55 protein-coding genes, 2 tRNA genes and 2 rRNA genes (2 of these 59 running past the window's edge) are annotated in these 57,671 nt (G+C 45.7%); 35 read left to right on the plus strand and 24 right to left on the minus strand.

What is annotated here, in order from left to right:
- The 4 genes from HYN51_RS04525 to HYN51_RS04540 all read left to right on the plus strand — a co-directional run.
- Positions 1–2,632: ribosomal RNA gene (locus HYN51_RS04525) — 23S ribosomal RNA — on the plus strand; it begins 274 nt to the left of the window's first position.
- Between the two features lie 122 nt (positions 2,633–2,754).
- Positions 2,755–2,870, plus strand: a 5S ribosomal RNA gene (gene rrf, locus HYN51_RS04530).
- 188 nt (positions 2,871–3,058) lie between these two features.
- A tRNA-Asp gene (locus HYN51_RS04535) sits at positions 3,059–3,135 on the plus strand.
- Positions 3,136–3,368: 233 nt separating this feature from the next.
- Positions 3,369–4,157, plus strand: coding sequence for an endonuclease/exonuclease/phosphatase family protein (locus HYN51_RS04540; RefSeq protein ID WP_108901746.1), 789 nt, complete (start codon positions 3,369–3,371; stop codon positions 4,155–4,157).
- Between the two features lie 22 nt (positions 4,158–4,179).
- On the opposite strand, the gene mltD is transcribed toward HYN51_RS04540, so the two are convergent.
- Both mltD and gloB read right to left on the minus strand, forming a co-directional pair.
- On the minus strand, positions 4,180–5,724 hold the full coding sequence (mltD, locus tag HYN51_RS04545; protein WP_108901747.1) for a murein transglycosylase D: 1,545 nt from the start codon (positions 5,722–5,724) through the stop codon (positions 4,180–4,182).
- A 74-nt stretch (positions 5,725–5,798) separates the two neighbouring features.
- Positions 5,799–6,554, minus strand: a complete 756-nt coding sequence (gene gloB, locus HYN51_RS04550; RefSeq protein WP_108901748.1) for a hydroxyacylglutathione hydrolase — start codon at positions 6,552–6,554, stop codon at positions 5,799–5,801.
- Positions 6,555–6,602: 48 nt separating this feature from the next.
- Here gloB and HYN51_RS04555 point away from each other — a divergent pair, with 48 nt between their 5' ends.
- Complete coding sequence (locus tag HYN51_RS04555; RefSeq protein ID WP_108901749.1) at positions 6,603–7,325, plus strand: class I SAM-dependent methyltransferase; 723 nt, start codon at positions 6,603–6,605, stop codon at positions 7,323–7,325.
- A 9-nt stretch (positions 7,326–7,334) separates the two neighbouring features.
- On the opposite strand, the gene rnhA is transcribed toward HYN51_RS04555, so the two are convergent.
- A complete protein-coding gene (rnhA, locus tag HYN51_RS04560; protein WP_108901750.1) occupies positions 7,335–7,805 on the minus strand; it encodes a ribonuclease HI in 471 nt (156 codons plus the stop codon).
- A 48-nt stretch (positions 7,806–7,853) separates the two neighbouring features.
- Here rnhA and dnaQ point away from each other — a divergent pair, with 48 nt between their 5' ends.
- The 4 genes from dnaQ to HYN51_RS04580 all read left to right on the plus strand — a co-directional run bounded on the left by dnaQ (position 7,854) and on the right by HYN51_RS04580 (position 10,601).
- Entirely contained in the window at positions 7,854–8,618 is a 765-nt protein-coding gene (gene dnaQ / locus HYN51_RS04565) for a DNA polymerase III subunit epsilon (RefSeq protein WP_108901751.1), read from the plus strand.
- Between the two features lie 115 nt (positions 8,619–8,733).
- Positions 8,734–8,810 (plus strand) — tRNA-Asp (locus tag HYN51_RS04570).
- Between the two features lie 404 nt (positions 8,811–9,214).
- Complete coding sequence (gene lpcA / locus HYN51_RS04575) at positions 9,215–9,793, plus strand: D-sedoheptulose 7-phosphate isomerase (RefSeq protein WP_108901752.1); 579 nt, start codon at positions 9,215–9,217, stop codon at positions 9,791–9,793.
- A gap of 40 nt (positions 9,794–9,833) precedes the next feature.
- Positions 9,834–10,601 carry a class II glutamine amidotransferase gene (locus HYN51_RS04580; RefSeq protein ID WP_108901753.1) on the plus strand — a complete coding sequence of 256 codons (768 nt, stop codon included), beginning with the start codon at positions 9,834–9,836 and terminating at the stop codon, positions 10,599–10,601.
- Between the two features lie 6 nt (positions 10,602–10,607).
- Here the strand turns inward: HYN51_RS04580 and HYN51_RS04585 are convergent, their stop codons facing one another.
- Together HYN51_RS04585 and HYN51_RS04590 are read right to left on the minus strand one after the other, a co-directional pair.
- The gene (locus tag HYN51_RS04585) at positions 10,608–11,351 is read right to left on the minus strand and encodes a L,D-transpeptidase family protein (protein WP_157952986.1); all 744 of its coding nucleotides are present in this window, start codon (positions 11,349–11,351) and stop codon (positions 10,608–10,610) included.
- A 290-nt stretch (positions 11,352–11,641) separates the two neighbouring features.
- Complete coding sequence (locus HYN51_RS04590; protein ID WP_108901755.1) at positions 11,642–12,412, minus strand: L,D-transpeptidase family protein; 771 nt, start codon at positions 12,410–12,412, stop codon at positions 11,642–11,644.
- A gap of 197 nt (positions 12,413–12,609) precedes the next feature.
- Here HYN51_RS04590 and HYN51_RS04595 point away from each other — a divergent pair, with 197 nt between their 5' ends.
- Together HYN51_RS04595 and dinB are read left to right on the plus strand one after the other, a co-directional pair.
- The gene (locus HYN51_RS04595) at positions 12,610–13,611 is read left to right on the plus strand and encodes an FAD:protein FMN transferase (RefSeq protein ID WP_108902162.1); all 1,002 of its coding nucleotides are present in this window, start codon (positions 12,610–12,612) and stop codon (positions 13,609–13,611) included.
- A gap of 77 nt (positions 13,612–13,688) precedes the next feature.
- Entirely contained in the window at positions 13,689–14,744 is a 1,056-nt protein-coding gene (gene dinB, locus HYN51_RS04600) for a DNA polymerase IV (protein ID WP_108901756.1), read from the plus strand.
- A 97-nt stretch (positions 14,745–14,841) separates the two neighbouring features.
- Here dinB and HYN51_RS04605 read toward each other — a convergent pair whose 3' ends face one another.
- On the minus strand, positions 14,842–16,302 hold the full coding sequence (locus HYN51_RS04605) for an aminoacyl-histidine dipeptidase (RefSeq protein ID WP_108901757.1): 1,461 nt from the start codon (positions 16,300–16,302) through the stop codon (positions 14,842–14,844).
- Positions 16,303–16,666: 364 nt separating this feature from the next.
- Here HYN51_RS04605 and HYN51_RS04610 point away from each other — a divergent pair, with 364 nt between their 5' ends.
- Both HYN51_RS04610 and gpt read left to right on the plus strand, forming a co-directional pair.
- Positions 16,667–17,110 carry a glutathione peroxidase gene (locus HYN51_RS04610; protein ID WP_230514048.1) on the plus strand — a complete coding sequence of 148 codons (444 nt, stop codon included), beginning with the start codon at positions 16,667–16,669 and terminating at the stop codon, positions 17,108–17,110.
- Between the two features lie 151 nt (positions 17,111–17,261).
- Entirely contained in the window at positions 17,262–17,720 is a 459-nt protein-coding gene (gpt, locus tag HYN51_RS04615) for a xanthine phosphoribosyltransferase (protein ID WP_108901759.1), read from the plus strand.
- A gap of 62 nt (positions 17,721–17,782) precedes the next feature.
- Here gpt and HYN51_RS04620 read toward each other — a convergent pair whose 3' ends face one another.
- The 7 genes from HYN51_RS04620 to HYN51_RS04650 all read right to left on the minus strand — a co-directional run bounded on the left by HYN51_RS04620 (position 17,783) and on the right by HYN51_RS04650 (position 24,034).
- Positions 17,783–17,992 (minus strand): RraA family protein, encoded by a 210-nt coding sequence (locus HYN51_RS04620; protein WP_108901760.1) that lies wholly within the window; start codon positions 17,990–17,992, stop codon positions 17,783–17,785.
- A 13-nt stretch (positions 17,993–18,005) separates the two neighbouring features.
- Complete coding sequence (locus tag HYN51_RS04625) at positions 18,006–18,998, minus strand: Csu type fimbrial protein (RefSeq protein WP_192878450.1); 993 nt, start codon at positions 18,996–18,998, stop codon at positions 18,006–18,008.
- Positions 18,995–21,517, minus strand: a complete 2,523-nt coding sequence (locus HYN51_RS04630) for a fimbria/pilus outer membrane usher protein (RefSeq protein ID WP_230514019.1) — start codon at positions 21,515–21,517, stop codon at positions 18,995–18,997. The genes HYN51_RS04625 and HYN51_RS04630 overlap by 4 nt, the downstream gene beginning before the upstream one ends.
- An 11-nt stretch (positions 21,518–21,528) precedes the next feature.
- Entirely contained in the window at positions 21,529–22,323 is a 795-nt protein-coding gene (locus tag HYN51_RS04635; protein ID WP_108901762.1) for a fimbrial biogenesis chaperone, read from the minus strand.
- 27 nt (positions 22,324–22,350) lie between these two features.
- Positions 22,351–22,848, minus strand: a complete 498-nt coding sequence (locus tag HYN51_RS04640; protein ID WP_230514020.1) for a Csu type fimbrial protein — start codon at positions 22,846–22,848, stop codon at positions 22,351–22,353.
- A 73-nt stretch (positions 22,849–22,921) separates the two neighbouring features.
- Positions 22,922–23,449, minus strand: a complete 528-nt coding sequence (locus HYN51_RS04645) for a Csu type fimbrial protein (protein ID WP_108901764.1) — start codon at positions 23,447–23,449, stop codon at positions 22,922–22,924.
- Between the two features lie 57 nt (positions 23,450–23,506).
- On the minus strand, positions 23,507–24,034 hold the full coding sequence (locus HYN51_RS04650; RefSeq protein WP_108901765.1) for a Csu type fimbrial protein: 528 nt from the start codon (positions 24,032–24,034) through the stop codon (positions 23,507–23,509).
- Positions 24,035–24,643: 609 nt separating this feature from the next.
- Between HYN51_RS04650 and frsA the strand changes: the two genes are divergently transcribed.
- The 4 genes from frsA to proA all read left to right on the plus strand — a co-directional run bounded on the left by frsA (position 24,644) and on the right by proA (position 28,833).
- Positions 24,644–25,891 carry an esterase FrsA gene (gene frsA / locus HYN51_RS04655; RefSeq protein WP_108901766.1) on the plus strand — a complete coding sequence of 416 codons (1,248 nt, stop codon included), beginning with the start codon at positions 24,644–24,646 and terminating at the stop codon, positions 25,889–25,891.
- 54 nt (positions 25,892–25,945) lie between these two features.
- Positions 25,946–26,350, plus strand: coding sequence for a sigma factor-binding protein Crl (gene crl, locus HYN51_RS04660; protein WP_108901767.1), 405 nt, complete (start codon positions 25,946–25,948; stop codon positions 26,348–26,350).
- Positions 26,351–26,464: 114 nt separating this feature from the next.
- Complete coding sequence (gene proB / locus HYN51_RS04665; protein WP_108901768.1) at positions 26,465–27,568, plus strand: glutamate 5-kinase; 1,104 nt, start codon at positions 26,465–26,467, stop codon at positions 27,566–27,568.
- Positions 27,569–27,579: 11 nt separating this feature from the next.
- Positions 27,580–28,833: a glutamate-5-semialdehyde dehydrogenase gene (gene proA / locus HYN51_RS04670; protein WP_108901769.1), complete on the plus strand. Its 1,254-nt coding sequence runs from the start codon at positions 27,580–27,582 to the stop codon at positions 28,831–28,833.
- A 58-nt stretch (positions 28,834–28,891) separates the two neighbouring features.
- Here proA and HYN51_RS04675 read toward each other — a convergent pair whose 3' ends face one another.
- A complete protein-coding gene (locus tag HYN51_RS04675; RefSeq protein ID WP_108901770.1) occupies positions 28,892–29,182 on the minus strand; it encodes a hypothetical protein in 291 nt (96 codons plus the stop codon).
- A gap of 399 nt (positions 29,183–29,581) precedes the next feature.
- Here HYN51_RS04675 and HYN51_RS04685 point away from each other — a divergent pair, with 399 nt between their 5' ends.
- Positions 29,582–30,490 carry a bifunctional helix-turn-helix transcriptional regulator/GNAT family N-acetyltransferase gene (locus HYN51_RS04685; RefSeq protein ID WP_192878452.1) on the plus strand — a complete coding sequence of 303 codons (909 nt, stop codon included), beginning with the start codon at positions 29,582–29,584 and terminating at the stop codon, positions 30,488–30,490.
- Between the two features lie 107 nt (positions 30,491–30,597).
- Here HYN51_RS04685 and HYN51_RS04690 read toward each other — a convergent pair whose 3' ends face one another.
- The 3 genes from HYN51_RS04690 to HYN51_RS04700 all read right to left on the minus strand — a co-directional run bounded on the left by HYN51_RS04690 (position 30,598) and on the right by HYN51_RS04700 (position 33,022).
- Positions 30,598–30,921, minus strand: coding sequence for a YnfA family protein (locus HYN51_RS04690; RefSeq protein ID WP_108901772.1), 324 nt, complete (start codon positions 30,919–30,921; stop codon positions 30,598–30,600).
- A gap of 83 nt (positions 30,922–31,004) precedes the next feature.
- Positions 31,005–31,526 (minus strand): methylated-DNA--[protein]-cysteine S-methyltransferase, encoded by a 522-nt coding sequence (locus tag HYN51_RS04695; protein ID WP_230514021.1) that lies wholly within the window; start codon positions 31,524–31,526, stop codon positions 31,005–31,007.
- Entirely contained in the window at positions 31,523–33,022 is a 1,500-nt protein-coding gene (locus HYN51_RS04700; RefSeq protein ID WP_108901773.1) for a DNA-3-methyladenine glycosylase 2 family protein, read from the minus strand. Before HYN51_RS04700 ends, HYN51_RS04695 begins: the two co-directional genes overlap by 4 nt.
- Positions 33,023–33,546: 524 nt before the next feature.
- On the opposite strand from HYN51_RS04700, the gene brnQ reads away from it, so the two are divergent.
- Both brnQ and proY read left to right on the plus strand, forming a co-directional pair.
- The gene (gene brnQ / locus HYN51_RS04705) at positions 33,547–34,869 is read left to right on the plus strand and encodes a branched-chain amino acid transport system II carrier protein (RefSeq protein WP_108901774.1); all 1,323 of its coding nucleotides are present in this window, start codon (positions 33,547–33,549) and stop codon (positions 34,867–34,869) included.
- An 85-nt stretch (positions 34,870–34,954) separates the two neighbouring features.
- Positions 34,955–36,322, plus strand: coding sequence for a proline-specific permease ProY (proY, locus tag HYN51_RS04710; protein WP_108901775.1), 1,368 nt, complete (start codon positions 34,955–34,957; stop codon positions 36,320–36,322).
- Between the two features lie 357 nt (positions 36,323–36,679).
- On the opposite strand, the gene HYN51_RS04715 is transcribed toward proY, so the two are convergent.
- Together HYN51_RS04715 and HYN51_RS04720 are read right to left on the minus strand one after the other, a co-directional pair.
- Positions 36,680–37,282, minus strand: a complete 603-nt coding sequence (locus HYN51_RS04715) for a peroxiredoxin C (RefSeq protein ID WP_108901776.1) — start codon at positions 37,280–37,282, stop codon at positions 36,680–36,682.
- A 232-nt stretch (positions 37,283–37,514) separates the two neighbouring features.
- On the minus strand, positions 37,515–38,096 hold the full coding sequence (locus HYN51_RS04720; protein WP_108901777.1) for an acyl carrier protein phosphodiesterase: 582 nt from the start codon (positions 38,094–38,096) through the stop codon (positions 37,515–37,517).
- Positions 38,097–38,273: 177 nt separating this feature from the next.
- Between HYN51_RS04720 and queA the strand changes: the two genes are divergently transcribed.
- Genes queA through secF form a run of 5 tightly spaced genes read left to right on the plus strand, consistent with a single transcriptional unit; the run spans position 38,274 to position 43,771 of the window.
- Positions 38,274–39,350, plus strand: coding sequence for a tRNA preQ1(34) S-adenosylmethionine ribosyltransferase-isomerase QueA (gene queA, locus HYN51_RS04725; protein WP_108901778.1), 1,077 nt, complete (start codon positions 38,274–38,276; stop codon positions 39,348–39,350).
- A 48-nt stretch (positions 39,351–39,398) separates the two neighbouring features.
- The gene (gene tgt / locus HYN51_RS04730; RefSeq protein ID WP_108901779.1) at positions 39,399–40,523 is read left to right on the plus strand and encodes a tRNA guanosine(34) transglycosylase Tgt; all 1,125 of its coding nucleotides are present in this window, start codon (positions 39,399–39,401) and stop codon (positions 40,521–40,523) included.
- A gap of 40 nt (positions 40,524–40,563) precedes the next feature.
- Entirely contained in the window at positions 40,564–40,896 is a 333-nt protein-coding gene (yajC, locus tag HYN51_RS04735; RefSeq protein ID WP_108901780.1) for a preprotein translocase subunit YajC, read from the plus strand.
- A gap of 45 nt (positions 40,897–40,941) precedes the next feature.
- Positions 40,942–42,792, plus strand: a complete 1,851-nt coding sequence (gene secD, locus HYN51_RS04740; protein ID WP_108901781.1) for a protein translocase subunit SecD — start codon at positions 40,942–40,944, stop codon at positions 42,790–42,792.
- A gap of 10 nt (positions 42,793–42,802) precedes the next feature.
- Positions 42,803–43,771 (plus strand): protein translocase subunit SecF, encoded by a 969-nt coding sequence (gene secF / locus HYN51_RS04745; protein WP_108901782.1) that lies wholly within the window; start codon positions 42,803–42,805, stop codon positions 43,769–43,771.
- Between the two features lie 71 nt (positions 43,772–43,842).
- On the opposite strand, the gene bioD is transcribed toward secF, so the two are convergent.
- Together bioD and bioB are read right to left on the minus strand one after the other, a co-directional pair.
- Positions 43,843–44,529 carry a dethiobiotin synthase gene (gene bioD, locus HYN51_RS04750; RefSeq protein WP_108902165.1) on the minus strand — a complete coding sequence of 229 codons (687 nt, stop codon included), beginning with the start codon at positions 44,527–44,529 and terminating at the stop codon, positions 43,843–43,845.
- Positions 44,530–44,545: 16 nt separating this feature from the next.
- On the minus strand, positions 44,546–45,583 hold the full coding sequence (gene bioB, locus HYN51_RS04755; RefSeq protein WP_108901783.1) for a biotin synthase BioB: 1,038 nt from the start codon (positions 45,581–45,583) through the stop codon (positions 44,546–44,548).
- Positions 45,584–45,669: 86 nt separating this feature from the next.
- Between bioB and bioA the strand changes: the two genes are divergently transcribed.
- The 8 genes from bioA to HYN51_RS16280 all read left to right on the plus strand — a co-directional run bounded on the left by bioA (position 45,670) and on the right by HYN51_RS16280 (position 52,459).
- Positions 45,670–46,956 carry an adenosylmethionine--8-amino-7-oxononanoate transaminase gene (bioA, locus tag HYN51_RS04760; RefSeq protein ID WP_108901784.1) on the plus strand — a complete coding sequence of 429 codons (1,287 nt, stop codon included), beginning with the start codon at positions 45,670–45,672 and terminating at the stop codon, positions 46,954–46,956.
- A 34-nt stretch (positions 46,957–46,990) separates the two neighbouring features.
- Positions 46,991–47,860 carry a DMT family transporter gene (locus HYN51_RS04765; protein ID WP_108901785.1) on the plus strand — a complete coding sequence of 290 codons (870 nt, stop codon included), beginning with the start codon at positions 46,991–46,993 and terminating at the stop codon, positions 47,858–47,860.
- A gap of 174 nt (positions 47,861–48,034) precedes the next feature.
- Positions 48,035–48,484, plus strand: coding sequence for a transcriptional regulator NrdR (gene nrdR, locus HYN51_RS04770; protein WP_108901786.1), 450 nt, complete (start codon positions 48,035–48,037; stop codon positions 48,482–48,484).
- A 7-nt stretch (positions 48,485–48,491) separates the two neighbouring features.
- Positions 48,492–49,601: a bifunctional diaminohydroxyphosphoribosylaminopyrimidine deaminase/5-amino-6-(5-phosphoribosylamino)uracil reductase RibD gene (ribD, locus tag HYN51_RS04775; protein WP_108901787.1), complete on the plus strand. Its 1,110-nt coding sequence runs from the start codon at positions 48,492–48,494 to the stop codon at positions 49,599–49,601.
- 110 nt (positions 49,602–49,711) lie between these two features.
- Positions 49,712–50,182: a 6,7-dimethyl-8-ribityllumazine synthase gene (ribH, locus tag HYN51_RS04780; RefSeq protein ID WP_108901788.1), complete on the plus strand. Its 471-nt coding sequence runs from the start codon at positions 49,712–49,714 to the stop codon at positions 50,180–50,182.
- 59 nt (positions 50,183–50,241) lie between these two features.
- Positions 50,242–50,667, plus strand: a complete 426-nt coding sequence (nusB, locus tag HYN51_RS04785) for a transcription antitermination factor NusB (protein ID WP_108901789.1) — start codon at positions 50,242–50,244, stop codon at positions 50,665–50,667.
- 84 nt (positions 50,668–50,751) lie between these two features.
- Positions 50,752–51,723: a thiamine-phosphate kinase gene (gene thiL / locus HYN51_RS04790; protein ID WP_108901790.1), complete on the plus strand. Its 972-nt coding sequence runs from the start codon at positions 50,752–50,754 to the stop codon at positions 51,721–51,723.
- 598 nt (positions 51,724–52,321) lie between these two features.
- Complete coding sequence (locus tag HYN51_RS16280) at positions 52,322–52,459, plus strand: hypothetical protein (RefSeq protein WP_157952987.1); 138 nt, start codon at positions 52,322–52,324, stop codon at positions 52,457–52,459.
- 133 nt (positions 52,460–52,592) lie between these two features.
- Here HYN51_RS16280 and dxs read toward each other — a convergent pair whose 3' ends face one another.
- Genes dxs through xseB form a run of 3 tightly spaced genes read right to left on the minus strand, consistent with a single transcriptional unit; the run spans position 52,593 to position 55,641 of the window.
- Positions 52,593–54,458: a 1-deoxy-D-xylulose-5-phosphate synthase gene (dxs, locus tag HYN51_RS04795; RefSeq protein WP_108901791.1), complete on the minus strand. Its 1,866-nt coding sequence runs from the start codon at positions 54,456–54,458 to the stop codon at positions 52,593–52,595.
- Positions 54,459–54,496: 38 nt separating this feature from the next.
- Complete coding sequence (gene ispA / locus HYN51_RS04800) at positions 54,497–55,399, minus strand: (2E,6E)-farnesyl diphosphate synthase (protein WP_108901792.1); 903 nt, start codon at positions 55,397–55,399, stop codon at positions 54,497–54,499.
- Positions 55,399–55,641, minus strand: coding sequence for an exodeoxyribonuclease VII small subunit (gene xseB / locus HYN51_RS04805; protein ID WP_108902166.1), 243 nt, complete (start codon positions 55,639–55,641; stop codon positions 55,399–55,401). The genes ispA and xseB overlap by 1 nt, the downstream gene beginning before the upstream one ends.
- Positions 55,642–56,063: 422 nt before the next feature.
- On the opposite strand from xseB, the gene HYN51_RS04810 reads away from it, so the two are divergent.
- Positions 56,064–57,506, plus strand: coding sequence for a protein adenylyltransferase SelO (locus tag HYN51_RS04810; RefSeq protein ID WP_108902167.1), 1,443 nt, complete (start codon positions 56,064–56,066; stop codon positions 57,504–57,506).
- 138 nt (positions 57,507–57,644) lie between these two features.
- On the plus strand, positions 57,645–57,671 hold the beginning of the coding sequence (thiI, locus tag HYN51_RS04815; protein WP_108901793.1) for a tRNA uracil 4-sulfurtransferase ThiI. It continues 1,428 nt past the right edge of the window; only the first 27 of its 1,455 coding nucleotides appear in the window; it begins with the start codon at positions 57,645–57,647; the stop codon falls past the right edge of the window.

Below are 57,671 nucleotides of genomic sequence, written 5' to 3' on the forward strand. Positions count from 1 at the left end.
CTGAATCAGTTTGTGTGTTAGTGGAAGCGTCTGGAAAGTCGCACGGAACAGGGTGATAGTCCCGTACACCAAAATGCACAAGTTGTGAGTTCGATGAGTAAGGCGGGACACGTGACATCCTGTCTGAATATGGGGGGACCATCCTCCAAGGCTAAATACTCCTGACTGACCGATAGTGAACCAGTACCGTGAGGGAAAGGCGAAAAGAACCCCGGCGAGGGGAGTGAAATAGAACCTGAAACCGTGTACGTACAAGCAGTGGGAGCCTACTTTGTTGGGTGACTGCGTACCTTTTGTATAATGGGTCAGCGACTTATATTTTGTAGCAAGGTTAACCGAATAGGGGAGCCGTAGGGAAACCGAGTCTTAACTGGGCGTCAAGTTGCAAGGTATAGACCCGAAACCCGGTGATCTAGCCATGGGCAGGTTGAAGGTTGGGTAACACTAACTGGAGGACCGAACCGACTAATGTTGAAAAATTAGCGGATGACTTGTGGCTGGGGGTGAAAGGCCAATCAAACCGGGAGATAGCTGGTTCTCCCCGAAAGCTATTTAGGTAGCGCCTCGTGAACTCATCTTCGGGGGTAGAGCACTGTTTCGACTAGGGGTCCATCCCGGATTACCAACTCGATGCAAACTCCGAATACCGAAGAATGTTATCACGGGAGACACACGGCGGGTGCTAACGTCCGTCGTGAAGAGGGAAACAACCCAGACCGCCAGCTAAGGTCCCAAAGTCATGGTTAAGTGGGAAACGATGTGGGAAGGCATAGACAGCCAGGATGTTGGCTTAGAAGCAGCCATCATTTAAAGAAAGCGTAATAGCTCACTGGTCGAGTCGGCCTGCGCGGAAGATGTAACGGGGCTAAACCATGCACCGAAGCTGCGGCAGCGATACGAAAGTATTGTTGGGTAGGGGAGCGTTCTGTAAGCCTGTGAAGCTGGACTGTGAGGTCTGGTGGAGGTATCAGAAGTGCGAATGCTGACATAAGTAACGATAAAGCGGGTGAAAAGCCCGCTCGCCGGAAGACCAAGGGTTCCTGTCCAACGTTAATCGGGGCAGGGTGAGTCGACCCCTAAGGCGAGGCCGAAAGGCGTAGTCGATGGGAAACAGGTTAATATTCCTGTACTTGGTGTTACTGCGAAGGGGGGACGAAGAAGGCTAGGCTATCCGGGCGACGGTTGTCCCGGTTTAAGCGTGTAGGTGGGTCGATTAGGTAAATCCGGTTGACTATTAACACTGAGGCGTGATGACGAGCCACTACGGTGGTGAAGTAGTTGATGCCCTGCTTCCAGGAAAAGCCTCTAAGCTCCAGGTAACATTAAATCGTACCCCAAACCGACACAGGTGGTCAGGTAGAGAATACTCAGGCGCTTGAGAGAACTCGGGTGAAGGAACTAGGCAAAATGGTGCCGTAACTTCGGGAGAAGGCACGCTGACGTTAGGTGAAGAGACTTGCTCTCGGAGCTGAAGTCAGTCGAAGATACCAGCTGGCTGCAACTGTTTATTAAAAACACAGCACTGTGCAAACACGAAAGTGGACGTATACGGTGTGACGCCTGCCCGGTGCTGGAAGGTTAATTGATGGGGTTAGCGTAAGCGAAGCTCTTGATCGAAGCCCCAGTAAACGGCGGCCGTAACTATAACGGTCCTAAGGTAGCGAAATTCCTTGTCGGGTAAGTTCCGACCTGCACGAATGGCGTAATGATGGCCAGGCTGTCTCCACCCGAGACTCAGTGAAATTGAACTCGCAGTGAAGATGCTGTGTACCCGCGGCAAGACGGAAAGACCCCGTGAACCTTTACTATAGCTTGACACTGAACATTGAGCCTTGATGTGTAGGATAGGTGGGAGGCTTAGAAGCGTGGACGCCAGTCTGCGTGGAGCCAACCTTGAAATACCACCCTTTAATGTTTGATGTTCTAACTTTGACCCGTTATCCGGGTTGAGGACAGTGTCTGGTGGGTAGTTTGACTGGGGCGGTCTCCTCCCAAAGAGTAACGGAGGAGCACGAAGGTTAGCTAATCACGGTCGGACATCGTGAGGTTAGTGCAATGGCATAAGCTAGCTTGACTGCGAGAGTGACGGCTCGAGCAGGTACGAAAGTAGGTCATAGTGATCCGGTGGTTCTGAATGGAAGGGCCATCGCTCAACGGATAAAAGGTACTCCGGGGATAACAGGCTGATACCGCCCAAGAGTTCATATCGACGGCGGTGTTTGGCACCTCGATGTCGGCTCATCACATCCTGGGGCTGAAGTAGGTCCCAAGGGTACGGCTGTTCGCCGTTTAAAGTGGTACGCGAGCTGGGTTTAGAACGTCGTGAGACAGTTCGGTCCCTATCTGCCGTGGGCGTTGGAAGATTGAGAGGGGTTGCTCCTAGTACGAGAGGACCGGAGTGAACGCACCACTGGTGTTCGGGTTGTCATGCCAATGGCATTGCCCGGTAGCTACGTGCGGAAAAGATAACCGCTGAAAGCATCTAAGCGGGAAACTTGCCTCGAGATGAGTCTTCCCTTGGACCTTGAGTCCACTGAAGGAACGTTAAAGACTATGACGTTGATAGGTCGGGTGTGTAAGCGTAGCGATACGTTGAGCTAACCGATACTAATGAACCGTGAGACTTAACCTTACAACACCGAAGGTGTTTTGATGAGAGAGACGAATTTAAATTTCAGCGAATGTTCAGGATTGGAATGGATGGTTGTGCGGGATAGCGATATCGGAGTACAACGGTTCATGAAACGGAATATGCCTGGCGGCGATAGCGCGGTGGTCCCACCTGACCCCATGCCGAACTCAGAAGTGAAACGCCGTAGCGCCGATGGTAGTGTGGGGCTTCCCCATGCGAGAGTAGGGAACTGCCAGGCTTTAAATTAGATGTAAGCAGTGATAGTAGGGCCGTTCTCTACTCGAGAGAGAGTAGGACAAACTCGCGAAGCGGGTTTGAACAACGCAAAGCGTTGGCCCGAAGGGTGAATGATGCAGTCATTCATAAACTGCCAGGCTTTAAATTAGTAACTATCAGAATAAGTTCTGGTAGGGAAAAAGAATCGGTGGAGCGGTAGTTCAGTTGGTTAGAATACCTGCCTGTCACGCAGGGGGTCGCGGGTTCGAGTCCCGTCCGTTCCGCCACTTATTTATGAAAGGCCTGCTTATGCAGGCCTTTTTGTTATGGGCATTTCACCACAATAAATTTATTTAGCATGCTATGATTAGCATCATGACTAATCTTTACGTTTTTATTCTCTGTTTACCATTGAGTTTCTTCCACTTAATCCCTATAACAATCTAAAGCATCCGTTTATTGAGACGTAAATTCGGATTTGTCATTGCAGGGACTGCATTTTTAACCATAGGCTTTAACTGTGCGAAAAAAAAATTTTGCAATAAGGTATTCAGCCGGTTCGCCTGCAGAGCGTATTTTTCCCGGAATTATAGGCGAGCTAAGTCAAACCATCGCGCCATTGCAGGCGTTACCGACTAATGGTGCGCTAAGCGTTATGGTTTGGAATATCTTTAAGCAACAGCGGGCAAATTGGCTGAATGTGCTTAAAAAGTATGGTCTGGAAAGTCAGTTGGTTTTGTTGCAGGAAGCACAGACAACCCCAGAGCTAATTCATTTTGCTACATCTAATTATTTAGCGGCGGATCAAGTTCCAGCCATTGTTATGCCCCAATACTCTTCAGGTGTTATGACGCTGGCTTCAGCTAACCCAATCTATTGCTGCCCACTGCGGGAAAGAGAACCCTTATTGCGGCTGTCCAAATCGGCTTTGGTAACGGTATATCCGCTGGATGATGGAAGGCAGTTGATGGTGGCTAATATTCATGCTGTTAATTTCAGTCTTGGTGTTGATATCTATCAACAGCAGTTGAAACCTATTGGAGAGCAGATCTTACAGCATAAAGGTCCGGTAATATTAGCCGGTGATTTTAATGCCTGGAGCAGACAGCGGCTGCGTTCGCTGTATCGGTTTTCTACATTAACTGGATTACAGGAAGTTCGCTTCTCTCATGACTGGCGGAAGAAGGCATTTGGTCGACCGTTGGATTTTATCTTTTATCGAGGACTACAGGTGGAAGAGGCTTCTGTATTGGTGACGCAGGCCTCGGATCATAATCCACTTTTGGTAAGATTCCACGCCAACCCATAATCGATTGGCGTGGAGAGGTTTATTAGCGCTTATATAATGTCAGCGTATTGCCAGGTTGGAGCCGATTAGTTGTTACTTTGTTATTCCACTTCAGCACATCATTAATATTTACATTATGGCGCTTTGCTATGCTGGCTAACGAGTCACCTTTGCGAATGCGATAGGTAATGCTGCTGTTATTATTTTTAGCGCCGTTACTCTTGGTGTTGCTAGTTTTACTACCCGTCGCATTGCTGACTAGTTGCAATGATTGACCGGTCTTCAGCTTGCTGTTTCTGCCAAGGTTATTCCAGCTTTGAATATCGCTGGATTTGATATTTTGGCGTTTAGCAATAGAAGCCAGAGTGTCTCCTGCTCGTACAGTATATTTAACTTTTGGCACAGACCGACTATTGCTACTTGCGATTTGGGTTTGCTGGGTAGCAATCTGATTAATATATTCGCTGGAAATAGGTAACGTGATGACTTGACCAGCACTAACCTGAGCAGTCAGATTATTTGCCTGACGGATAGAATCAGGGGTAATACCATAGCGTCTGGCCAATACCTCAATGGTTTCACCGTTAACGACTTTATGTTCACCCCAATTAACCAGATTAATATCACCATTGCTTAATGATTCTTCCAGCTGTTTAGCATTAGAAGCAGGTAGCATAATGACATGGGGGCCATCGGGTGAGGTAACATTGTGCTTATAACCCGCATTATATGTTTGCAGTTTGGTTAGTGGCACGCCTGACATTTTAGCCACCTGAGCCAATTCAATTTGCTGACCAACTTCAACGCGGGTTAGGGCGCGGTCTATATTACTGCTTGGCAGCGACAGAGCATAGCGCTTGTTATGCTTAACCATATCGCTCAATGCAAGCAACTTAGGAACATAGAGCTGGGTTTCACGCGGTAAATTCAGTGACCAATAGTCAGTAGGTAATCCTTGAGCTTCATTTTCCTTAATGGCACGCATAACTCTGCCTTCACCACAGTTATATGCGGCGATCGCCTGTAACCAGTCGCCTTCAAACGTGATATTAAGACGTTCCAGCATATCCAGTGCAGCCGTTGTTGATTCAGTAACGTCACGGCGTCCGTCATACCATTTATCTTGCTTCAGGCCATAGTAACGGCCCGTAGTAGGAATAAATTGCCATATGCCTGCAGCACTGGCCGATGAGGTGGCGTGGGGATTAAAAGCGCTCTCCACGATAGGTAGCAGCACCAGTTCCATCGGCAAATGACGTTCTTTAATTTGACTGATGATCAGGTACATATACGGTTCAGCCCGTAATGTTACATTTTGGAGATAGCTTATGTTATTGAGATAATACTCTTTTTGTTCACGGATACGCTCGTTATCCGGAATGCTCATTTCCAGCCCTTCACTGACGACTTGCCACAGCTCTCTTTCTGTTTGACCATCAGGGCCCATTAGCCAGTTGAGATCGCCTGCTGCAGCGAGGCTATTGGCTGAAGGAGGATTCTTATTGCTTGCAGATTGGGAGACATCCTTATTTGATGTCTGGCAACCGACAAGTAATACAGAAACAAATAAGATTGCTTTTGCCTTCATGTATATCAATTATCATCGTTGATTAAAAGTCGACCGATAATACTTTGGCTGGCCAAATAACTCAATCAAAAGCGTTAATAATTGTCTTTCATCTTTCTTAATTGCTTAAAAACTTGCCAAGGTTGTATAGTTGGATCATCTATACCTAACTTTCTTTTTAAATCAACCTGATGACATTTAAGGAATAGGTTGATTGTTCTCTCAAGTTTAAGCTCTGTTGGCACAGAAGGCTGGCCTTTTGACCTTATATCTATCGTATATTTCAAATGTGTTTCTATTTCGATATTTTCTGGCAAAACGTAGTTTGCAAAACGTAAATTTGAAATTGTATATTCGTGAGCACAGCATACTTTTGTTGCATCGGGTAGGGCTGCTAGTTTCTGTATCGATTGATACATCTGTTCTGGTGTACCTTCAAAAATTCGCCCACATCCGGCAGAAAAGAGTGTGTCCCCGCAAAATAGATAAGGGGCACAATAGAATGCTACATGTCCTGCAGTATGGCCGGGGACATCAATTACATTAAAGTGGATGCCGTTGATATCGATATTATCGCCTTCTTTGACGATAAACTGCGCCCCTTTACTCTGAGTTTCCTGTGGGCCATAAACTTTCAGTTTTGGGTAATGTCTAACTAACTCAGAGACACCGCCTGTATGATCGTTGTGATGGTGGGTCAGAAAAATTGCAGTGGGCGTTATTTGTTGTTGTTCCAACTGTTGGATAACCGGTAAGGCTTCACCTGGGTCGACGATAATACCTGCTTGTTCTTTGGTGGTTAGAAGCCAAATGTAATTGTCTTGAAAAGCGGGAATACTGATAAGATGCATGATGGTCCCCTGATGATTAAATTCATATTATAAAAGAGATAATACTTCATGAGAGCTGCCCGGATAGAGAATATTGTAACATCGCCAGCATCTTGGAATGAGTTATCTTATGGTAATAGCTACCGTCGTGCTCTGGAACAGCAGTTGGAGCCTTGGTGGCCAAAATTATTTGGTCTTCACTTGCTGAAACTGGGAAATCTTAGCGTTGAAATTGATACCTGCAAATGTCAAATCACTCACCATGTTAACGCTTCTGAGTCAGGTAGTAATCTTCAGGTATATGCAGATAGCTTGAACCTTCCCTTTTTAGATAAATCATTCGATGCTTGTCTGTTGGCTGGCACTTTAGCCTATTCGGAAGATCCACACCGTATTTTACGTGAAGTTGATAGAGTTCTGATTGATGACGGTTGGTTGATTGTGAGCGGATTTAATCCTTTTAGTCTGGTTGGCGCAGGTAAGATGATTCCGGTGATAAGGAAAAAGCATCCTTATACCAGCAGAATGTTCACCAGAATGCGTATGGTTGATTGGTTCAGCCTGCTTAACTATGAAGTGTTGCATCATGCAAGTTTTCAGAATATGCCCTGGAATGGTCTGTGCGGAGGTTTTTTAAGCTTACATATTCCAGTATTTGGTTGTCAGACCCTGATTGTTGCCCGTAAGCGAACCATTCCGTTAACGTTAAATCCACTGTTGGTTTTTAAAAAGCAGTTTAGTGTGAGATCTGGAGCCGTCGGGGCGACTAAAAATATGCATAATGGTGATTAGCCATTACGCTTATTTATTTTCAGGGGCGTAGCCTTCATCGGTTAAGGTCGGTTGTTCAGCAGCGGTACGAGCAAGTTGATCACAGCGCTCGTTTTCTTCGTGTCCTGCATGGCCTTTAACCCAGTGCCATTCAACGTTGTGGCGAATAATTGCTTGATCGAGACGTTGCCATAAGTCGACGTTTTTGACTGGTTTTTTGTCCGCAGTTTTCCAGCCGCGTTTTTTCCAGTTATGGATCCAACTCATGATCCCTTGTCGTACATATTGACTATCTGTACTGAGAGAAACCTGACAAGAGGCCGTCAAGGATTCCAGAGCAGTAATTGCTGCTAACAATTCCATACGGTTATTGGTGGTAAGGAAATATCCAGCACTGAGGGTTTTTTCATGTTGTTTATAGCGTAAAATAGCACCATAGCCTCCCGGTCCTGGATTTCCCAAGCAAGAGCCATCGGTGAAAATCTCTACCTGCTTAAGCATATCTGGTAGACTCGTCATTAAAGTTTAAAACGGTAAGTCTGACACAAAATGGAATCAATAAGCACTGAAATTACACGACAGATTGTTCTTGATACCGAAACCACCGGTATGAACATGGTTGGTGTTCACTATGAAGGTCACCGAATTATTGAAATAGGCGCGGTTGAAGTGATTAATCGCCGTTTGACCGGTAGACACTTTCATGTGTACATCAAGCCTGACCGTCTGGTAGATCCTGAAGCTTATGGTGTTCACGGTATCAGCGATGAGTTTCTGGCAGATAAGCCAACGTTTGCTGAAGTTGCCGATGATTTCTTTAATTTTATCAATGGCGCAGAGTTGGTTATTCATAACGCATCGTTCGACGTTGGCTTTATGGATCATGAATTTCGCATGCTGCGTAGCGATTACCCCAAAGTAGAGTCATTTTGCACGATTACTGACTCATTAATGATGGCCCGTAAGATGTTCCCGGGCAAACGAAATAGTTTGGACGCGCTCTGTAGTCGGCTGGATATAGATAATAGCCGTAGAACATTACACGGCGCTTTACTGGATGCGGAGATATTAGCCGAAGTTTATCTCACCATGACTGGTGGGCAAACTTCTCTATCATTCTCTATGGAAGGGGAAACTCAATCTCAGAACCGGGGCGCAGAAATTCAGCGCGTAATACGTGCTGAAAGTGCATTAAAAGTTATTTATGCGAATGAGGCTGAAGTTGAAGCGCATGAGGCCCGTTTGGATCTGATTAGTAAGAAGGGTGGTAGCTGTCTTTGGCGTCCTGCGGTAGATGGAGAGACGGTAAATTAATCATTTATAAGCGCCTCGTTGAATTTATGTGCAGTTGAATCTGTTTTTGTAAAAATTCGTTGACTCGCGACACGGGGAACTTTAATATCGTCACGCTTTCCTATGAAAGCAATGTGGAGCGGTAGTTCAGTTGGTTAGAATACCTGCCTGTCACGCAGGGGGTCGCGGGTTCGAGTCCCGTCCGTTCCGCCACTAATTTCAATCCCTTGAGTTAAATACTCAGGGGATTTTTTTTATTTGTGGTTTTTGTTTTTTATTCTGTTTATACCGTGGTTTCTATTCTCTCTCATCTTCCTGTAGATTAATCCGATAGCCTACTATCGTTTCGCTGGTCTCATCATCTTCATAGTCTGTGTACCACATAGCGGATATTGGCGATGATTATGGGCGCTTTTCCATCCGTTCTGTTATTACTGATAATCAGGACGGAAAATCGACAACAACGAGTACGTATGTATAACTTAACGCATTCCTAAATAGGCAGAAAACAGACTATTTGCATGGAAGATAGTGCTTATTGCACTTTTCGCTGCTATTGCTATCCGTTACACTGACCGAAACTGATTCACTACACTTTATCTACAACGAGGTTTTTCATGTATCAGGATTTAATCCGCAGCGAGCTGGATGAAGCGGCTCAGGTATTACAAAAGTTCCTCAGCGACGACGCTAACATTGAATCTGTACAGCGCGCAGCCCTGCTACTCGCTGATTCGTTTAAAGCGGGTGGTAAGGTACTTTCTTGTGGTAACGGCGGTTCCCATTGTGATGCGATGCATTTTGCCGAGGAGTTAACCGGACGCTATCGTGAAAACCGCCCTGGCTATCCCGCTATTGCCATTTCCGATCCCAGCCATATTTCCTGTGTTAGTAATGACTTTGGTTATGATTACGTTTTTTCTCGCTATTTGGAAGCGGTTGGGCGAGAAGGGGATGTGTTGTTTGGTCTATCTACCTCTGGCAATTCAGCCAATATATTGAGGGCCATTGATGCGGCTCGAGAAAAAGGCATGAAAGTTATTGTATTAACCGGAAAAGATGGCGGAAAAATGGATGGCTTGGCAGATGTTGAGATTCGAGTTCCTCATTTTGGCTATGCGGACCGTATCCAAGAAGTACATATTAAAGTTATCCATATTCTAATGCTGTTAGTTGAAAAAGAGATGGCAAAATAGCTCGCTCTGATGAGTGTTTGAGTTTTGATGGGAGGTCGGTATGTGTGAATTACTTGGGATGAGTGCCAACGTGCCGACCGATATCTGTTTCAGCTTTACCGGGTTGATACAGCGCGGTGGTCGTACTGGCCCACATAAAGATGGCTGGGGTATTACCTTCTATGAAGGAAAAGGATGCCGAACTTTTCGCGATCCGCAACCTAGCTATAATTCACCGATTGCTAAATTGGTGCAAGAGTACCCGATTAAGTCATGCGCGGTTATTTCCCATATTCGCCAGGCCAATCGGGGAGCGGTAGCGTTGGAAAATACTCACCCATTTACACGTGAACTTTGGGGGCGTAATTGGACCTTTGCCCACAACGGTCAATTGAACGGTTACCGGAGTCTGAAAACGCCAGACTTTCAGCCGATTGGTGAAACTGACAGTGAGTATGCATTTTGCTGGATTTTACAGCAACTTAAGCAGCGTTATCCACGTCGGCCATCTAACTGGCCTGCGGTATTTCGTTTTATTGCCTCTTGTGCTGACCAATTAAGGAAGAAGGGGGTATTCAACATGCTGCTTTCTGATGGTCATTATGTCATGGCATATTGTTCAACTAACCTGTACTGGCTAACTCGGCGGGCGCCTTTTGGTAAAGCAACATTATTAGATGAAGATGTGGAGATCGACTTTCAGCGTGAAACCACACCAAACGATATTGTTACTCTAATTGCGACCCAACCATTAACGGGAAATGAACAGTGGCAAAAAATCCCTGAAGGAGAATTTGCCCTGTTTCATTTTGGTGAACGTATTATTTAACTGCTCTTAACGAGAGAAAGGATTCGCAGGATTAGTTTTTGGCGGACTGTTGGCCAGTAATCCCTGTGGAGCAAGATTATAACGCCCATTATTGACAATCATATTTGGCGGCTGATGGGTCTTTTCAAAGAAGTCATACCCCGCTTTCAGCTGTTGCCAGAACTCATAATGTACGGAGTGGGTGTAGCTCTTTAATTTGTCATTAGTCATACGGAATGGGAATATGTTGACTTCTACCTGAGGTTGCCCATTAATCAGCGCATACTCAATGAATTGATAAATCTCGGAAATCTGTTGGTCATTCATGGCATAACAGCCAGTAGATACACAATCACCGTGCACCATCAGATGCTTTCCAGTAAATCCGTGCTCCTGATCATATTGATTAGGATAACCCAGATTGAGTGAACGATAGAATTTGCTGTTTGGGTTCAGGCCTTGCATTGTCACCTGATAAAAACCTTCAGGGCTTTTAAAGTCGCCTTGATAATGTTTAGGCCCAAGTCCTCCAGAATAGTTACAGATAGGGTAGGACTGTACTAACTGATAAGCACCCTGATTTTTAACAAACAGCTCCAGAACTTTGTCTTCTTTAATTATGCGAACATAAACTGGTAAACCCAGTAGCCGCTGTTTTTCTGGTTGCATAGTAGATTGTTGTTCAGTCAGCGGCTGAACAGACTGCGCATTTGAATAGAACGACACTGGCGACAGCAGTAATACGCTGAGCATGAATAGAGATTTGCTCATTTTTCTTCCCGTTGTTAAAAACATATATCCGTGGCTAATTAAATTAAACTTGTTGTATTTATAGTCTATTTTATGACGAAGTAGTGTAAGTCAGATAATAAAAAAGAATAATTATTTTTATGGTAAACGATCGTTTTGTGTGGTGCTGAAGGAAGCTGGTTTTTGGAAGAAAGATTAACTTAGTAAATGTTATTTTAACAATATGATATTACTATAATTATATCCAATAACTGAACGGTCAGAAGTACAAGACTATTTTTCTGACCGTTTAGATTTGTGTCATCTCTTTTTTAGCGATAGCTAAATTTACCAATATATTCCTCAGTATTTCTGGGGACATTATTAGCATACATGTGCTGTGTTTGTGGTAATGCGGGTCCAGTCAGCGCATAACGACCATCCACGACAGAAATATTTGGGGGTTGATGGGTATCCTCAAAATAGTCATAGCCCACTTTTAACTGCTGCCAGAAATCCTGATTCTCGGATCCTTGATGACGACGCATATTTTCGTTAGTCATGCGGAACGGGAAAATATTGATATTCACATGCTGTTGACCATTTTTCATTGCAGCTTCGACAAATTGGTAAATTTCAGCAATCTGTTCATCGGTCATCGCATAACAGCCTACTGATACACAGGCACCATGTATCATTAGATAGTTGCCAGTGAAACCATGGGCTCTGTCATACTGGTTAGGGTAACCAATATTAAATGCGCGATAATATTTACTATTAGGATTCAAACTATTGGCGGTTATTTGATAGAATCCTTCCGGACTTTTATAATCACCCTGACGCTTTTTAGGACCTAATCCACCTGAATAACTACATATTAAATAAGTTCTAATGTGTTGATAGCTATTTTTGGTTTTAACAAATAGCTCTAGTTTATGTTCTTCCTTAATAATACGTATATATACTGGAAGGCCCAATAGTCGTTGTTTTTCTGATGGCGCGATAGCTTGCTTAGTTGTCGGTACTGCCTGTGATTCTGCGGTTGAATAAAAGGATACTGATGACAATAACAATACGCTGAGCAGAAATAAGTATTTGCTCATTTGTTTCCCTGTTGTTAATTATATAAACTTACCTGTTAATAAAATATAAATTGATGTTATTTTGATCAATTTATTTTCGGTTAGTGTAATTGGAATCAGTCTGAATAAATAATATTTTTATATAACAATGTGTGAATTTTTGTTTTTATAATATTTATATTAAGGTGGGTGTTTTGAATATTATCTCTAATTCATTGATGCGGTTATTACTTTTTATAACGGTGTTTTATATTTCAGGATGTGAACCTCAACAGTTTGCCATTAATGGTAAAACGATGGGGACTTATTATTCGATAAAATATATAGAGCACTCAGGAGCCCCTAAAGGTGCTGAATTACAAAAGCAAATTGACGTCTTATTAGAAAATGTAAATAACCAGATGTCCACCTATCGACCAGAATCTGAATTAAGTCGATTTAATCAATACCGCAATATTAATCAGGTTTTTCCTGTTTCTGCGGCAACGGTAAAGGTGATCAATGAAGCTAGGCGAATAAATCAACTTACTCAAGGTGCTTTGGATATTAGCGTTGGGCCTTTGGTTAATCTTTGGGGATTTGGGCCAGAAAAGCATAAAGATCAGATCCCCTCAAATGCAGAACTACAGCAGCGCAAAGCCTGGGTAGGCATGAATAAGTTAAAAGTCGAAGGTAATGGTCTGATAAAGGAGATACCTGAGCTTTATCTCGATCTTTCTGCGATTGCTAAAGGATATGGCGTGGATGTGGTGGCAGAGTATCTGGAATCAGTAGGAATTAGCAGCTATCTGGTAGATATTGGCGGTGAGGTGCGAACCAAGGGACAAAACGATCGTCAACAACCTTGGCGTATTGCCATTGAGAAGCCCATTGCAGGCATAGAACAGACGGTGCAGGAAGTGATTACTCCTGGCGATATGTCTGTTGCTACCTCAGGAAATTATCGCAATTATTTTGAAATCGATGGTGTTCGTTATTCCCATACCATTGATCCACGGACCGGCTGGCCTGTTTCCAATGAAATAGTATCAGTGACGGTGTTAAGCCCGTCCTGCATGACGGCTGACGGATTTTCAACGGCTATTGGCGTTTTAGGGCTGGAGAAGGGTATGGCACTGGCAGAACAACTGCAATTACCGGTGATGATAGTTACCCAGTCAGGATCGGGTTTTATTGAGCATTATTCTGAGACATTTAAGCAAAAAATAATAACTCCTTGATTCCCTAAGGCACATTTTTCTTGAGTGATAGGTTTTTATTCTGTATATTTATACAGTATTTTTGGTGAGGGTATGACGTGCGTAAAATCATACATATCGATATGGATTGTTTTTATGCCGCTGTAGAAATGCGGGACGATCCTTCGTTGGTGAATATGCCTATGGCTGTTGGTGGCCGTAGGGAGCAGCGCGGCGTTATCAGCACAGCTAACTATATTGCCCGCCGCTATGGTGTTCATAGTGCTATGCCGGTAGCTCAGGCACTGAAATTATGTCCTCACCTTAAGGTCTTGCCTGGGCGAATGGAGGTATATAAAGATATCTCCAGACAAATTCAGCGTATATTTCAACGTTACACCTCTGTTATTGAGCCACTTTCATTGGATGAAGCCTATCTAGACGTTACCGATTGTCCAATGTTTAATGGTTCTGCCACGTTAATTGCACAAGATATCCGAGCCACTATCTATCAAGAGCTGAAGCTGACGGCATCTGCTGGGGTAGCATCCATCAAGTTTCTGGCGAAAATAGCATCGGATATTAATAAGCCTAACGGTCAGTTTGTTATTGCACCCGATCGAATAGGGGAGTTTTTATCGGATCTTCCCTTGACCAAAATATCTGGCGTTGGTGCGGTAACCGGGAAAAAGCTGGCGGATTTAGGTTTGTATACTTGCAAAGATGTTCAGGCGTTTGATTTAGCCACCTTACTTAATCGATTTGGCAAGTTTGGCAGAATTCTGCATGAACGTTGTAATGGCATCGACCATCGGGAAGTGTGTAGCGATCGGCAGCGTAAATCTATCGGTGTGGAAACAACCTTATCAGAAGATATTCACGATTGGCAAAGCTGCTTGGGTGTCATCGAACGACTGTATCTGGAACTAGAACGCCGCTTGAGCAATGTCAGGCCTGATTTGCGTATTGCCCGGCAGGGAGTAAAGCTGAAGTTTAACGATTTTCAGCTAACGACTCAGGAGCATGTCTGGCAGCGGCTTGATCGAAGTGACCTGTTAACCGTTGCTGAACGGGTCTGGCAGGAACGACGCCAGAATCGGGGTGTCAGGCTGGTTGGCTTACATGTTACGCTGGTGGATCCTCAGATAGAAAAACAGTTGGCGCTATTTTCGTAACTTTCAGATAGGTGATGCAAACCACAGAGAAGATTGATTTCAATTCAGGCAAAAAAATAACGGCGGAAAATCCGCCGTTATTTTTACATCATAGGCATTAATTGCGTTCTGGAACGGATTTCAGTACCTGAGTCAGCAACTGCCAGTAGCGACCAACGCTGGTAATATGGACTTGTTCATCAGGCGAGTGCGCGCCAGTGATGGTTGGTCCAATAGAAACCATATCCATTTCAGGATATGGGCGCTTAAACAGCCCACACTCGAGACCTGCGTGGATCACCATAATATGAGGCGTAGCGTCGAACAGCTTTTTATAGCTCTCGCGTACCAAATTCATCACCGGTGAGTCAGGATCTGGCTGCCAGCCAGGGTAGCCGCCTTTCGCATCAACTTCAGCACCGGCTAATTCGCCCAGCGAGGTCAGCACTTCAACCACATATTCTTTACCACTGTCGATTAACGAACGGATCAGATAGACAATCTGAGCATGATCCTGCTCGGTACTCACTACGCCAACGTTCAGGGAGGTTTCTACTACCCCCTTGACGGAGTCACTCATACGAACCACACCGTTAGGGCTAGCATTCATTAAGCCTATCAGACGTGACTGGCTATCCGGCGTCAGGGCTTGTAAGCCACATTCAGTTGATTCAACCTGTAATGCCATATTCTTTTCAACGGCAGCCAGTTCATAATTCAGCAATGCCAGATAATCGGCCCCGGCTTTCCTTAACGCTTCGGCATTAGCCTGTGGCAGGCTTAATACCACGGTTGCTTCACGTGGAATCGCGTTACGCAGGGTTCCGCCATTGAAAGAGAGCAGGCGAATTTGCAGCGCTTGGGCGTGAGTCGTTAGAAAACGCGCCATCAGTTTGTTCGCATTGCCTAAACCCAAGTGGATATCACCGCCAGAGTGACCACCTTTTAACCCCTTTAATGAAAGTTTAAAGATTTGGTTACCTGAGGGTACTGCTTCACGCGTCAGGGGCAATGTTGTAATACAGTCTACGCCGCCAGCGCAGCCCATATAAATTTCACCTTCGGTTTCAGAGTCGGTGTTAATCAGAATTTCACTTTGTAGCCAGTTTGGTTGTAGGCCGAAAGCGCCATCCATGCCGGTTTCTTCGGTCATGGTTAACAGAACTTCAATCGGACCGTGCGTTAATGTGTCATCGGATAACACTGCCAGAGCGGATGCCATACCAATACCATTATCGGCACCCAGTGTCGTACCACGTGCTTTTAACCATTGGCCGTCTACGTAGGTTTGAATAGGGTCTTTTTCGAAATCGTGCTCGGTATCATTATTCTTTTGTGGAACCATATCCAGATGAGCCTGTAAAACTACAGACTTGCGATTTTCCATGCCTGGCGTGGCTGGTTTACGGATCAGTATATTGCCGACAGCGTCGCGTTCAGCGTGCAGTTTTTTTTCCTTCGCCCAGTTAACAATGTATTGCGCTAAGGCTTCTTCATGTTTAGATGGATGGGGAATTGAGCAAATTTTTGCGAAATGTTGCCATAGATGCTGTGGCGAAAGTTGAGCTAAATCAGACACGATAAGTCTCCTGTAACAATCTTTTGGTCAGCGGCGAGAAATGCCGATGCTGTTATCAATAAGATTCGGGTAGCAATAACATGGTTTTTAAAATTTCTTCTACAACAGAATAACATTGAAAGCGTAGAATTTGGCGTGTATATCGTGTTGTTTGTCTATATTTTACTCTTTTCCTACTGTATACGGGGAATAGGGTAGAATATTAACCGTTGCCAGGCGGGAACAATGGCTGTTTTAGTCTGGGCCGTTGAAAAGAACGTTTATTCACTATAATAGATGTTAAACAACAGACTGACTGGAGAACCTCGTGCCGACTCAATTATTTTCTATTTCACTGGTTAACATCCACGGTGACGTCAATATCATGGGTGATTTTGCTGCGAAAGCCATCCTAGTGGTTAATACGGCAAGCGAATGTGGCTTTACTCCGCAATATGAGGAGTTGGAACAGCTGTGGCAACGTTATAAATCTCAGGGATTGATGATATTGGGATTTCCCTGCAATCAGTTTGGTCAGCAGGAAAAGGGGAGCGATCAGGATATTGAAGCTTTTTGTCAGCTTAATTATGGCGTTAGTTTTCCTCTGTTTGCCAAAATTGAAGTAAATGGCTCTGGAACACACCCTTTATTTCGTTATCTAAAGTCACAGGCTCCGGGTCTGCTGGGACATCAGGCGATTAAATGGAATTTTACCAAATTTCTGATTAGCGATGAGGGTCGCAAAGTAGAACGCTTTGCCCCCATGACAAAACCGCTGGCGTTGGAGGATAAAATAGTCCAAATACTGGCGACTTCCCCAACAGATTAACCTGATTGAACCAATGTGCGTTTGGATCAATTAGTTTATTTTTCTCTAATATAACCGCTGGTTTTTATCGGCGCGTCTCTTTATAATCGGCTGCAACTTTTTTCCCCTGATTAATTAGAAGCCATTATTTACTGGCTGGGATTCGATTTATATGAGCGAAAAATACGTCGTCACTTGGGATATGTTGCAAATTGAAGCCCGTAAGCTTGCCCGTCGCTTACTGCCGAAAGAACAATGGAAAGGTATCATTGCAGTGAGTCGTGGCGGTTTAGTACCTGCTGCGTTACTGGCTCGCGAATTAAGCATTCGTTATGTTGATACCGTTTGCATCTCCAGCTATGACCATGATAATCAGCGTGAAATGAAAATTTTGAAGCGTGCTGAAGGTGATGGTGAAGGCTTTATTGTGATCGACGATTTAGTGGATACCGGTAGTACCGCTAAAGCTATTCGCGATATGTATCCAAAAGCTCACTTTGTGACTATTTTCGCTAAACCCGCAGGTAAGCCGCTGGTGGATGACTATGTGGTTGATATTCCACAGGACACCTGGATTGAGCAGCCGTGGGATATGGGCGTCGCATTTGTGAAGCCGATTGGCGATTGCTGATTGTCATTCTCTGATACAAAGCCCGGTAAATACCGGGCTTTGTTGTTTTTAGGCTATGGCAATCAGGCTGGATTGAGAATGACAATACCGTCGTCGTCAGCATAGAGACAATCCCCTTCTTGGATTATCTGACCGGCAAATTCGGCTGGTTCTCCCGTTGTTCCTTCTGACCTTTGGATTGAACGTAGTGGGTGCCAACCATTGTTAATCAGGTTGGCTGCCAGATCCCCGAACAGCGTACAGCAGACACTTCCTCCGCCGTCAACGACCAAAGCCTATTGTGTCTTAATATTCCACGACGAACTGGACGGTATCACTATAACTACCCGCAGGTTGCGCGGGTTGATTTGGGTTAACAATAGCTGAATAGGTCAGGCTTTGACTCATTCCATTGCCGGAGCCAGACAGTTTGGATAGGCTATTCCAAACCGTTGTATTATCTGGATAATAAATATTGTATTGCAAAAAATTGCTTCCCGACCCTTTCATCTGTCGCCACGGGTCGCTGTAGTTATCCCCGTTACTGAAATAAGTTTTATAGGGTGTTTGAGCGGAGCAGGTCAATGTCACCGTATTGTTAGTTTTTGCTGGAAACTGATCGACAAAAGCGCTGCTGCCAAAGTTAATATCCGTTGTGGTGTTGATTTGACAATCTTTAGTCACAATCAGTTTTATTTGAATCGTGCTGGTGCCTTCGTCAGGAAGAGATAGGCTGATGCAGGCACCTAACAGGTTAGCCAGACACATTTTTGAATACCAGTAGATAGTCACCGTATCCGTATAAGTGCCAGCGGGAATATTTTGCTGTGGGGTAGTTTTGGTATAAATGGTGGTAGAACCCCCTAATCCAACGACCAGTAGATTAAGTATATTAAGACCTCCAGCCCCATAGTTTACGCTTTGGTCCTTAATAAAAGGATAACTGGTTGTGTTATCGGCATACAGCGTATAAGGAATTTTAGCGCCAGGAATTTGGGTGTTAACCAGATTCATATTATTGGTGGTGGTTTTCAATGTTCCGGTTAATACGCTACCGGATAATAAGTCGATGCTCAGCCCTGAACAGGAAACGCCTCCTGGGCCCGAGGTACTTAGCCCGTTGGCGCTATTCACGTTGAATGAGCTGGTAGTGCCAAGATCTTCTGCGGTAGGGCTGGCGGTAATCCTACAGGTAGCGGCCTGCACGGGAGACACCATCAGTAAAACAAACAGGCATATGCACAAAATAATATGATGAGTTAACGCTGACGAGCCTCGTTGGCTGCGGATGTTCTTCATGGTTTTCCTTCTTCTGAACACACCAGTGTATTTAGCGTAATGACCCCTTTGGGCTCTGGTATTGGTAACGTAAAGTGAACGTAACATTGAGCACGGTTGTCTGCTCGTTGAACCACTAAATTGTTTTCCGCGGCAATATTTTCTAGATAGGAATCACCATCCCAACCGACATAACTCACATTATCCTGACCGTTTAAATAGATAATACTCCCCCTTGGAAGTGGAGTACCGCTGGTATCCACCAGCGTCAGGGTGGCTGGTAGGATTTTGCTGACTGGAAATTCAATAATGGTTCCGCTGCTTTGTTTAACCGAACGGTATTGTTCAACCATTGGGACTTTTACATCCGCAGGAAGGCCAATTGGGTCAATTTCATATTTACCGTGGGTGTATGAAGTCACCGTTGGGATGAGTAAGTATCCGTTGCTATCAGTTTTTCCCAGCGGTTGGTTTTCATAACGTACCGGAATATCTGGATAGCCCGTGGTTGAAATTAATGCAAAGGAGTCACTAATGGTTCTGGATGCGTAGACGTTTTGTTTTATGGCAACCAATGAACCGCTGACTTCTCCCCAATAGGTTTGTTGGTCACTGCCATAAATGCCACCTTGAAGGCGCATTTTTCGTGCAGAAAGGTCTAGACTGGCCTGTTTGTAATCCGTCTGACCGGAAGGATTTTTAGCATAGGAGATATTCCAACCTAGTCCACCATCGGTGGGGGCTGCCCGATTATAGTTAGCCTGATGTGTCCAGTTATTGTTTTCATCACGGCTGGAACTGAGTGAGGCTCCGCCCCAATCCCCTAATGGGATACTTAGAATCACCTGTGCGCTATAACCGGAGGTGCCAATTTCACGGTTAACCGAAGCATACAGACTGCTGTTATTAAACAGGGGAGTACTGTAAGAAAAGTTGATTAACCGAAAGCGATGATTATCCGACTGGTGGATATCAAAATAACCAACGCCGATGGAACCATATCGGTCAAAGGCGGTATTAGCTGTAATTTGGTCAACCTGTTTGTCTAACCGGTAGGTACTTTTATAGCTGGAAAGATCGCCATAATCATCACTACGGATGATTCTCTGAGTATTGATACCAAAATAACGTTGAGTGTAGGAGTAACCAATCGAGCTTTGATGACCACGGAGAGAATGATTTTCAGACAGTGTAATATCTGGCGATAACGAGGGGGGATTTACCACCTCAAATGCGTCTTTTTGTGCATGACTCTGACTGTATGAACTACTTAACACGCCAAAGGCGCCAAGCTTAATATTGGTTCCAACGCCTTCCACATTCAGCCCGCTGGCGCCTTCAGTTCGGCCCTCCAGCGTCATCCAGTCAGTTAAGCCATAGCGTAGGGTGCCGCTGGCCGCATTATTATCATAATCAAAATTTGCTATACCGTAGTTATTACGGATCTTTCCTGCCGACAGGCTAAAATCGCTTAGGCCTTGCTGTAATAACTCACTGGAGACGTAAAACGATACCGACGTATTGACCTGACGACCTAAAGGATCGGTAATCACCACATTGGCATTACCTGCGCCATTAATATAGGGCACAGTTTCAATGGTAAATGGCCCTGGATTAACATTTGAGCTGGAGTATTTATAGCTGTCTATGTAGACATCGACAGCGCTGGGAACTGCGGCCTGTCCGGCGAATTGCGGTAAGGGATAAGTAATTAAATCCGGACGGGTCGAGAAATTACGACCAATCTGTAATCCTCCCAGTCGAATAGAGGTACTCCAAGGAAGAGCATCAGTAATAATGTCACCAACACTGTATTTAAGCATGCGCTTTTCATCGTTGTAGTACCATTTGGTATCGTAACGAAGGTAGCGATTATCAGTACTATTGTTAGTGTCAGAACTCAGGTTCTGGTTGTATATGCCATTATTAGAGAGAACACCGATGGCACCTAATAAACGCTGTTCTGTATAAGCGGAGGCCGCATTGTTTTCCCGATCTCCTGAGTTATGGCTGGCATAGATATCATAGTTAAACAGTAATCCAAGGGTACTTTCTGCCTGCTCAAAGGATTGAGTTTGATAATCTTTTATTTTTTGTTCCGGCAGCCAATCAGACGGTACCGTGATTAACAATTGCTGAGTATTGCTTTCATAGCTGGCTTGCACATCTTTAAGCGTATCGACTTCAACTTCTGGAGAATCGGTAATTTTTTGTGGTAAATCGAGGCGATTAAATGCTTCAGAAGTGATGTAGTAATGGCCCGAGCGATAAGTGACGGGGGTGACATCTTGTGTCTGACGACCATTAATGACAATTTCCAACATGAGTGACATTTCGGGCAGGTCATCACTATCAGAAACCGGATGCGGTGGAGCATCAGCGCTTTCTGATGGCGATGAACCTGCCTCTACTGGATTCGGTTGTACTGCCATTAACAGCAGTGAAACCAGTAGAATATTCAAAGGCAATAAGACCTTATTTAATAGCGTGTCGCGCAGAAACATGCTGGAATCAGGTTCTTTTGCTGTGTTGATCATCATCTCAACAGGCACTAGCGTTTGAGTAGTTGAACGGGGTCTGGGTCGTTATTGATCAGCGCCTGTAACTTGTCATAGCTTGAAGCTCGGTTATTTTTAGAGATAGGAAAACGCATGACGGAACCCGGTAGCACATATCCCACCAGACCATCTACCAGCGGTGTAGTTTTGTTCCCTGATAGACTATTCAGCTTTGATAGGCGCGCATGAACTTTACCGTCATTTCTGACGCTGAGATAAGATTGCCCATCTAGATTGCTTATTTGGTAGCTAAGTTCGGGTGCGGTTGCTGTTTTAATGTCTCTGTTTTTATTGTAATCAGGGTTGGTCCATATCCCCTGACCGCTGACAAACAGAGGAATAGAGTAACGCATTTGGAATTTCACACCGATACTGACACTCTGACCATCTTCTGATTCGTTGTCTTTCTTAGCTCTTGGTGTTTCATCGACCAAAATACGGTAGGCTTTTTCTTGGTTAGCCGGCATTTTGATATTTTTTACCAGACGAACCAACTGGCGCTTTCCCGGTTCGATGAGAACGAAAGGTGGGCTAACGGAAATATCCGATTGTCGCTGATATTGATTTTCGCCGGAACGTTGTTGCCATTCCAACACACGAATTTGCATATAGGCCGGTTTACTATCCTGATTCTCCAGCCAGATAGCCGTAGCATTCTGTTCATCTTCAATCACCGGATCGATAGGCCAAATCAGAATGGAACCGGCATAGGCTAGTGGTTGAAAATAGAAACAGAAAAACAGCAGGGCAGAGGTAATGAGTAAAATCGGTTGTTTTATAAGAGTCATAGGTCTTTCATCCGTAAATATAATAGTTTAATAACTAACGGTAATTAATACGGTATCGCTGTATTGCCCCACGGCGGGCAGTGAAGTAGACGAAAATAGGCGAGCATATATATCGATCTTTTGTACGCTACCATCACTCATGACAGTCAGGTTTTGTCCGCCATTGCTGCCATTTCCCCAGATGGTGGAGTGATTACTGTCCTGATAGAGCTGATATTTCAGGGTATTGGTGCCGGTGGCGAGTTTCATTAACCGGCCAGTACCAATGGTTCCCCCACTGTTTAATCCACCGTCGATACCTAAAGTGACATTAGTTTTTGGAGTGCATCTCACCATGATTGACCCGGCGTTTTGCGTCGATGTCACATCAATATTGTTGAAAAGTGAAGAGATATTGTTACCAAAATTGATGCTGCCAAAGCTGGTGGCATCACTGCCGGCGGAACCAAGAATACAGCCAGCAGTAATGGTGGCATTGACGGCGATATCTTTGGTTCGAGAGTCTGCATAAACGGTAGAGATCATAGTTAAGCAGGTTAGAATCAACCCCAGAGTGGGCGTGGCGATTATAAAAGCAGGGCGAGTGATTCTCATTCGTTTACCAACTTACTGTAACTTGCACCGTATCGATGTAGCTATCGGCCACGGGAGTGGATTGTGCTGGAATATATCCATAGACATTGACCCATTCCTGTAAGCCATTGGCGGTTTTGGTAATGCCTTGAGTATCGTCCCAGATCGCGGTGTAGTTAGCATCGCTATAGAGGTTATAGTTAACCCGTTGACCAGATTGACTACCCGTCATATAGCGTTGTGCTACGTTGCTGCTTTTTCCTGCTCCCAACACGATCTGATAATTTACTCCGGGTGCACACTGCACCAGAATGGCCCCGGCATTACTTTGTCCGATCAGTTTAATCTCTCGACTTAATGTACTGTGGGTACCAAAATTCATCACTCCAAAGGTTGTGGTTCCCCCGGAGGTAGACCCCGCATTGCAAGCGGGAATGACGTTGGCAGTGATGGAAACCGTTGCAGATTTTACCGTTACTGCCAACACCGATGACGGGGTAATAATATTGATTACCAATAAGATGCATTGACAGGCTTTAAACCAAAGATGCATAGCTACCCCTGATACTCGTTGCGAACATTGGCGAAAGTTAGAGATGCTTAAGCGGAATTACCAATCCACAGTGACTAGAACGGTATCTGTATAAGTACCGGCTGATGGTGTGGTTTGTGGTGGCACCAGACCATAAACTGTCAGGTCATCAGGTGCACCGGTTGAGGTTCTGCTTAACAGCGCGGTATCTTCCCAAAGGACGGCACGCAGGGAGTCCTGATAGAGGTTGTAATTTACAAATTCGCTTCCCTGTGCCAAACGACGCTGTGTACCCTGTGGATGCTCACCACTGTCCAGCGTTACGGTGTAAGGCAGGGTATTGGTACATTGAACTTTGATGGTACTACTGCTGACACTGGCTGATTGTGCTGTAATATCATTGGCTAATGTAGAGTGACTACCAAAGTCCAGCGACCCCAAGCTCGCTGGTGAGCCCTGAACACTATTACCATTGATCGCACAACCATTAGTGATGGTTAATTGCACGCCTAATGTACCGCTTACCTGACCATTGCCCGCTGCAAAGACACTGGCCGAACCTATTAGTGATGTGATGCAGGTTAATGCAAGAAAAACTTTCTTCATGTCTTTGCTCCCAAGATGATTAAAACATAATTAAGTGACGATATATTCTCCACCTCAGTAAAAATAGAGGCGTCATGATTTGCGTGGTAAATCTGATTGGTTATTTCTGTTCAGATAGTTATGAATATAGTAATGATTTTAAAATGTTCAATAAACATAGCGGTGTTTTTTGGTTTATCACTGTGTATTGATGGTTTTGTTTTTTATTCTTTCTGTTTTTGTTTATTTATTATTGTTTTTCAGGTGGTTGATGGTTTTTTTAATTTGTTTTTTTAATTGGCTTTATTGTTGATTAATGTGATGTGATTAATTTATTTTAAGATCATTGTCTAATTTTTAAATATTGAGATGATAGTGTTTTTTATTAATGATGACTAATGTAAGTGGTAATTGAAATATAACTTATATATAAAAATTCGGATTGCGTGATTATTAATTAACAAAATAACTGCTGATTATTGTATTAGCTATATTCAACGTGAAAAGTAAGGCTGTGTCATTATCCAGTTGTTGTCTTCATCTGCTACCATTTATTCGGTACACTGATGGAATAATGTCATTCAGGCTGGGTGATAAGCATAAGCCTGTACAGGAGATCGTTGCACCATCATGCCAAAAGCTAATCTTTCAGAAGTGCTGTTTAAACCTTCTTTTAAACATCCGGAAACCTCAACGTTGGTTAAACGCATAGCGCAAACGAATGCCAGTATTCAATCCTCGCTAGAAGGCGAAACGCAATCCAACTGGTATCGTATGATTAATACAACCATATGGTCTTGGCGTGGCGTTGATCCTATCGAAGCTGAAGAGGTTCTGGCGCGTATTGCTGTTTCACCTAACGAACGAACGGATGAAACGTTGTTAGATACAGTAGTCGGTTATCGAGGTGGTAACTGGATTTACGAGTGGGCAAAAGAGGGGATGGTCTGGCAGAAAAAAGCATCAGATTTAGCGTGTGAAGACCCCATAACGGCGGGGAATTATTGGCTGAAAGCCTCTCACTTTTACAGTATTGCCAGCTATCCCCATCTGCGGGGCGATCGGTTAGCAGAACAGGCAGAGTTATTGGCCGACAGAGCCTATAAAGAAGCCGCAAACTATTTGCCTTTTGAGTTGAAATCTATCGATTTCAAAGTCGATGGTGGCAACCTGACGGGTTTTTTACATATTCCATCTGAGGGAAAAGGGCCGCATCCGACGGTTTTATTATGCGGAGGGTTGGATAATCTGATGAGCGATTATTATCCTCTGTTTGTTAATTATTTAGCGCCAAAAGGCATTGCGATGCTGTGTGTTGATTTACCTTCTCTTGGTTTTTCATCGCACTGGACTTTAACCGAAGATACCAGCCTGCTTCATCGTCAGGTACTGAATCAGTTAGATCAGGTCCCCTGGGTTGATCATCAACGTGTCGTTGCTTTGGGGACTCGTTTTGGCGCTAATGTGGCGGTTCGGCTGGGATATTTGGAGTCACGCCGCCTGCGAGGTGTTGCTTGCCTAGGGCCCATTGTTCACGATTTGTTCGTGAATAAAGAAACTCAACGTCGGACGCCGATTGTCTATCAGGATATGATCGCCAGCCGTCTGAAGATGGACTCAACCACCGACAATTTATTACATACCGAATTAAGTCGCTACTCTCTGAAAACGCAAGGGCTGTTGGGACGACGCTGCTCAATTCCTATGTGTTCAGTCAGTTTTGAGAAGGATGTTTTCAGCCCATTGTCAGAATCAAAACTGATCGTTTCTTCTACCGGTGATGGAAAACTTATCACTGTTGCTTCTACGCCATTACTCGATAATTTAAATAGTGGGTTGGAACAATTAAGCGAGTGGATTAATGAAAAATTATGCTAATATCCCCAACGGCTGTTAATTAATTGTTAAATTATAAATTACTGGGGCGACATCATGCTATTAGCAAATGGTCATTCAAGAAACAAGTTGATTAAAGAATTTACCAGTCTGGGACCGTATATCAGGGAGTCTCAATGTAAAGGGAATCACTATTTTTTTGATTGTCTGGCTGTCTGCGTTAGCAGCAAGCCAGCCCCGGACAAGAGAGAGTTCTGGGGGTGGTGGATGGATATTGAAGCGGATGAACAGGGCTTCACCTATAGCTACCAAATTGGGCTGTTTGATAAACTCGGTGATTGGCAAGTAAAAACCATCAAGAATGCGGATATTCAGCAGGAAGTTGAGCAAAATTTGCAATCCTTTCAGCAAAAACTTCAGGACTACCTGACTTCACTTAAACTCAGTTTCCGACCAGCCCATACGGAAGCAGCAAAAAGCCCGGATAAACTTTCAGTCTGATCAATTTTTTTGTCCAAATCTCGCCTATTTCGCGTTATGCCTGTTGGCATAACGCGTCACACCTGATAAAAAGGTTTCCTTGCATCCTTTCTTGATATTCAACGGCAGAACATTATGAATAGCAGCCAAACGCTGGTGGTTAAACTGGGAACCAGCGTACTTACTGGTGGGTCACTGCGTCTAAACCGCGCCCATATTGTTGAGTTAGTACGTCAGTGCGCGCAGCAACATGCGCTTGGTCATCGTATTGTTATCGTGACATCTGGCGCGATTGCTGCCGGACGTGAGCATCTTGGCTACCCCGAGTTACCGGCAACCATAGCGTCTAAGCAATTACTGGCGGCGGTAGGGCAAAGTCGACTGATTCAGCTTTGGGAACAACTATTCTCAATTTATGGCATCAATATTGGTCAAATGCTGCTTACCCGCGCCGATCTAGAAGATCGTGAACGTTTTTTGAATGCGCGCGATATGATGCAAGCACTGCTGGATAACCAAATCGTTCCGGTCATTAATGAAAACGATGCCGTAGCAACGGCGGAAATCAAAGTTGGTGACAATGATAACCTTTCTGCGCTGGCCGCAATCCTTGGCGGAGCCGATAAGCTATTGCTGTTAACCGACCAGCCAGGCTTATTTACTGCCGATCCGCGCCATAATCCGGATGCAGAATTAATTCGCGAAGTTCACAGTATTGATAATGCGTTACGGGCCATTGCCGGTGACAGTATCTCTGGGCTCGGAACCGGAGGCATGGCGACTAAACTTCAGGCTGCCGATGTGGCTGGCAGAGCGGGGATTGAAGTGGTGATAGCCGCAGGCATTAAGCCGGGCGTGATTGGGGATGTGATTAATGATATCTCTGTTGGTACGCGCTTTCACGCTCAGACATCACCCCTTGAAAACCGCAAGCGCTGGATTTTCGGCGCACCGCCTGCGGGTGAAATTACCATTGATGATGGTGCTGTTCAGGCCATGCTTGAACGGGGAAGTTCTCTGCTACCTAAAGGTATTAAACAGGTAAAAGGCGATTTTTCTCGCGGCGAGGTTATTCGTATTCGCGACTTGTCCGGACGCGATTTGGCCCACGGCGTGGCGCGTTATAACAGCGATGCATTACGTATGATTGCAGGGCACCATTCTCAGAAAATTGATGAAATATTAGGTTATGAGTATGGTTCGGTCGCTGTTCACCGCGACGACATGATCATCAACTAGGAGTATTAGCAATGTTAGAGCAAATGGGAATAGCCGCAAAAAAGGCATCTTATCAATTGGCGGTGCTGAGTTCGGCAAAGAAAAACCAGGCACTGGCAGTGATGGCCGATACGTTGGAAGCCAACAGCGATACGATTCTGGCAGCGAATGAAAAAGATATCGCTAATGCACAACAGGCGGGTCTGAGCGAAGCGATGATCGACCGTTTGATGCTGACGCCGTCTCGGCTGGCATCTATAGCCAACGATGTGCGTCATGTTTACCGTTTAACCGATCCCGTTGGTCATATTATTGATGGTTCTTTAATGGATAGCGGCCTGCAATTGCAGCGCCGTCGAGTTCCTCTTGGTGTTGTTGGGGTGATTTATGAATCTCGCCCTAATGTTACGATTGATGTGGCCTCATTATGTCTGAAAACCGGTAATGCGGTGATTCTGCGCGGTGGAAAAGAGACGGTAAATACCAATCAGGCGATGGTTGAAGTGATTCAATTGGCGCTCAATAAATGCGGTCTGCCAGCGGCGGCGGTGCAATCTATTGATAACCCCGATCGTGCATTGATCAATGCGTTGCTTAAACTCGATCGCTATGTTGATATGATTATTCCTCGTGGTGGCGCTGCTCTGCATAAGCTATGTAAAGAAAATTCTACGATCCCTGTGATTATTGGTGGCATTGGTGTTTGCCATACCTTTGTTGATGAATATGCAGATTTTGATAAAGCGCTGATGATTATTGAGAATGCAAAAACTCAGCGTCCAAGTACCTGTAATACGCTGGAAACGTTATTGGTACATCGTGCCATTGCCTCGACATTTCTGCCTAAGCTGGGGGAGAAGATGCACTCTTGTGGCGTAACGCTCCATGCCTCACCGGAAGCTATGATGTATCTCAGCGGCGGGGAAGTGAAAGTTGTACCGGTAAATGATGACGAGTATGACAACGAATGGTTATCGCTGGATCTGAATGTTACTGTCGTTGAAGGGTTAGATGAAGCGATTGACCATATTCGTATACATGGTAGTGCTCACTCGGATGCAATTGTAACCCGCTCTCTGAACAATGCCGATCGTTTCGTTAATGAAGTGGATTCTGCGGCGGTATACGTTAATGCCAGTACGCGATTCACCGATGGTGGACAGTTTGGCTTAGGTGCCGAAGTCGCGGTAAGCACACAGAAGCTCCACGCTCGTGGCCCGATGGGGCTGGAAGCATTAACCACGTATAAGTGGATTGGCTTTGGTGATGGCTTAATCCGTCGTTAAGTCGATTTAAAATAGAAGACCCGCCGAGTGCGGGTCTTCTATTTGCAGCAACGTCAGCTTAAAAGTTGGTATAACCTTTGTCGCGCATGCATTCACCAATCAGATCAATCTGCTGTTGTTCTTTCACCAGAATTTTATTCACGGTTTCATCGGAACCAGTTTCATTGAGTGGGTCAGGATGATAGCTGTTGTTGGCAGACGATCTGCTCTCTTTCTCACACTGGACTCTGTCAGCGTCAGCGGTTTGCGCTGATGCATCTGCTTTTGACCAGTTGCCTACTGTTGGTGCGCTGTTACAGCCAGTCAGCACAAACAGAGATAGCAATGAGACAATGAATACCTTACCCATAATCACTCCATTAAATAAGTTGATAATCCACACCTGAATAAATATAGACTAATTTTGATAACGGGATAATTTATAAGTGAAATTATACAGATAAACAATATTTATTATGTAGATAATGCACCGTAGCACATTATCTGCGCGCTTTAAATGCCATTCGTATGGTCAGCCCAGCGAAAACCGTTCCCATCAGCCAACATTGGACCCGTATCCATGAGGGCCTTTCCGCTAAGAAACGAGCAATAGAACCAGCCATTATTGCAATAAGTGCATTGATGGTGACGCGGGTCGCATTGACTGATTGGTTACTCCGGTTTTTTTATTGCTTTATCTTTGCATATTGAAATAGTTGAATCTATCAACTAAATTAAGTTGATGTTAATGACTATATCTGAGAGCGACATGGAACCAACATCTTTACGCGATGTATCGAGAATTTTAGTGAGGGAACTGGGGGTAATGGACAAATGGGTGAGTGGAACCCAACTTTCTCCCTTACAGGCCCACAGCTTGATTGAACTTGACGAACAACCATTATCCGGTTTGGAATTATCGACCTTACTTAAGGTAGATAAATCCAGCGTGAGCCGCATTCTGCAAGGATTAAAACAGCAAGGATTAGTAGAAATATACCCAAATCCGATTGATGGACGCAGCACCTTGAATCAGTTAACTGACGCTGGGCGAAAACAACTGGCAGATCTGAATAATCAAGCCAATGCTTACAATACAAAAATTCTCCAGCAGTTAGGTTCTGATGAGTACCAGACGTTGATGGTTTCAATGAAGAAATATGTTTCAGCCATACAAAGCGTGACCAAACAGTCTTCCCGAACCATTACTATCCGCCCTATTGAGGCTCGAGATAATATCGTGATGGGTGACATTATTCTGGCCGTATTCGGCGAATACGGACTGTTAGGACAAGAGGGGTTTAGCTTCTCCGATCCAATACTCCATCAATTGTCGGAAGTTTACAGCCAGAAGGGCTGTGCTTATTGGGTCGTTGAACTGGATGGCATTGTATCGGGCGGTGTTGGTATCGCACCGATGGAAACGGGATATTGCGAACTACAAAAACTCTACTTCTTGCCTTCTGTTAGAGGCATGGGGCTAGCTCGTCGCATGGTGATTACCGCGCTGGAGTTTGCCCGTCAACAGGGCTATGACCATTGCTATCTGGAAAGTACAGCAACATTAAAAGAGTCATTGAAGTTGTATGAATCGGTGGGGTTTGAGTATGTGCAGGAAAGAGTTGGAGCGAGTGGGCATCATGCGTGTGAGGTGTTGATGGTAAAGAAATTGCGTTAAAGCAGGTCATTGAGTATTGAGAATGTTTGGTTCGTAAATAACGCGATGTCCTATTCGGCTACTGTACGGTGGTCGGGTAAGGGATGCTATGACAGGCACATGGAACCTCAGGCTTTCCAGCCAGAAACTAAAATTAACACGCCGGCCAAAACAACCGTTGCGCCTAGCCAGTCATACATAGAGAGTTTGATACCATCCACCAGTCTTAACCAAACCAGTGCGGTAGCAATATAGATACCGCCGTAGGCGGCATACACCCGGCCGCTGGCGGCGGGATGGAGGCTTAATAGCCAGACAAATAGCGCGAGGCTACTGGCTGCGGGTAATAATATCCAGATAGAGGCTGATTTTCTTAGCCATAAATAGGGAAGAAAGCAGCCAATAATTTCTGCCAGCGCCGTAGCAATAAATAACAGTAGGGTCTTAACCATAAACGTCGTTCATGCTCCGAACATAGGTAACGAGTTTGCCGATACTACCATGAGGCAATGTCGACGTCATAAAGAGAGAGGGATTACGCATTAGCATGGCAACGCTTCTCAAAAGCTAATAGCTTTTCTTTAATGGGGATTCCACCTTCATAGCCAGTTAGCGATCCGTCGGCTCCAATGACCCGATGACAAGGAATAATCAGGCTAATCGGATTATTGCCATTAGCGCCCCCGACGGCCCGCGACGCTTTGGGATTACCAACACGAGTAGCTAATGTTTGATAGCTTATGGTTTCTCCAAACGGAATTTTACGCAGTTCATTCCAAACTTTTATCTGAAATGGCGTGCCGTACAGGCTAATTGGCAAATCAAAATCAACTCTTATCCCCCGCTGATATTCATAAATCTGCTGGGCAACAAACTCGACTTTAGTATCGTCACGTATCACCTCAAGCCGTTTAGCATATTCCAGATCTTGTTGGATATGAAATGACAGACGGATAAGTTTATCCGACTCATCCAGCCAAGCAGACAGTGAACCAAACTGGCTGTCAAAGATGCCAATAGCCGTGGCATTGATCAAACTCTTGCTCATTGGTCTCATGATTTATTCCTCAGACTTTCCCATAAACAGGTGGTTGCTTGTGTACGGAATGGACTAAATGGTTTCATTAGTTGTTCAGTTTCAGCGGTGCTGGGGCGGCTATCCAACTGATAGAATTGTTGGAGGGCAGCATAAAGTCCGCTATCACCAACGGGTACGCAGTCGGCAAATCCCATACCTCGCATCAGCGTGTAGCGAGCGGTCCAGGGGCCGATTCCTTTTAGCTCACAGAGTTTTCTTTCAGCCACAACGGCGGATCCCTGTTCTAATTGATCTAAATCCAGCGCTCCAGTGACCACGGCTTTAGCCACGCCGATAAGATATTGAGCTTTTGAGCGAGAAAATCGAATATCGGTGAGTTGGTGAGGCTCCAGTTCTGAAATCTCTTTGGCAGAGGGGTGAATACGAAATCCATCTTGTCCGATTACCGGGCCAGCCAATTTAATCAGAGCCTGCCGTAGCGTAGCGGCAAAGGTCAGATTGATTTGTTGACCAATAATTGCCCATACCAGTGATTCAAAGGGGTTCGCGGTCATGGGGACATAGATGGCAGAGGTGGATTCAATTAATCTGGCCATGTGTTTGTTTTGTCTGGCGTTGCTGCGAAAACCGAGTACATCGGTATTTAAACCCAGCAACCGCATCACCTGCCGATGAATTTCCACTCCGACAGGTTGTTCACTATTGGCTATAAACTCTTCGGGCAGTGTCCAGCGACAGTTTGCGGTGTGTCCATCAATCTGTAGATGGATGACTACCGGATAACCATTAACCCACAGCGCTTTGGTAAAGCCGGTCTTATCAAGATGTTCAGATAGGCTATCCTTATCACGCAGATGGTAGCGCCAAGCGTAATCAGGGGTGAAATCATCAGGCAGTTTTAGCGCAAACTCACTACTGCTATTCAACAAACGCCAAGCATGAGGTGTCATTGCCATATGTGCAGAAAACTGCCGGTGAAAACTGGCCTCACTTTCAAAACCAACGGCTAGACCAACATCCAGAATACGCTGTGATGAATGAGTCAGGGCAGAGCAAGCGGCTTTGATACGCTCACGATTGAGTAAATCTGCCGGTGAAAGATGGGCATGCAGACGAATTAACTCATTCAGTTTTGTTGTGCTGATACCGCCGCTTTTTGCCAGTGAGCTGACACGACTGAATGATGATGGGCAAGAACGAATACGGGCCAGCATCTCGATAAATAGATTTTCATCGACGCTTTCACCTCGGTAAAACAGGTCTGGACGACAGCGTTTACAGATTCTAAAACCTTCGGCGATGGCTTCCTGTTCCGTTGCTAAAAAGCGAATGTTCTTTAGCAAAGGCTTGCGGGCCGGGCAAGAGGGCAAACAGTAGATTCCCGTTGATTTTACACAGGTAAGAAATTTACCGTCATATTTCTGCGCATGATTCAGAATCGCCTGATACATAAAATCATTGCTCCAACGTAATAGCTTGGATTTCATTGCAGAACCTTGTGTTGTGGCTGTCATCGTTTACCTTCAATACTGTCGCTGGAATAAACTATCTTATCTGTTTTTAGCGCGATTACAGAATCCACAGAGGAAGTAAAAAACGGTGGATGTCATAAGTGATTATTGTGACCAAACTAAAACCGTCAGACCTCTCAATTACACCGTTAGATGTTTTCTATGCTGAAATTTTAACGGATACTGCAGCTCGTCGAATAACGATCAGTAACGGTTTTTATTTAAGATTAAAAAATGAGCTGGTCATAAATTAATTATTAGATGTTTATGCTGAGTTTATTGTCAATCAGGCTGCTATTTAACCTTTGTCTAGATAATTATTCTGTGAACATCAATAACACTTGTTTTCTATGGCTATTATTGTGTTTACTTAGCGCCGTTATTGATGGAGTCACCATAAAATCATCTTTTTTTAGTATGCAAATCATCCAATTTAATGTTGTTAAACTGTGGCATTGCAACCTATTTGCGATATAGCAAAATCAATATTATTGATGGATTCTTTGACAGATATGTAATGGTTTAATATGAAACAACTGAGTTCTAAAGATATTATCGCCTTAGGCTTTATGACATTCGCCCTGTTTGTTGGTGCGGGAAATATTATTTTCCCTCCGATGGTAGGGTTACAGTCTGGTGAAAACGTTTGGATTGCGTCATTAGGTTTTCTATTAACTGCCGTGGGTTTACCGGTGGTTACCGTGATTGCTCTGGCCAGAGTGGGCGGAGGTATCGAAGCGCTCAGTTCTCCAATTGGTCATAAGGCTGGGTTACTGCTGGCGACGATTTGTTATTTAGCCGTTGGCCCTCTGTTTGCCACGCCGCGTACCACAACGGTATCGTTTGAGTTGGGTATTGCTCCATTGTTATCCGATAAAGACAGTAGCTTACCGTTATTTATTTATAGCCTAGTCTATTTTTCTTTGGTGATTCTGGTTTCTCTTTACCCAGGTAAATTACTGGACACCGTTGGTCGTTTTCTGGCTCCGCTGAAAATTATTTCACTGGCTGTTTTAGGCCTTGCTGCATTACTGTGGCCTGCCGGGGAACATTTGCCAGCGATACAGATTTATCAGAATATCCCATTCTCTAAAGGGTTTGTTGAAGGGTATCTGACGATGGATACCTTAGGCGCACTGGTATTTGGCATTATTATTGTCAATGCAGCGCGTTCTCGTGGTGTTTCCAGCCCTACGTTATTAACACGCTATACGGTTATTGCCGGTTTGATTGCCGGTATTGGTTTGACACTGGTCTATTTGAGTCTGTTTAATTTGGGTTCTGGCAGTGGCTCTCTGGTACCTAATGCAACCAATGGTGCAGTGATCCTTCATGCCTATATTCAGCATACCTTTGGTGGCTTTGGCAGTATCTTCCTTGCGGCAATGATTTTTATTGCCTGTATGGTAACGGCGATTGGTTTAACTTGCGCCTGTGCGGAGTTTTTCTCTAAATTACTGCCGTTATCCTACCGAGCATTGGTCTTCATTCTGGCTATTTTTGCTATGGTGGTCTCTAATTTAGGACTAAGCCATCTGATTCAGTTCTCGGTCCCGGTATTAACGGCAATTTATCCTCCTTGTATCGCTTTGGTTGTATTAAGCTTTACCAGTCGCATGTGGCGCTCTGAAAGTCGTATTATGATCCCGGTAATGCTGGTAACATCAATTGTCGGTATTTTGGATGGTATTAAAGCATCGGCCATTGCGAACATTCTACCTAGCTGGGTTGATAACCTTCCTGGTGCACAGCAGGGTTTGGCATGGCTTCCTCCTGCGCTCGTAACATTAGCGATCGCAGTGGTTGTCGATCGTTTTATGCCGCAGCATCAGGAAGCGACCAAAACGTAATTTAAGACAGGGTATTATTTATTGCTAATAAACGCCGCGGTCTCAATCTGCGGCGTTATAACGAGAAAAGACGAGTAACTTCGGCATGGAAAAACAAACCAACAAACTTAAACGAGGCTTAACCGCTCGCCATATCCGTTTTATGGCGTTGGGGTCAGCGATAGGAACCGGATTGTTCTATGGTTCCGCAAGTGCAATAAAAATGGCAGGTCCCAGCGTTCTATTGGCCTATCTTATTGGTGGTGTTTTCGCCTTTATCATTATGCGAGCGCTTGGGGAGATGTCCGTCCATAACCCACAGGCTGGTGCATTTTCCCGCTATGCGCAGGATTATCTGGGGCCATTAGCGGGTTATATCACCGGCTGGACTTATTGTTTTGAAATTCTGATTGTAGCCATTGCTGACGTCACGGCTTTTGGTTTGTATATGAGCTTCTGGTTCCCGAATGTCGAGCTCTGGGTCTGGGCATTGAGCGTGGTGCTGATTATCGGTGCGATTAATCTGGTGCACGTGAAAGTGTTCGGTGAGTTTGAGTTCTGGCTATCATTCATCAAAGTTGCCACCATTATTATTATGATTTTGGCGGGGATCGGCATCATCGTCTGGGGCTTTGGTAATCAGGGTGAACCAACGGGTATCCATAATTTATGGTCTAATGGCGGGTTCTTCGCCAATGGCTTTATCGGCATGGTCTTGTCCCTGCAAATGGTGATGTTTGCCTATGGTGGTATTGAGATTATTGGCATTACGGCTGGCGAAGCAGAAGATCCGAAGACGACCATTCCGAAAGCCATTAACTCAGTGCCTTTCCGTATTTTGATTTTCTATGTGGGTACGCTGTTCGTTATTATGTCTATCTACCCGTGGAATCAGGTAGGTACTCACGGTAGTCCATTTGTTCTGACTTTTGAAAATCTGGGTATTACTGCTGCCGCGGGGATTCTGAACTTTGTGGTGATTACTGCTTCGCTTTCAGCGATTAACAGTGATGTATTCGGCGTAGGCCGCATGTTGTACGGTTTAGCCGAGCAGGGGCAAGCGCCTAAAATGTTCACTACCCTGTCCAAACGTGGTGTGCCATGGATTACAGTACTGTTTATGATGGCTGGACTGCTGGTTGCCGCTTATCTGAATTACATTATTCCTGAAGATGTTTTTGTGATTATTGCGTCACTGGCAACGTTCGCCACCGTATGGGTATGGATTATGATCCTGCTATCACAAATCGGCTTTCGCCGTAAGCTAACGCCAGAGCAAATCAGCAAGCTGGATTTCCCACTGCGCGGTGGTACAGTAACTTCCGTTATTGCGCTGATCTTCCTGTTTGGGATCATCGGCCTGATTGGTTACTTCCCAACTACGCGTATTTCGCTGTATGTAGGCTTCGCTTGGATAGCATTGTTGGTGGGAGTTTACTATTTGAAAGGTATGGGATCGAAGAAAGCAGGTTAATTGCTTCTGTTAGTTAGATTTCGTTGAAAATGGCTCCGGATAATCGGGGCCATTTTTTTGTGTAGTATTCTTAGCCCGTTAGCCCTTTATTATGAACACTTGAATTCAGCTGACGACGTCGCTGTGTCGGTGCGTTAAGGCTGAACGAAGGAGGAAGGGCGTCGCTTAAGCGACCTGAATTCCTTTGCGAAAGCGCGGGAGTGCAGAAGGGGCTCGTTAACCTCCTCTGCTCGACCGTTGCACGATAGCTAAGACAGATACTGCACTATTACGGACGAAACATATGCCAATGCCTAACTAACACCCAAAAAAAAGAGCCGCATCGCGGCTCTTTTCAATATCAAAACAAAGCGCTAATTACAGTTTAGCTGCGTTCTGAGACAGGAATTTAGCAACGCCGTCTGGAGAGGCGTTCATGCCTTCACGGCCTTTTTCCCACTGAGCTGGGCATACTTGGCCGTGCTCTTCGTGGAATTGCAGTGCGTCAACCATACGGATCATTTCGTCGATGTTACGACCCAGTGGCAGGTCGTTAACGACTTGGTGACGAACAACTCCGTTTTTGTCGATCAGGAAAGATGCACGTAAAGCAACACCAGCATCCATATGTTCAATACCATATGCTTGCTGAATTTCACGCTTAACGTCAGCAACCATTGCATATTTAACTTCGCCAATGCCGCCTTTGTCGACTGGAGTTTTACGCCATGCGTTGTGTACAAACTCTGAGTCAAAAGAAACACCAACAATTTCAACACCGCGCTTTTTGAACTCTTCATAACGATGGTCAAAAGCGATCAGTTCAGAAGGACATACGAAAGTAAAGTCCATTGGCCAGAAGAACAGCACAGCTGCTTTGCCATTCAGATGATTCTTCAGATTGAAGTTTCCAACGATTTCGCCGTTACCAAGAACAGCCGCAGCAGTAAAATCAGGGGCTTGGCGAGTAACCAGAACCATAATAACTCTCCTGTCAAGTGGGTTAATAAATAAAGGAAGCAAATTTTGCGTGCAAGTATAGGCAGTCAGGTATCGATCGCAAAGAATATCAGACCGATTGTTGAGATAGCTTCTGCCTATGCTAAACCAGAGCACTTATATTACAGATGATAAACATAACCATAACATCATACTCTGTAATGTGGTTATAGGGTAATTTAGTTTAGCTTTGTTATTTATCTATTTGAAATTTTTACAATTGTTTTGCTCTGGCTTGTTCCATCATCGCTGGATAAAAGTGCAAGAATGTCTCTTCTAATAGGTGATAATGTTGTCGTATATCCTCAATGCAGTAGCTTAATGCTTCCAGTCGTGGACGACGAATTGCCATATTATGTAAGGTATCAGCGATGAATGGTAACTCAGCGTAGCGCTCTAGCCAACGATCTCGCCAAATGTACTGATTGATGTATTGAAATTCAGAGGGCGTTTCTGACAAATAAGGAACAATGCTGTTTTTTGCCAGAGCAATAAAATTTGGCAGCGGCATAGCGTTATCAAATTGTTCCCAATGTCTGGCGAGGAAGTGATCCCATAGAACATCCAATGCAATAGGCGCTACCCGATAGTTAGGCTGGCTAAACAGGCGGCGCGCTTCTCTCACCGGTTGAAGATTATCGGTGAGTTTATCGATACGCCGGTGCAACATAATGCCGCTAACTACTTCAGGTGCATATTTCCCGTCAGGATTACCGCGTACAAAATCTGCCAGCAGATTTCCCAGTAGGGAACTGTTGGCCAGTGAGGCTAAATGGAGGTGAGCAAGAAAATTCATAGGGTAATTATAGTGTAATCTTACATCGCTGATATGCTTATTATCATTATTGATTGCCAGACGATACGAAGTAAGTCGATTATTGCTGGTTTTCTTATACTTTTATTGCCTTATATGTTGCAGCCTTATCCGACTGGCTCTAGACTAGGCCGCTTGTTTTTTGAGATTTGAAAACCCATGCGCGTTACTGATTTTTCATTTGAACTTCCTGAATCCTTAATTGCCCGCTATCCTCAGGCGGAACGCAGCGCTTGCCGTATGCTTTCTCTTGATGGTGTTAGTGGCACGCTGATTGATGACACATTTACGGATGTGCTGGACAAGCTGAATGCTGGCGATTTACTGGTATTTAATAATACCAGAGTGATCCCGGCGCGGCTGTTTGGCAAGAAAGCCAGTGGCGGAAAGATTGAAGTTCTGGTTGAGCGAGTGCTGGACGATCGAAGAGTTCTGGCACATGTTCGTGCGTCGAAAGCGCCGAAACCGGGAGCAGAACTGCTGTTAGGGGATGATGAATCTATTCCCGCCATTATGGCAGCACGTCACGATGCGTTGTTTGAACTTCATTTTACCGATGGTCGCGATGTTCTGACGATCCTTAACGCCGCCGGACATATGCCATTACCTCCCTATATTGACCGACCAGATGAAGAGGCCGATCGTGAGCTTTATCAAACGGTTTATAGCCAGCGTCCGGGAGCCGTTGCGGCACCAACAGCAGGCTTACACTTTGATCAGCCGCTCTTGGAAGCGTTGCGGGCCAAAGGGATCAATATGGAATTCGTTACGCTGCACGTAGGAGCCGGAACATTTCAGCCCGTGCGTGTCGATGATATCAAACAGCATGTAATGCATGCCGAGTATGCGGAAGTACCACAACAAGTGGTTGATGCTGTGTTGGCCTGTAAGGCTCGGGGTAATAAAGTGGTTGCCGTGGGAACGACCTCGGTCAGATCGCTGGAAAGCGCAGCTCAGGCGGCTAAACAAGATTTAATTGAGCCATTTTTTGGTGACACCCGCATTTTTATTTATCCCGGCTATCAGTTCCGGGTTATTGATACCCTGATTACTAATTTTCACCTGCCTGAATCAACGCTAATTATGTTGGTATCGGCTTTTGCCGGTTACAGCAATATTATGCGAGCGTATCAGCAGGCGGTCGAGAAGCAATACCGTTTCTTTAGCTATGGGGATGCCATGTTCATCACCCGTAATCCAGAAGCGATTAATGAAATCCCTGATGGGAAATCGTAATTAACAGAAGCAAGCTCCAGACTGTTTATCTGGTGGCGGAGGTTTTACGTGAAGTTTGAATTACAGACAAAAGATGGTCGCGCCAGACGTGGTCGTTTAGTTTTTGAACGCGGCACGGTGGAGACACCGGCGTTTATGCCAGTAGGTACCTACGGTACGGTAAAGGGTATGACGCCTGAAGAGGTGAAAGACACCGGTGCTCAAATTATTTTGGGTAACACCTTCCATTTATGGTTGCGTCCTGGTCAGGAGATCATGCGTAAGCACGGCGATCTGCATGATTTTATGCAATGGCATGGTCCTATTCTGACCGATTCCGGTGGTTTCCAAGTCTTTAGTCTGGGTGATATCCGTAAAATCACCGAGGAAGGGGTCAATTTCCGTAACCCGATTAACGGCGATTCGATATTCCTCAGCCCAGAAAAGTCGATGGAAATTCAATACGATCTTGGTTCTGATATCGTGATGATTTTCGATGAGTGTACGCCATACCCGGCAGACTGGGATTATGCCAAACGCTCAATGGAGATGTCTCTACGCTGGGCGAAACGTAGTCGTCAACGCTTTGATGAATTGCAGAATAAAAATGCGCTGTTTGGCATTATTCAGGGTAGCGTTTACGAAGATTTACGTGACGTGTCGGTAAAAGGGCTGGTAGAGATTGGGTTTGACGGTTACGCTGTCGGCGGTTTGGCGGTAGGTGAGCCAAAAGAGGATATGCATCGTATTTTAGAGCATGTTTGTCCTCAAATTCCGGAAGATAAACCTCGCTATTTAATGGGGGTAGGGAAACCGGAAGATCTGGTGGAGGGAGTTCGCCGGGGTATCGACATGTTTGATTGTGTGATGCCAACGCGTAATGCGCGCAATGGACATTTGTTTGTTACGGATGGAGTGGTTAAAATCCGTAATGCACAACACAAAGATGATACATCTACGCTTGATGAACACTGTGACTGTTATACCTGTCGCCATTACAGTCGGGCGTATCTGCATCATCTTGATCGCTGTAATGAAATATTGGGTGCGCGGTTAAATACCATCCATAATCTGAGATACTACCAACGTTTAATGGCGGGTTTGCGTGAGGCCATTGAGCAAGGTACATTAGAGCACTTTGTTACTGATTTTTATGGTCGGATAGGTAAAGCTGTCCCACCGTTAGCTAAATAGTTCATAAATTCATCAACATAACAACAGAGGAATCTCATTAATGAGTCTTTTTATTTCTGACGCAGTGGCTGCAGCCGGTGCACCAGCTCAAGGTAGCCCATATTCTTTAGTTATCATGCTGGTAGTTTTCGGTTTGATCTTCTACTTTATGATCCTGCGTCCACAGCAGAAGCGTGCTAAAGATCATAAGGACCTGATGAGTTCCATTACTAAAGGTGATGAAGTATTGACCACCGGTGGATTAGTGGGTCGCGTATCTAAAGTTTCGGATACTGGCTACCTCGTTATTGCTCTGAATGATACAACTGAAGTGACCATCAAACGTGACTTCGTTGCGGCTGTATTGCCTAAAGGCACAATGAAAGCGCTCTAATTCGAGCGCTATACTTTTTGATTTTCCCGAAGGGAAACTACTATTGTGTTAAACCGTTATCCTTTATGGAAGTATCTAATGCTGGTCTTCGCGATCGGTATTGGTTTGCTATATGCGCTTCCTAACATTTATGGTGAGGATCCGGCGATTCAGATTACTGGGGTGCGCGGTGGCACCGCCAGTACTGCTACGTTGGGTCAGGTAGAAGATGCACTGAAGCAACAGAATATTGTTATCAAATCCGCAGCGCTGGAAGAGAATGGCTCTTTGCTGGTTCGGTTTGATAATACGGATGTTCAGTTGCGGGCTCGGGAAATACTAGCAGAATCGCTCGGGAATCAGTTTGTTATTGCATTAAACCTTGCTCCAGCTACACCAACGTGGCTGCAAAAAATTGGCGCAGAGCCAATGAAACTAGGTCTCGACCTGCGCGGTGGCGTGCACTTCCTGATGGAAGTGGATATGGATACCGCGATGTCTAAGCTGCAAGAGCAAACGCAAGATTCTATTGAAAGCGAACTCCATACCGAAGGTATTGCTTATTCTGAAGTGGTAAAAAGTAGCAACTTCGGCGTTGAGGCTCGTTTTCCTGATGCGGATTCGCGTACTAAAGCCATTGATTTTCTGACGCCTCGTCATCGCGATCTGATTATTACTCCAGACTCCAACAACAGTTTTACCACGCAGATGACCGCACAACGTTTGAGCGAAGCACGCGAATATGCGGTTCAGCAGAACGTTAATATTCTGCGTAACCGGGTAAACCAGTTAGGGGTTGCTGAACCTGTGGTTCAACGTCAGGGTGCCGATCGAATTGTGGTTGAATTACCCGGCATTCAGGATACTGCCCGCGCTAAAGAAATTTTGGGTGCGACAGCAACGCTTGAATTCCGTTTGGTAAATACCAGCATTGATGCAGCTTCAGTATTACGCGGCCGCGACCGTAGTAAATCTGAAGTGAAGTACCGCCGTGATAACTCCCCAGTGGTGTTATACAAGAAGGTGGTTCTGACTGGCGATCACATTACCGATTCTACTTCCAGCAATGATGAATATGGTCGCCCACAGGTGAACATTTCTCTGGACAGTGCTGGTGGCAATATCATGTCTAACTTTACGAAAGACAGCATTGGCAAAAATATGGCCACGGTGTTTGTAGAGTATAAAGACAGCGGTAAAAAAGATGATAACGGCAGGTCTATTCTTGAAAAACAAGAAGAAGTTATCAACGTTGCTACCATTCAGTCTCGCTTAGGTAACAGCTTCCGCATTACTGGTATTGATAACGGTACTGAAGCTCGTCAACTTTCACTGTTGTTGCGTGCTGGTGCATTGATAGCGCCAATTCAGATTGTTGAAGAGCGTACTATTGGTCCGTCAATGGGGCAGCAGAATATCACTCAGGGTCTGGAAGCTTGTTTCTGGGGGCTGATGGTATCGGTGATCTTTATGTTGCTGGTGTACCGCGTATTTGGCCTGATGGCCAGTGCGGCATTGGTCGTCAACGTTATTCTGATTGTCGGTACGATGTCGCTGTTGCCGGGGGCAACGCTAAGTATGCCGGGTATTGCCGGTATTGTACTGACGGTAGGCATGGCAGTTGATGCTAACGTACTGATCAATGAGCGGATAAAAGAAGAGCTGAAAAATGGGCGTAGTGTCCAACAGGCGATTCATGAAGGGTATAAGGGGGCATTCAGCAGTATTTTAGATGCTAACCTGACCACGCTGATTACCGCCGCTATTCTGTACGGTGTAGGTACCGGCTCGATTAAAGGCTTTGCCATTACGCTGTCTATCGGCGTATTGACTTCCATGTTCACTGCGATTGTAGGTACGCGCGCCATTGTTAACCTGGCGTACGGCGGCAAGCGCATTACCAAGCTGTCTATTTAAGGAGTCTGTTGTGGCAGAGGAATATAAAGTAGAGCAGCTTAACCACGGTCGCAGAGTCTATGACTTCTTGCGTGTGGGTAATGCCGCTTTTGCTATTTCTATGATTCTTGTGGTTGCTTCGTTTGTCATCATAGGCATGAAAGGGTTTAACTGGGGTTTGGACTTCACCGGTGGTACCGTGATTGAAGTTAAATTGACCCACCCGGTAGATCTGGAAAAAGTGCGTGCTGACTTGAATGCACAAGGCTTTAAAGACCCTATTGTTCAAAACTTTGGTAGTAGCCGTGACGTTATGATCCGCATGGCGCCGATTGAAGGAATGAACAGTGAAGTTCTGAGCAGCAAGATTCTGGGTATCGTTCACAGCAATGCCGATGAAGGTGCAGAAGTTAAACGTATCGAATTCGTTGGGCCAAGCGTTGGTGCCGAGTTGGCACAGTCGGGTCTAATGGCGATTATCGTTTGTTTACTGTGTATCCTTGTCTATGTTGGATTTCGTTTTGAATGGCGTCTGGCTTCGGGTGCGGTATTTGCACTGGCGCATGATGTGGTGATTACATTAGGCATCATCTCGTTATTCCAGCGTGAAGTAGACCTGACAATCGTGGCAGCAATGCTGTCGATTATCGGTTACTCACTGAACGATACCATCGTAGTATTTGACCGGATACGTGAGAACTTCCGTAAGATTCGTCGCGGTACACCTTATGAGATCATGAACGTTTCACTGACTCAGACGCTGAGCCGGACGCTGATGACATCAGGTACGACCTTACTGGCGGTTCTGTGTCTGCTGTTCTTCGGTGGTGAGATGTTGAAAGGCTTCTCTGAATCACTGGCCATTGGTATTTTGCTGGGTACCGTATCATCTATCTGGGTAGCGGCCTATATGGCGCTGAAGATGGGAGTGAAGCGTGAACACATGCTACCAACTAAAGTGGAAAAAGAGGGCGCCGATCAGCCTTCAATGCTTCCTTAATTGATACGATGACTGAATAGAAAAACCCTCATAGCGATATGAGGGTTTTTTATTGCTTTGGATTTTTGTTTTTATTTCGGCAACAGTAGGGAGCTGTCGATGTATTGCCCTAATGCAGAGTAGGATGAAAGATTCGGTATATAGGGGATTTCACCCAGTAGTGGAGCGGTAATCCGCCTTTTCAGGGTATTTATATAGTCATCGTAATAAAGATAATCTGGCTGTACGCTATTGGCTATCCAACCGCTAAATTGTACACCAGCACTCGTTAGCGCCTGTTGGGTTAGCAAAGCATGATTTATGCAGCCGAGTTTGATTCCTACCACCATGACTACCGGCAAGCGCTCAGCGATCACCCAATCAGATAGAGAATATTGCTCATTGATAGGCGTGAACCATCCTCCGGCACCCTCAATAATCACCACTTCACTTTTCTGCTTTAAGCGGGCTAATCCTGATGATAACACTAACGGCTGTATTGGCTTAGACGCCAGACGGCTGGCGATATGGGGTGATGTTGGATGAAAGAAAGTCACGGGATTGACTTGATGATAGTCTAATTTTTTTGATGAATAATGCTGCAAAATCAGGGCATCCTGATTGCGTAGTCCATCCTCCGTTTGCAGGCTGCCGGAAGCCACTGGTTTGTAACCAGCAACCTGATAGTGTCGCGCTGAAAATGACTGCAATAATGCGCTGCTGGCGACAGTTTTTCCTGCATCAGTATCGGTACCAATGATAAACCAGATGTGGCTCATAACATTCTCTGTGGCATCAAGGCGCTGCATTGTAATAATGCTCGGTGTCTGGTTCATGTATCCGTTTAGCGATGTGTACCAACTGCTCGCTGTAGGTTTGCTCTATTTGCCGCTTTTCAGGATTGAGCCCCAGCTTGTGAAATAGTTTTAAGTCACTGTTCTGTTCCGGATTGGGCGTGGTGAGTAATTTACAGCCATAGAAAATGGCGTTAGCTCCCGCCATAAAGCACATCGCTTGAGTTTGTTCATTCATCTGTTCCCGACCTGCTGACAGGCGGACATAAGCGCGGGGCATCATAATGCGCGCAATGGCGATGGTGCGAATAAATTCGAAAGGGTCTATATCAGGAACATTATCCAGCGGCGTGCCTGCAACTTTAACCAGCATGTTAATGGGAACGCTCTCTGGCGGTTCTGGCATATTAGCTAACTGACGTAGCAAACCACCTCGGTCAGTGACCGATTCTCCCAGCCCAAGAATACCGCCAGAACAGACTTTGATACCCGCCTGACGCACATAATTCAGCGTGTCCAGACGTTCCTGATAGCGACGAGTGGTAATAATTTTGTCATAGTATTCTGGTGAGGTGTCCAGATTGTGATTGTAATAGTCCAACCCGGCTTGCTTTAACCTTTCTGCCTGAAAGGGCGTGAGTGAGCCTAACGTCATGCAGCTTTCCATTCCCAGCGCTTTTACACCACGGATCATTTGTTCTAGATAGGGTAAGTCACGTGCATGGGGATTCTTCCATGCAGCCCCCATACAAAAACGCTGAGAGCCAGCCGCTTTTGCCTGACGAGCGGATTCTAGCACCTGTTCTACCGTCATTAAGGCTTCTGAGGCGAGGCCTGTTTTATAACGAGCACTTTGAGGACAGTATTTACAGTCTTCAGGGCAGTTACCGGTTTTGATGGAGAGCAGGGTACTGACCTGAATTTGTTGGGGATCAAAGTGCTCACGATGTACCTGCTGTGCAGTGAAAAGCAACTCGAGTAACGGCGTATCAAAAAGGGCCTGAGTTTGCGCTGCGCTCCAGCGTTCAGTCTGATTCATGTGTGGTCCGATCAATAATCTGTTGGTTTTGAAAAACTTTAATTGTAAACTAATTTTATGTCAATTTAGTTTACGGTTGTTTTTTTATGTTGTCAGATATTCAATTTGACCAGCGTCATATTTGGCACCCCTATACCTCGATGATTCAGCCATTGCCCTGTTATCCGGTAACTTCGGCTCAGGGGGCTTCACTTTTTTTACAGGATGGTTCTGAGTTAGTTGATGGTATGTCATCTTGGTGGGCTGCAATTCATGGCTATAACCATCCCAAATTAAATCAAGCGGCTAGCCAACAATTAGCCAAAATGTCACATGTCATGTTTGGTGGTATTACTCATCAACCGGCTACTGAGCTGTGTCGACGGTTAATTGAGATAACTGAACCTGAGTTAGACACCGTTTTTCTGGCAGACTCCGGCTCGGTTGCCGTTGAAGTTGCGATGAAAATGGCGTTGCAATACTGGCAGGGCAAAGGAGAACTGCGACATCAGTTTCTGGCGTTGCGTCATGGTTATCATGGCGATACTTTTGGGGCCATGTCGGTATGCGATCCGCAGAATTCGATGCATAGCCTGTATCAGGGCTTTTTACCGCAAAATCTGTTTGCCAATGGTGTCGATATTCCCTTTTCCGGCGAATGGCAGGAAGGGGCTATGGAACCTTTTTCCCGTTTAATGGAACAGCATCAACAAGAGATTGCTGCGGTTATTCTAGAACCTGTTGTTCAGGGCGCTGGAGGGATGCGTTTTTATCATCCCGAATATCTTAAACGTATACGCCAGCTCTGCGATAAGTACCAGATTCTGCTGATTACCGATGAAATCGCTACTGGCTTTGGTCGCACCGGTAAGCTGTTTGCCTGTCAGCATGCGGGTATTTCACCGGATATTCAGTGTGTCGGGAAGGCATTAACGGGTGGTTATATGACACTCTCCGCGGTCATGACTACCCGGAATGTTGCCAATGTGATTAGTCAGGGAGAGGCGGGGTGTTTTATGCATGGCCCTACGTTTATGGCTAATCCTCTCGCCTGTGCGGTTGCCTGCGCCAGTTTAGATTTACTGGCTGAAAATCGCTGGCAATCTCAGGTGGCGAAAATTTCCGATGCTTTGGAACAGGGATTACGTTCGCTGGAAGATTTCCCGGATGTTCATCAGGTGAGAGTACTGGGAGCGATTGGTGTTGTCGAAGTGATTAAACCAATCAATATGGCCAGCCTGCAAAAATTCTTTGTTACTCAAGGCGTATGGATTCGACCATTTGGCAGGCTGATATACCTGATGCCGCCCTATATCATCCAGCCAGAACCATTGGCGCGATTAATTAGGGCAATTCGTGACGTAGTCTCCCGGCCTGACATCCTGTTTGGTTAATTCTTCTCTTCATGCCTAATATTTCGGAGTTGTCATGCCGTTTTTGATTATTACTACCGTTATTTGGTCGTTCTCATTCAGTTTGATTGGCGTTTATCTGGCGGGGCAGGTTGATCCCTGGTTCTCTATTTTGATGCGGGTAGGTTTAGCATCACTGCTGTTTGTACCGTTTATGCGCTTTAGTGGCGTCAGTATTAAAGCCTGTTTAGCCTTTATGGTGGCAGGGGCTTGCCAACTGGGCGTTATGTATCTGTTTTACTATCAGTCATTCATCTATTTAACCGTGCCGGAAGTTTTGCTGTTTGGTATTACCATGCCCATTTATGTCACACTGATTTACGATTTGTTAAAGGGACAATCATTACGTCTGGGCTACCTGTTTAGTGTGCTATTGGCGGTGTTGGGGGCAGGTGTAATTAACTTTAGTCATCCGAGAGAAAATTTCTGGTTTGGCATGTTAATCATCCAAATCGCTAACTTTTTCTTTGCGCTAGGGCAAGTTGGCTATAAGCGTGCGATGGAGCTTTACCCAATGCCTCCACGGCAGAGTAGCGCATTGTTCTATCTGGGAGCGCTGTGTGTGGCCATCGTGGCATGGCTGCTGCTGGGCAACATCGAACAATTGCCCACCACTTTTGTACAGTGGGGAATATTAGTCTGGCTGGGGTTAGGTGCTTCTGGCGTAGGGTATTTCATGTGGAATTATGGTGCCGGAAAAGTAGATGCGGGAACGCTGGCAATTATGAATAATGCCATGATACCCGTAGGGTTGATGGTTAATTTTCTTATTTGGCAAGAGCGGCCGGAATGGGGAAAAATGTTGGTGGGCAGTACCATTATGTTGCTGTCATTATGGATCCATAAACGCTGGGTAGTTATTGAGGATAAAATGGCTAAGGACTGAATGCTTGGCTATCCACTTCTTTAAATTAAGATTACTGATATATTCATCCGGTATTGATTATCATTAAATATCTGCTTTCTCAGCCTTAGCTATATCACTATTTAGCTGGGGCGTTTAAAATAGTAGATTAATATATGAGTATGCTTTTCCCCGGAAATATTTTCAGGAGATGTTATGCATTGCCCCTTTTGTGCCGCTGTTGATACCAAAGTCATTGATTCACGTCTGGTCGGTGATGGTTCTCAGGTACGCCGCCGCCGCCAATGTTTAGTTTGCCATGAGCGCTTTACGACGTTTGAAGTGGCAGAACTGGTAATGCCACGAGTGATTAAAAGTAATGAAATTCGCGAGCCCTTTGATGAAGAGAAATTACGTCGGGGCATGTTAAAAGCGTTGGAGAAACGGCCGGTTAATTCCGACGATATTGAAATGGCGATTAGTCATATTAAATCTCAATTACGTGCGACTGGTGAACGCGAAGTTCTAGCCTCCATGGTGGGTAACCTCGTAATGGATGCCTTAAAGAAATTAGATAAAGTTGCGTATATTCGCTTTGCTTCGGTTTACCGTAGCTTTGAAGATATTCGAGAGTTTGGTGAAGAGATCGCCAAACTACAGGACTAATTACCCTATGCAGAATGATGCAAAGTATATGGCTCGAGCGCTTGAGCTCGCTAGGCAAGGGCGTTTTACTACCACGCCTAATCCTAACGTTGGCTGTGTGCTAGTGCGTGATGGTGAAATTGTTGGAGAAGGATACCATCATAAGGCAGGGGAGCCTCACGCGGAGGTTCATGCGTTAAGCATGGCGGGAGAAAAAGCGCGGGGTGCAACGGCCTATGTCACGTTGGAGCCTTGTAGCCATCACGGGCGCACCCCACCTTGTGCTGATGCACTGGTTAATGCCGGGGTTAAGCGAGTGGTTGCCGCGATGCAGGATCCTAACCCCGAAGTGGCAGGGCGTGGCCTGTATCGCCTACAGCAGGCAGGAATTGACGTCGAACATGGCGTAATGATGGCCGAGGCTGAAACCGTTAATCGCGGTTTCTTTAAGCGCATGCGTACCGGTTTTCCTTATCTTCAGCTTAAGCTAGCCGCTTCGTTGGATGGCAAAACCGCCATGGCCTCCGGTGAAAGCCAGTGGATCACCTCGGCAGATTCTCGTCGTGATGTTCAACAGTTTAGAGCGCAGAGTTCCGCTATTTTAAGTACAAGCGCTACGGTGCTAGCCGACAATCCCTCGCTAAATGTCCGTTGGGAAGAGTTGGACCGTCAGACCCATGATATTTACCCCAAAAGTATGCTGCGCCAGCCTGTCAGGGTGATTCTTGACAGCCAGAACCGTTTAACGCCGGATTTGAAATTATTTTCATTACCCGGTGATATCTGGTTAGTGCGTACCCACAAAGGCAATGAAACGTGGTCAGATAACGTTGAACAGCTCATTGTTCCCGCTTATCAGGGGGGAATTGACCTCGTGGTATTGATGATGCAACTGGGACGTCGTCAGATAAATACTGTCTGGACTGAGGCGGGGCCAACGATTGCTGGGGCCTTATTACAGGCGGGGGTCGTGGATGAACTGGTGCTGTATCTGGCCCCAAAACTACTGGGCGATGAGGCACGTGGATTGTGTAAACTTCCCGGTCTTAGCCAACTGACACAGGTTCCCGAGTTTAAATTACAGGATGTGCAGCAGGTCGGTGAGGACTTACGGTTACGCCTTGTACCCCGGAGTTAATTGTAGTAATTGCGCGCAGATAGTAAATCCGCAGCGCCACAACCGAAAGAATATGATAGAATCCGCCCCCTTGTCGGGTTATTGAATCAAGAAACCAAGGATATACTTTTATGAACGTTATCGAAGGTATTGTTGCAGCACCACAAGCCCGTGTTGCTATTGCGATTGCTCGTTTTAACAATTTTATTAACGATAGTCTGCTGGAAGGCGCTATTGACGCATTAAAACGTATTGGTCAGGTTTCTGATTCAAATATCACTGTAGTTTGGGTGCCGGGTGCTTATGAACTGCCTTTGGCGGTTCGCTCGTTGGCTGATACCGGTCGTTATGATGCGATCATTGCGCTGGGCACCGTTATTCGCGGTGGTACGGCACACTTTGAGTATGTTGCTGGTGAATGTAGCTCTGGTTTATCCCGCGTTGCTATGGAGAGTCAAATCCCGGTCTCCTTTGGCGTACTGACGACAGAAAATATTGAACAGGCAATCGAACGTGCCGGAACTAAAGCCGGTAACAAAGGTGCCGAAGCGGCCATGACCGCACTGGAAATGATTAATGTAATTAAGGCAATCAAAGCGTAAGTATGGGTTATACCGTACTGTGAATGTTGATTGTCCGTCTAAGATTTGAGGGGAACCCCGTGAAACCTGCTGCTCGTCGCCGCGCCCGCGAGTGCGCCGTTCAGGCGTTATACTCTTGGCAATTATCCAAAAATGACATTGCCGATGTTGAATTAGAATTTCTAACGGAACAGGATGTTAAAGATGTTGATTTAACTTACTTCCGTGAGCTGTTTTCCGGCGCGGCTACCCATGCGGGTGAACTGGATAAATTGATGGCACCTTACCTGTCCCGAACGTTGGATGAACTGGGGCAAATTGAGAGAGCCATTTTGCGTGTTGCGGTTTACGAACTGAGCAAACGTGAAGATGTTCCCTATAAAGTGGTTATCAATGAGGCTATTGAGTTAGCCAAAATTTTTGGTGCCGAAGACAGTCATAAATTTGTTAATGGCGTTCTGGATAAAGTCGTTCCTCGTTTGCGTGTACGTAATGCCAAACAATGAGTCTTATCCTGATCGACGATGAATAGTCCAAATAGGGCCGGCCATGCCGGCTTTATTTTTAAGTTCGACTGGAGTACCACTATTATGTCGTGTAGTGAGTTTGACATTATTGCCCGCTATTTCAATCGGCAAAGTACTATTCGTAAAGATGTTTTGTTAGGTATTGGTGACGACTGCGCTTTACTGATCCCTTCACTGAAACAGTATCTGGCTATTAGTACTGACACTCTGGTGTCCGGCACCCATTTTCTTCCTGATATCGACCCTGCGGATTTAGGGTATAAATCTTTGGCGGTTAACCTAAGCGATTTGGCGGCAATGGGCGCCGATCCAGCCTGGGTTTCACTGGCCTTAACACTTCCCGAAGTCAACGAACCCTGGTTAGCCAGCTTTAGTGAAAGCCTATTTGGACTGCTGGATTACTATGGAATGCAATTGATTGGTGGCGATACCACCAAAGGCCCACTCAGTCTGACATTAACGATTAACGGTTGGGTGCCTATTGATAAGCAACTAACCCGTAGTGGTGCGAAAGCAGGACACTGGATTTACGTTACCGGTTGGCCTGGTGATAGCGCTGCGGGTCTCGCTATTTTACAGGGCAAACTTGAGGTTGCGGATCAGGATCAGCGAAATTATCTGGTAAAACGCCACCTTCGCCCCCAGCCACGTATTTTAATGGGGCAGGGCATGCGTCAGTTGGCGACAGCCGCGATTGATATTTCTGACGGACTATTGCCGGACTTAGGGCATATCCTGAAAGCCAGCGGTTGTGGAGCCAGAATACATCTCGATCGACTGGTGTTTTCATCGGCGCTGACGGACAACTGTAGCCGCGAACAGGCGATACGTTGGGCATTAACCGGCGGCGAAGACTACGAACTGTGTTTCACCGTACCAGAAGACAACCGCGGTGCGTTGGATACCGCACTTTCTGGTTTGGGTATTCCTTATAACTGTATTGGGCAGATTACGGCTAATGGTGGATTGCAGTTGTTGGATGGGAATCAGGTGGTGGAGTTTGAGGGGAGTGGGTATGACCATTTTAGTGAGTGATATTAAGTTTTAAGTAGGTTTTGTCCGCAAATGACGTAGTGCCTAGCCAGACTGCCGTGCGGCGGTCGAGCAAGAGGCGTGAAGGCGAACGCCTCCTGCACCTCCGTACACGAATTCAGGTCGCTACGCGACTGCCCTCCGTCTTCATTCGGGTTTACGCACCGGCATGGATTCGTTCCAGACGAAGCCATGCCTCGCCAAACCTTCATGTTTGGCGTGCTACCCTCATTCAGTTGTCGGCTGAATTCCAGTGCTCTTAAAGGTTAAAGGATGAAGGTCAAAGTGTTGGTTAGCATTCAGAGGCGTTGTCCCTGAATATATATTTGGTTTTGGTTTGAGCTTTTGATCTTTCAAATGAAGCTAATCGTCGGGAGAGATTTTCGTCGGGGTCGACTTGGCGTAAGCCAACGACAGATTCGTTCCAGACGAAGCCATGCCTCGCCAAACCTTCATGTTTGGTGTGCTACCCTCATTCAGTTGTCGGCTGAATTCCAGTGCTCTTAAAGGTCAAAGGATGAAGGTCAAAGTGTTGGTTAGCATTCAGGGGTGTTGTCCCTGAATATATATTTGGTTTTGGTTTGAGCTTTTGAACTTTCAAATGAAGCTAATCGTCGGGAGAGATTTTCGTTGGGGTCGAGTTGGCGTAAGCCAACGACAAACAGGCGAAAGCCTGTTTGAACAGCGCGAGCGCTGGCCCGAAGGGCAAAACACCGAAGGTGTTTGTAACTGCCCCTAGGGAATCTAAGCCCGACACGCACCGGGCTTAAGTACAGATTGCCTTCCGACCGAGCACCGTGATTATATAACCACATAGTTATTACGGTCGGAATACCCTCAGAAGCTGATTTGAAGAAACAATAAACTCGGTGTTAACCTTTACACCACTCTTGATACTGTTCAACAATCCCTGTGGCGTCTAATCTTAATTCCGCCCGAACCTCTTCTTGTCCACCCTGAGCAATAAACTCATCAGGCAACCCAAGATTCAATACCGGAATGGCCTTACGATACGCCATCAGCAGTTCATTCACGCCGCTACCGGCACCGCCCATAATGGCGTTCTCTTCCAGTGTAATTAATGCGTCGTGTGACTCAGCAAGTTCAAGAATCAGCGATTCATCCAAAGGCTTAACAAAGCGCATATCCACAACGGTAGCATTTAATTGCTCGGCTGCCTGTAGTGCGTCCGGCAGCAAAGTACCAAAGTTAAGGATGGCGACTTTCTCACCGTTACGACGAACTTTAGCTTTCCCCATCGGCAATATGGCAAGCGGTTCCAGCTCAACGCCGATACCGTTACCACGAGGATAACGTACTGCAACCGGGCCGTCCTGATAGTGATAGCCGGTATACAGCATCTGACGGCATTCATTCTCATCGCTTGGCGTCATTACCACCATTTCAGGGATGCAACGTAAATAGCTGAGGTCAAAAGCGCCCTGATGGGTTGGTCCATCGGCTCCAACAATGCCGCCGCGATCGATAGCAAACATGACGGGTAGCTTCTGGATAGCGACATCGTGGATCACCTGGTCGTATGCCCGCTGCAGGAAAGTGGAGTAAATAGCCACGATTGGATTAAATCCACCAATCGCCAGCCCGGCAGCGAAAGTCACCGCATGCTGTTCTGCTATAGCTACGTCAAAATACTGATCTGGATATTCGCGAGAAAAACGCACCATGCCTGAGCCTTCACGCATGGCCGGTGTAACTGCCATCAACTTTTTGTCATTGGCTGCCGTTTCGCACAACCAGTCACCAAACACGCTGGAATAACTTGGATGAGCACTACCGCCTTTTTGCTGAGTGCCGGTTGCCGGATCGAACTTCGGTACACCATGCCAGCCAATAGGGTCTTTCTCTGCTGGCGCATAGCCTTTGCCCTTTTTCGTCATAATATGCAGCAATTGAGGCCCTTTCAGGCTACGCATATTTTTTAGGGTTTGAACCAGCGCCTGTACATCGTGCCCGTCAATTGGGCCAATATAGTTAAAACCGAACTCTTCAAATAACGTACCGGGTACCACCATGCCTTTCAGGTGTTCTTCCGTGCGTTTGACCAACTCTTTAATTGGCGGTAAGCCAGATAGCACCATCTTTCCGCTTTCACGCAGTGTGGAGTAGAGCTTACCGGAGAGAATTTGTGCCAAATGATTATTCAGGGCACCCACGTTTTCTGAAATCGACATTTCATTGTCGTTTAGAATCACCAACATGTCGGGTTTGACATCGCCGGCGTGGTTCATGGCTTCAAATGCCATACCGGCGGTAATGGCACCGTCACCGATAACGCAGGCAACATGACGACCTTTAGCTTCACGCTGGGCGGCAATAGCTAATCCTAGGCTGGCACTGATCGACGTGGAGGAATGCCCAACCGACAACACATCATATTCACTCTCTTCACGCCAAGGAAAAGGGTGAAGCCCGTCTTTCTGACGAATAGTTGGCATTTGATCGCGGCGACCGGTCAGAATCTTATGGGGATAAGCCTGATGACCCACATCCCAAACGATATGATCGAATGGCGTATTATAGACGTAGTGCAACGCTACCGTCAGTTCTACGGTACCCAGACCTGAAGCCAGATGACCGCTGGAGCGACTAACGCTGTTCAGCAGGTATTCACGCAGCTCATCGCAGAGCTTAGGCAGGCTATCTTTTGATATCAGGCGTAGATCGTCGGGGTTATTAACTAACGCCAACAGTGGATATCGATTTATATCAAGACTCATCCAAAACTCGTCTAAAATTATTTGCTTAAATGTGCAGTTTAGTTATCACGTTCGATAATAAAACCGGCCAGTGCTTCCAGCGAAGCGGTATTATAAGACTGTGATGCTAATTCTGATAGTGCATCCATCGCTTCCCGGTATAAGTCCAACGCTTTAGACTGAGCGCCGTCAATGCCAAGCAGTGCAGGGTAAGTGCTTTTTTCATGTTGTAAATCTGCGCCTTGGCGCTTGCCGGTCTTCTCTGTCGCACCAACCACGTCGAGGATATCGTCCTGTACCTGAAAAGCTAAACCAACGGCATTAGCATAACGGTCAAGGGTTGGCAGGATAGTTTTACCACGTTCCCCCGCAGCCAGTGCGGCAAGCCGAATAGCAGAACGAATTAACGCACCCGTTTTATGGCGGTGGATACGTTCCAGCTCTTCTAAATTGGTTTTTTTCTTTTCCGCTTCCAGATCCAGCGCCTGTCCGGCACACATACCGGAGGCACCGCTGGCGTAGGCTAATTCACTAATCATTGCCAGACGGGACGTAGTTTGTACATCTGGCATTGGCGCATCGCTCAGAATAGAAAATGCCAGCGTCTGTAACGCATCACCCGCCAGAATGGCGTGAGCTTCACCAAATTTAATATGACAGGTTGGTTGACCACGACGTAAATCGTCATCATCCATCGCAGGTAAATCGTCATGAATTAATGAATAAGCATGGATACACTCAATAGCTGCTGCGGGAGCATCCATATTTTGTATGCTTAAACCGAGCATTTCACCGGTAGCATAAACCAAAAATGGTCGCAGACGCTTTCCTCCCAATAGGGCACCATATCGCATAGCTTCGACCAGTGGTGCCTGATGGAACGGTAAGGCAGAAAGATAGTGTTCGAGCGCTTGATCAACACGCTGGCGATGTTCTGATTGAAGCTGATTAAATGAGGACATCAGGCTTCATCCTGATTAAAAGGAGACAACGGTGCTTCTGGCTCGCTGTTTAACAATATTTGAACCCGTTGTTCAGCCTGTTGTAATTGCTGTTGACCCTGACGCGCCAGTTGAATACCGCGCTCAAACTCGTTTAATGCTTCTTCCAGTGGAAGGTCACCACTTTCAAGACGACTCACAATTTGTTCCAGCTCGCCTAATGCAGTTTCAAAACTGGCTGGCGGAGGTGTTTTTTTCGGCATTTTTGGCATATCTAATAGTGGCTTCGATTAAATGTTATCTTTAATAAATAACCGCATTAGCGGGTTTGAAAGCATCAACCAGCGTAAAGTCATCGGGGCGCTGGACATTGCGAAGATAATACACCGCTCATACTAACGATGCTGATTATTTTGTCGGCAATGGTTAAATAATACCTAAGTTATGGCGTGGAGTTTACCATTAAATGACTCATAAAAATGAGAATTAACCATGAAATTGTGCAGTGGTACATATTATCAATATTTTACTCATAAGGAGTAAGGCCCTAGCAGCAGGCGCTGGCAATGGAAATTTAATAAAAAGCAATCATCTCCCTACACTTAGTTGGTGTTAATTCCTTCATCTGAGCACTACACTGGTTTTATCTCAATCTATACCGATACCCGCGTAAATTATGCCAACTATGCCAAAATTTATTCATTCCTATTACGATGAACTACCCGGTTTTTATACTGAACTGGAACCAACGCCTTTGAATCAGGCGCAGCTGTTATATCACAGCAAGCCATTGGCAAAAGAGCTAGGGCTGGAAGATTCACTGTTTTCTGCTGACAATCAGAAAATCTGGTCAGGGGAGACATTACTGCCGGGAATGAAACCGCTGGCTCAGGTATACAGCGGTCATCAGTTTGGGGTTTGGGCAGGGCAACTTGGCGATGGACGCGGTATTTTGCTGGGGGAGCAACTGACCGCCAGCGGAAAAAGGATGGACTGGCATCTAAAAGGTGCCGGTCTGACGCCATATTCCCGCATGGGAGACGGCCGAGCGGTGTTGCGCTCGGTGGTCAGAGAGTTTTTAGCTTCTGAAGCGCTTCATCATTTAGGCATTCCAACGACCCGTGCATTATCTATCGTTACTAGCCAACAGCCGGTGTTTCGCGAGCAGCCAGAACCAGGCGCTATGCTAATGCGAATCGCCGAGAGCCATATCCGCTTTGGTCATTTCGAACATTTTTATCATCGTCACCAACAGGAGCAAGTACAGCAGTTGGCGGATTACACCATTCGTCATCATTGGCCCCAATGGCAGGAACAACCAGAGCGCTACTTCCTTTGGTTTAAAGATATTGCTGAGCGAACGGCAGAAATGATTGCGCTCTGGCAGTCGGTAGGCTTTGCTCATGGGGTCATGAATACCGACAATATGTCGATTCTGGGTATTACCATGGATTTTGGCCCTTATGGTTTTCTGGATGATTATGCCCCTGAATACATCTGTAATCACAGCGATTATCAGGGGCGTTATGCCTTCAGTAATCAACCCGCAGTGGCTTACTGGAACTTGCATCGGTTGGCAAATGCCCTGTCTGGTTTAATGACCACGGAGCAATTACAGGCTGGTTTAGCCTCGTATGAACCTGCGTTGATGGCGGCCTATGGTCGACAGATGAGGGCTAAACTGGGCTTTTTCACTCAGGATCCGCAGGATAATGACCTGTTGAATCAACTGCTAGATATGATGGCAAAAGAGAAACGTGATTACACCCAGACCTTCCGGTCTCTGAGTGAAGTAGAGCAAACAAGCTCAAGTATTGCCTTGCGCGACGAGTTTATCGACCGTCAGCGTTTTGACGGTTGGTATCAGGCATGGCGTAAGCGTTTACAGCAGGAGTCGGTGGACGATGCCCAGCGCCAGCGAGTAATGAAAGCGGCTAATCCACAGCGAATATTACGTAATTATCTGGCCCAACAGGCGATTGAAGCCGCTGAAAAAGGGGATGTCAGCGTATTAGCCCATATTCATCAGGGGCTAATGAATCCTTATATTGATTCCCCAGAATTTAGTGATTTAGCAAGGTTACCCCCGGACTGGGGAAAACGGCTGGAAATCTCCTGTTCTAGTTAATCTCGGGTCGGGATCAATGAAATGTTCTCTCGGTGCAGATTGTTTAGTGCGCCGATTGCCTTTCCGGGTGTATACTCCACGCCCAGAAATCTATCATCCTTTTCACTCGATTTAACGACGTAAGTACTCGCAACTATCATGAAGTTTATCATTAAGCTGTTCCCT

The sequence above is a fragment of the Limnobaculum parvum genome (assembly GCF_003096015.2).
In the GTDB taxonomy this organism is placed as follows: Bacteria; Pseudomonadota; Gammaproteobacteria; order Enterobacterales; family Enterobacteriaceae; genus Limnobaculum; species Limnobaculum parvum.

What these genes read in the sequence shown, in the direction of transcription:
- mltD (WP_108901747.1), bottom strand. Translation starts at nt 5,724, where the DNA reads ATGAAGGCAAAAGCAATCTTATTTGTTTCTGTATTACTTGTCGGTTGC.
- gloB (WP_108901748.1), bottom strand. Translation starts at nt 6,554, where the DNA reads ATGCATCTTATCAGTATTCCCGCTTTTCAAGACAATTACATTTGGCTT.
- HYN51_RS04555 (WP_108901749.1), top strand. Translation starts at nt 6,603, where the DNA reads ATGAGAGCTGCCCGGATAGAGAATATTGTAACATCGCCAGCATCTTGG.
- rnhA (WP_108901750.1), bottom strand. Translation starts at nt 7,805, where the DNA reads ATGCTTAAGCAGGTAGAGATTTTCACCGATGGCTCTTGCTTGGGAAAT.
- dnaQ (WP_108901751.1), top strand. Translation starts at nt 7,854, where the DNA reads ATGGAATCAATAAGCACTGAAATTACACGACAGATTGTTCTTGATACC.
- lpcA (WP_108901752.1), top strand. Translation starts at nt 9,215, where the DNA reads ATGTATCAGGATTTAATCCGCAGCGAGCTGGATGAAGCGGCTCAGGTA.
- HYN51_RS04580 (WP_108901753.1), top strand. Translation starts at nt 9,834, where the DNA reads ATGTGTGAATTACTTGGGATGAGTGCCAACGTGCCGACCGATATCTGT.
- HYN51_RS04585 (WP_157952986.1), bottom strand. Translation starts at nt 11,351, where the DNA reads ATGAGCAAATCTCTATTCATGCTCAGCGTATTACTGCTGTCGCCAGTG.
- HYN51_RS04590 (WP_108901755.1), bottom strand. Translation starts at nt 12,412, where the DNA reads ATGAGCAAATACTTATTTCTGCTCAGCGTATTGTTATTGTCATCAGTA.
- HYN51_RS04595 (WP_108902162.1), top strand. Translation starts at nt 12,610, where the DNA reads ATGCGGTTATTACTTTTTATAACGGTGTTTTATATTTCAGGATGTGAA.
- HYN51_RS04610 (WP_230514048.1), top strand. Translation starts at nt 16,667, where the DNA reads ATGGGTGATTTTGCTGCGAAAGCCATCCTAGTGGTTAATACGGCAAGC.
- gpt (WP_108901759.1), top strand. Translation starts at nt 17,262, where the DNA reads ATGAGCGAAAAATACGTCGTCACTTGGGATATGTTGCAAATTGAAGCC.
- HYN51_RS04625 (WP_192878450.1), bottom strand. Translation starts at nt 18,998, where the DNA reads ATGAAGAACATCCGCAGCCAACGAGGCTCGTCAGCGTTAACTCATCAT.
- HYN51_RS04630 (WP_230514019.1), bottom strand. Translation starts at nt 21,517, where the DNA reads ATGATGATCAACACAGCAAAAGAACCTGATTCCAGCATGTTTCTGCGC.
- HYN51_RS04635 (WP_108901762.1), bottom strand. Translation starts at nt 22,323, where the DNA reads ATGACTCTTATAAAACAACCGATTTTACTCATTACCTCTGCCCTGCTG.
- HYN51_RS04640 (WP_230514020.1), bottom strand. Translation starts at nt 22,848, where the DNA reads ATGATCTCTACCGTTTATGCAGACTCTCGAACCAAAGATATCGCCGTC.
- HYN51_RS04645 (WP_108901764.1), bottom strand. Translation starts at nt 23,449, where the DNA reads ATGCATCTTTGGTTTAAAGCCTGTCAATGCATCTTATTGGTAATCAAT.
- HYN51_RS04650 (WP_108901765.1), bottom strand. Translation starts at nt 24,034, where the DNA reads ATGAAGAAAGTTTTTCTTGCATTAACCTGCATCACATCACTAATAGGT.
- frsA (WP_108901766.1), top strand. Translation starts at nt 24,644, where the DNA reads ATGCCAAAAGCTAATCTTTCAGAAGTGCTGTTTAAACCTTCTTTTAAA.
- crl (WP_108901767.1), top strand. Translation starts at nt 25,946, where the DNA reads ATGCTATTAGCAAATGGTCATTCAAGAAACAAGTTGATTAAAGAATTT.
- proB (WP_108901768.1), top strand. Translation starts at nt 26,465, where the DNA reads ATGAATAGCAGCCAAACGCTGGTGGTTAAACTGGGAACCAGCGTACTT.
- proA (WP_108901769.1), top strand. Translation starts at nt 27,580, where the DNA reads ATGTTAGAGCAAATGGGAATAGCCGCAAAAAAGGCATCTTATCAATTG.
- HYN51_RS04675 (WP_108901770.1), bottom strand. Translation starts at nt 29,182, where the DNA reads ATGGGTAAGGTATTCATTGTCTCATTGCTATCTCTGTTTGTGCTGACT.
- HYN51_RS04685 (WP_192878452.1), top strand. Translation starts at nt 29,582, where the DNA reads ATGGAACCAACATCTTTACGCGATGTATCGAGAATTTTAGTGAGGGAA.
- HYN51_RS04690 (WP_108901772.1), bottom strand. Translation starts at nt 30,921, where the DNA reads ATGGTTAAGACCCTACTGTTATTTATTGCTACGGCGCTGGCAGAAATT.
- HYN51_RS04695 (WP_230514021.1), bottom strand. Translation starts at nt 31,526, where the DNA reads ATGAGACCAATGAGCAAGAGTTTGATCAATGCCACGGCTATTGGCATC.
- HYN51_RS04700 (WP_108901773.1), bottom strand. Translation starts at nt 33,022, where the DNA reads ATGACAGCCACAACACAAGGTTCTGCAATGAAATCCAAGCTATTACGT.
- brnQ (WP_108901774.1), top strand. Translation starts at nt 33,547, where the DNA reads ATGAAACAACTGAGTTCTAAAGATATTATCGCCTTAGGCTTTATGACA.
- proY (WP_108901775.1), top strand. Translation starts at nt 34,955, where the DNA reads ATGGAAAAACAAACCAACAAACTTAAACGAGGCTTAACCGCTCGCCAT.
- HYN51_RS04715 (WP_108901776.1), bottom strand. Translation starts at nt 37,282, where the DNA reads ATGGTTCTGGTTACTCGCCAAGCCCCTGATTTTACTGCTGCGGCTGTT.
- HYN51_RS04720 (WP_108901777.1), bottom strand. Translation starts at nt 38,096, where the DNA reads ATGAATTTTCTTGCTCACCTCCATTTAGCCTCACTGGCCAACAGTTCC.
- queA (WP_108901778.1), top strand. Translation starts at nt 38,274, where the DNA reads ATGCGCGTTACTGATTTTTCATTTGAACTTCCTGAATCCTTAATTGCC.
- yajC (WP_108901780.1), top strand. Translation starts at nt 40,564, where the DNA reads ATGAGTCTTTTTATTTCTGACGCAGTGGCTGCAGCCGGTGCACCAGCT.
- bioD (WP_108902165.1), bottom strand. Translation starts at nt 44,529, where the DNA reads ATGAGCCACATCTGGTTTATCATTGGTACCGATACTGATGCAGGAAAA.
- bioB (WP_108901783.1), bottom strand. Translation starts at nt 45,583, where the DNA reads ATGAATCAGACTGAACGCTGGAGCGCAGCGCAAACTCAGGCCCTTTTT.
- bioA (WP_108901784.1), top strand. Translation starts at nt 45,670, where the DNA reads ATGTTGTCAGATATTCAATTTGACCAGCGTCATATTTGGCACCCCTAT.
- HYN51_RS04765 (WP_108901785.1), top strand. Translation starts at nt 46,991, where the DNA reads ATGCCGTTTTTGATTATTACTACCGTTATTTGGTCGTTCTCATTCAGT.
- nrdR (WP_108901786.1), top strand. Translation starts at nt 48,035, where the DNA reads ATGCATTGCCCCTTTTGTGCCGCTGTTGATACCAAAGTCATTGATTCA.
- ribD (WP_108901787.1), top strand. Translation starts at nt 48,492, where the DNA reads ATGCAGAATGATGCAAAGTATATGGCTCGAGCGCTTGAGCTCGCTAGG.
- ribH (WP_108901788.1), top strand. Translation starts at nt 49,712, where the DNA reads ATGAACGTTATCGAAGGTATTGTTGCAGCACCACAAGCCCGTGTTGCT.
- thiL (WP_108901790.1), top strand. Translation starts at nt 50,752, where the DNA reads ATGTCGTGTAGTGAGTTTGACATTATTGCCCGCTATTTCAATCGGCAA.
- HYN51_RS16280 (WP_157952987.1), top strand. Translation starts at nt 52,322, where the DNA reads ATGAAGCTAATCGTCGGGAGAGATTTTCGTTGGGGTCGAGTTGGCGTA.
- dxs (WP_108901791.1), bottom strand. Translation starts at nt 54,458, where the DNA reads ATGAGTCTTGATATAAATCGATATCCACTGTTGGCGTTAGTTAATAAC.
- ispA (WP_108901792.1), bottom strand. Translation starts at nt 55,399, where the DNA reads ATGTCCTCATTTAATCAGCTTCAATCAGAACATCGCCAGCGTGTTGAT.
- xseB (WP_108902166.1), bottom strand. Translation starts at nt 55,641, where the DNA reads ATGCCGAAAAAAACACCTCCGCCAGCCAGTTTTGAAACTGCATTAGGC.
- HYN51_RS04810 (WP_108902167.1), top strand. Translation starts at nt 56,064, where the DNA reads ATGCCAAAATTTATTCATTCCTATTACGATGAACTACCCGGTTTTTAT.